We start from the raw sequence: 57,671 nt of genomic DNA on the forward strand, positions 1-57,671 counted from the left end.
GGCCTCAGACCGGGCCCAGCGCCCGCAGCAGCGCGTCCGTGACGGCGGGGCCGTGGGCGAGCGGCAGCAGCGGCGTGCCCGGGCCCGCCGCCCGCACCCCGGTCCGGGCGAGGACGAGCAGCGCCCGCAGGGTCCGCGCGCAGTTGGACACCCAGGCCGGGGCCGGGCCCCGCCGGTGGTCCGCGAGGGCGGCGGCCGACCGCTCGACCCAGTCGACGCACTCCTTCTCGGTCAGCTCCGGCCTGGTGAGGGTGCGCGCGACGCCGGTCGCCGTCCGCTCGTCCTCGCGCTGGCCGAACAGGTGGTCGGTGCGGGCCAGCAGCCGGGCCGCGGCGAGGTCGAGCACCGGCCCGGGGGCGACGGCGGGGTGCCGGCCGAACGTGCCGAGCAGGTCGGCGCCGTGCGCGGCCGCGTGCAGCCAGCCGAGTTCGGGGTGGTGGCCGCGCAGGTCGGTCTCGGCCGGGTACCAGCGGGCGAAGGCCCCGAACCAGGCCGGGTCGTGGTCCCCCCGGGAGACGATCATGTCGAGGACGAGGGCGGCGAAGCTCCGCGCCTCGATCGCCGGGTCGCCGAACCGCGCCGCCATCCGGTGCCCGAGGGCGGTCCGCAGCTCACCGGCCACCACGTCGCGCTCGATCCAGGTGCCGAGGACCGCGTACGGGTCACCGTCCCGGACCAGCGGGTCGGGGTCGGCCAGGGCCGCGGCGAGTTCGTCGACGAGGGCGTCCAGCGGGCGGCCGGCCGGGACGGCGAAGTCACGGGCACAGACCTCCGACCAGTCGGTGGCGGTGGGGACGGACATCGGAGGCAGGCCCTCTTCTCGGTCGGTGCGGGTCCCGGCGCGGGTCCGGGTGCGGGTCCCGGCGCGGGCCCGGGCGTGAATCCGGGCGCGGGTCCGCGCGGTCGGGTACGCGCCATCCGTATCACCGCGGCGGGCGCGCGGACCATCGAATTTCCCTCGGCCGCCGAGTGCGGCGGAGGCCGTTTTGAACGCGTTCACATATCTCGCTACGCTGGCCGCGAACCACACCGAGGGGGGAACTCGATGAAGATCGTCATACCCGGGGGAACCGGGCAGGTCGGACGCATCCTGGACCGGGCGCTGACCGCCGAGGGCCATGAGGTCCTCGTCCTGACCAGGCAGCCCCGGCGCGACCGGGAGATCTACTGGGACGGCCGCACCCTGGGCCGCTGGACCGAGGTGATCGACGGCGCCGACGCCGTCGTCAACCTCGCCGGGCGCAGCGTCAACTGCCGCTACACCGAGCAGAACCAGCGCGACATGAGGGACTCGCGGGTGCATTCCACCCGGACCGTCGGCCGGGCCGTCGCCGGCGCCCGGCGCCCGCCCCGGGTCTGGCTCCAGATGAGCACCGCCACCATCTACCCCCACACCTACGGCGCCCCGCACGACGAGGCCGGCCCGCTCGGTGGCGGCGAGCCGGGCGCCCCCCGGTCCTGGGACCGCAGCGTGCAGATCGCCCGCGCCTGGGAGCGCGAGCAGACCGACGCCGCGACGCCCGCGACCCGGCGGGTCGCGCTGCGCTGCGCCATGGTGATGAGCCCCGACCGCGGCGGCGCCTTCGAGCAGCTGGTCAGGCTGGCCCGGACCGGCTTCGGCGGGCCGATCGACGGCGGTACCCAGTACATGTCCTGGATCCACGACCGGGACCTCGTCCGCGCCGTCCGCTTCCTGATCGAGCGTGACGACCTCGAAGGCCCCGTCAACCTGGCGGCGCCCGCCCCGCTGTCGCAGCGGGCCTTCATGCGGGCCCTCCGGCGGGCCAAGGGCGTCCCGATCGGCCTGCCCGCCACCCGCTGGATGGCCGAGGTCGGCGCGTTCGCCCTGCGTTCGGACACCGAACTGCTCCTCAAGAGCCGCGCGGTGGTGCCCAGGCGGCTCCTCGACGCGGGGTTCGGCTTCGAACACCCGCACTGGTCGGCGGCGGCCGGGGACCTCGTCCGGCGGATGCGCCGCTGATCCCGCCGGGGCCGGCCCCCGTCGGCGGGCGGGGGGCACATCCGGCCCGCCGGCCCGCCGTCAGGCCTTCGGCCTCGCCCGGACGTGCATCCGCTCGCCCTGCCGCCCGAACAGGCTGAGCAGTTCCACCGGGCGCCCGTCCGCGCTGGTGAACCAGTGCGGGACCCGGGTGTCGAACTCGGCCGCCTCGCCGGGGCCGAGGACCACGTCGTGCTCCCCCAGCAGCAGCCGCAGCCGGCCGTCCAGCACGTACAGCCACTCGTAGCCCTCGTGCGTCCGCAGGTCCGGCTCGGTGCCACGGTCGACGATCACCAGCTTGTACGCCTGGAGCGGGCCCGGGCTGCGGGTCAGCGGGACGACCGTCCCGCCGTTCGGCAGCGCACGCGGCGTCAGCCGGACCCGGGGGTCGCCCACCTCCGGGGCGCCGACCAGTTCGTCCAACGGCACCCGGTAGGCGCCGGCGAGCGGCAGCAGCAGTTCCAGGCTCGGGCGCCGCTGGCCGGACTCCAGCCGGGACAGCGTGCTCTTGGAGATGCCGGTCGTCTCCGACAGGGCGGCGAGCGTGATGCCCCGTTTCTCCCGCAGCCGGCGGAGCCGGGGCGCCACCTCGTCGAGCACCGCCCGGTAGCCCTCTGGTTCGTCCATCCGCGCTTCCCACCTCCGTCGTCCCGGAACCGGCAACAAAGTTTGCCACCCCGACGCGCCCGGAGCACGCTCCCCCACGTGTGCCGCGCAGCGGCCACGGGACGGCCCCACCCCGGGCCGCGGAGAACGGAGTTCGGGTTGACCACCACAGACGCGGGACAGAGTCCGGCGGCGGCCGGACGGGCGACGCGGGCGGACTCCGTCCGGTGGGCGCTCGCCGGCCTCTCGCTCTCCATGCTGCTGTCCTCGCTCGGCACCAGCATCGCCAACGTCGGCCTCCCGACCCTGGCCCAGGCGTTCGGCGCCTCGTTCCAGGCCGTGCAGTGGGTCGTCCTCGCCTACCTGCTGGCCGTCACCACGCTGATCGTCACCGTCGGCCGGCTCGGCGACCTGGTCGGACGGCGGCGGCTGCTGCTGGGCGGCCTGCTGCTGTTCACCGCCGCCTCCGTCCTGTGCGGTCTGGCCCCCACCCTCGGGCTGCTGGTCGCGGCCCGGGCGGCGCAGGGCCTCGGCGCGGCCGTCATGATGGCGCTCACCATGGCGTTCGTCGGGGGGATCGTCCCGAAGGAGCGGACCGGCCGCGCCATGGGGCTGCTGGGCACGATGTCCGCGGTGGGCACCGCGCTCGGCCCCACGCTGGGCGGCGTGCTGCTCGCCGGTCCCGGCTGGCGGGCGGTGTTCCTGGTCAACGTGCCGCTGGGGGTGACGGCCCTGCTGCTCGCCCGTCGCCACCTGCCGGCCGACCCGGCCGACCGAACGGCGTCCGGCGCCGCCCGGGCCCGCTTCGACCACCTGGGCACACTGCTGCTCGCCCTGACGCTCGGGGCCTACGCACTCGCCATGACCCTCGGCCGCGGACACTTCGGCGTGCTCAACCTGGCCCTGCTGGCGGCGGCCGCCGTCGGCGTCGTGCTCTTCGGACTCGCCCAGACCAGGGCGGCGGCGCCGCTGGTCCGCCCGGGCGTCCTGCGCGACCGGCGGCTGAGCGCGAGCCTGGCGATGAGTGCCCTCGTCTCCACGGTGATGATGGCGACGCTGGTGGTCGGCCCCTTCTACCTCGCCCGGACGCTCCGGCTGGACGCGGCCCTGGTCGGGCTCGCCCTGTCGGCCGGCCCGCTGGTCGCCGCCCTGACCGGGATCCCGGCCGGGCGGATCACCGACCGGTTCGGCGCGCCGCGCACCACGGCGGCCGGCCTGGCGGCCGCGTCGGCCGGCGCGCTCGCCGTCGCCCTGCTGCCGGACTCGCTCGGCGTGGCGGGCTACCTCGTGCCGGTCGCCGTCGTCACCGCCGGCTACTCGCTCTTCCAGACCGCCAACAACACGGGTGTCATGGCGGACGTCCCCGCCGACCGCCGGGGCGTCGTCTCCGGCCTGCTCAACCTGTCCCGCAACCTCGGCCTGGTCACCGGCGCCTCCCTGATGGGCGCCGTGTTCACCCTCGCCTCGGCCACCTCCGACGTCGCGACCGCGGCCCCCGGCCCGGTCGCCACCGGCATGCGCGTGACCTTCGCGGTCGCGGCGGGCCTGCTGCTCGCCGCGCTCGGACTCGCGCTCGCGCCGGCGCTCGCCGCCACGCCGCGCGCCGGCCGCCGCGGACGCCGGATCCGGACGGAGTAGGACGGAGCAAGGCGGGGAACCCGACCGCAGCGGGGCGGGCCCGTGGCAAGCGGGTGGCAAGCACGCGGCAAGCCGCCGGTAACCGGCCGGTAAGCGAGTGACGGGTGGGCGGTGAGCGGGTGGTGGGCCGCCGGTAGGCCATCGGTGAGCGGGTGGCGGGCGGGTGGCGGGCGGAGCAGCGGCAAGCCCGTCGCGCCGCCCCGGTGACACCGGCGGCACCGTTAGTGCAACAGAGTGCACAGCGAGGGCAAGGTCACACCATCCACCCCTGCTACGCCTTGCCACGGAGCGCTAACCTGCGGGCATGACGGTCCCGCCCGAAGGGCTCCCCCTGGCCGCCGAGTTCCCGGCCGCACACCGAGAGCAGTGGCAGACCCTCGTCGAGGGTGTGCTGCGCAAGTCCGGTGCGCAGCACGCGGACGGCGCAGCGGCCGAGCAGGCGCTCACCACCGCACTCCAGGACGGGCTGCGCGCCCGTCCGCTGTACACCGCCGAGGACGGCCCCGCCGACCCCGGCCTCCCCGGCTTCCCGCCGTTCGTCCGCGGCAGCCGGCCCCAGGGCTGTTCGGTCACGGGCTGGGACATCCGTCAGCGGCACGCCCATCCGGACGCCCGGCGGACCAACGAGGCGGTGCTGGCCGACCTGGAGCACGGCGGAGGCTCGCTCTGGCTGGAGCTCGGCGGGAACGGCCTGCCGGTCGCCTCGCTGCCCGAGGCGCTGACCGGCGTCTACCTCGACCTGGCCGGTGTGGTGCTCGACGCGGGGCCCGAATTCCCGGACGCGGCCGAACAGTTGTTCCAGCTCTACCAGGTTCGCGAGGTCTCCCCCAGCGCCGCCGCGGGCAACCTCGGCGCCGACCCGCTCGGTCTGCAGGCCCGCACCGGGGAAGCCGGACGGACCGACGCACTGCTCGCCGCGGCGACCGCCCTCGCCGCCCGCTGCGCCGGGGACTACCCGGGCCTGCGCGCACTGACCGTCGACGCCCTGCCGTACCACGAGGCCGGCGCCTCGCCCGCGCAGGAGCTCGGCGCCTCGCTGGCCACCGGCGTCGCCTACCTGCGTGCGCTGACCGCCGCCGGGCTGTCCGTGGACGCCGCGCTGGGCCAGCTGGAGTTCCGCTACGCGGCCGACGCCGACCAGTTCCTGACGATCGCCAAGTTCCGGGCCGCGCGCCGGCTCTGGTCCCGGGTCGCCGAGGTGTCCGGCGCCGCCGCGGAGTCCTCCGCACAGCGCCAGCACGCCGTCACCTCCGCGGTGATGATGACCGCCCGCGACCCGTGGGTGAACATGCTCCGCACCACGATCGCCTGCCTGGCCGCCGGGGTCGGCGGGGCGGACGCGGTGAGCGTCCAGCCGTTCGACAGCGCGCTCGGCCTGCCGGACGCCTTCGCCCGCCGGATCGCCCGCAACACCCAGTCCATCCTCCTGGAGGAGTCGCACCTGGCCCGGGTCGTCGACCCGGCCGGCGGCTCCTGGTACGTGGAGCGGCTGACCGACGAGCTGGCGCACGCCGCCTGGGAGTGGTTCCAGGAGATCGAGCGCGCCGGCGGGCTGCGGTCCGCACTGGAGTCCGGGCTGGTCGGCGAGCGGATCGCGGCCACCTGGGCGGAGCGCTCGGTGCGACTGGCCAAGCGGCGCGAACCGGTCACCGGCGTCAGCGAGTTCCCGAACCTGGGCGAGCAGTCGCCGGTCCGCGAGCCGGCCCCGGCCGCACCGGGCGGCGGGCTGCCGAGGGTGCGCCGCGCGGAGGCGTACGAGGCCCTGCGGGACCGCTCGGACGCGCACCTCGCGGCCACCGGCGCCCGGCCCGGGCTCTTCCTCGCCTCGATCGGCTCCGCCGCCGCGCACACCGCGCGCACCACCTTCGCCGCCAACCTGTTCCAGGCCGGCGGCATCGCGACCACCTCGGTGGAGGGCACCGAACCCTCCGCGTTCGCCGAGGCGTTCGCCGCCTCGGGCGCGCGGGTCGCCTGCCTCTGCTCCAGCGACGCGCTGTACGGCGAGCGGGCCGAGGCCGTCGCCGCCGCGCTCAAGGCGGCCGGCGCGCAGCGGGTGCTGCTCGCGGGGCGGCCCGGCGAGCAGCGTGAGGCGTACCTGGCGGCCGGGGTGGACGAGTTCGTCTTCGCGGGCGGCGACGCCGTCGCGACCCTGACCGCCCTGCTGGACCGGATCACCGACGAGATCCCCGTGGAAAGCCTCGACGAAAGCGGAGTGGCGTGATGATCCCCGACTTCACCGGAATCGGGCTGGACGGGGACGCCGGCGCGGACGTCACCGACGGCCAGTGGCGCAACGCCTGGCGGCAGGCCACCGGCAAGGACGTCGACGAGCTGCTCTGGGACACCCCCGAGGGCATCGGCGTCAAGCCGCTGTACACCTCCGCCGACCTGGCCGGCCTGGACTTCCTGGACACCTACCCGGGTATCGCCCCGTACCTGCGCGGCCCGTACCCGACGATGTACGTCAACCAGCCGTGGACGGTCCGTCAGTACGCGGGCTTCTCCACCGCGGAGGAGTCCAACGCCTTCTACCGCCGGAACCTGGCCGCCGGTCAGAAGGGCCTCTCGGTCGCCTTCGACCTGCCGACCCACCGCGGCTACGACAGCGACCACCCGCGCGTCACCGGCGACGTCGGCATGGCGGGCGTGGCGATCGACTCCATCTACGACATGCGCCAGCTCTTCGACGGCATCCCGCTGGACCGCATGTCGGTGTCGATGACCATGAACGGCGCGGTGCTGCCCGTGCTGGCGCTGTACATCGTCGCGGCCGAGGAGCAGGGGGTGCCGCCCGAGAAGCTGGCGGGGACCATCCAGAACGACATCCTCAAGGAGTTCATGGTCCGCAACACCTACATCTACCCGCCGCAGCCGTCGATGCGGATCATCTCGGACATCTTCGCGTACACCTCGCAGAAGATGCCCCGGTACAACTCGATCTCCATCTCCGGCTACCACATCCAGGAGGCCGGGGCCACGGCCGACCTGGAGCTGGCCTACACCCTCGCCGACGGCGTGGAGTACCTGCGGGCCGGACTGGACGTCGGGCTGGACGTGGACGCGTTCGCGCCGCGCCTCTCGTTCTTCTGGGCCATCGGCATGAACTTCTTCATGGAGGTGGCCAAGCTCCGCGCGGCCCGCCTGCTCTGGGCCAAGCTGGTCAAGCAGTTCGACCCGAAGAACGCCAAGTCGCTCTCGCTGCGCACCCATTCGCAGACCTCCGGCTGGTCGCTGACCGCCCAGGACGTGTTCAACAACGTCGCCCGCACCTGTGTCGAGGCGATGGCCGCCACCCAGGGCCACACCCAGTCGCTGCACACCAACGCGCTGGACGAGGCGCTCGCGCTGCCGACCGACTTCTCGGCCCGGATCGCCCGCAACACCCAGCTGCTGCTCCAGCAGGAGTCCGGCACCTGCCGGGCCATCGACCCGTGGGGCGGCTCGGCGTACGTCGAGAAGCTCACCCACGACCTCGCCAACCGTGCCTGGCAGCACATCCAGGAGGTCGAGGCCGCCGGCGGCATGGCCAAGGCGATCGACGCGGGCATCCCCAAGCTCCGCGTCGAGGAGGCCGCCGCCCGCACCCAGGCCCGGATCGACTCCGGCCGCCAGCCGGTGATCGGCGTCAACAAGTACCGGGTGGAGAGCGACGAGCAGATCGAGGTGCTCAAGGTCGACAACTCCTCGGTGCGCACCCGGCAGATCGAGAAGCTCCGCCGCCTGCGCGACGAGCGCGACGAGGCCGCCACCCAGGCCGCCCTGCACGCGCTGACCCGCGCCGCCGAGGCCGGCCCGCAGCGCGGCGGATCGCTGGACGGCAACCTGCTCCACCTCGCGGTGAACGCGGCCCGCGCCATGGCCACCGTCGGGGAGATCTCGGACGCCCTGGAGAAGGTGTACGGCCGGCACTCGGGCCAGATCCGTACCATCTCGGGTGTGTACCGAGACGAAGCGGGCCAGTCGGCGCCCCTCCAGCGCACCCGGGACCTGGTCGAGCGGTTCGAGCGGGCCGAGGGCCGCCGACCGCGCATCCTGGTCGCCAAGATGGGCCAGGACGGCCACGACCGCGGCCAGAAGGTGATCGCCACCGCCTTCGCCGACCTCGGCTTCACGGTGGACGTCGGCCCGCTGTTCCAGACGCCCGCCGAGGTGGCCCGCCAGGCGGTCGAGGCGGACGTGCACATCGTCGGCGTCTCCTCGCTGGCGGCCGGGCACCTCACGCTGGTGCCGGCGCTGCGCGCCGAGCTGGCCGAGGCCGGCCGGGAGGACATCACCATCGTGGTCGGCGGGGTGATCCCCCCGCAGGACTTCGAGGCGCTGTACGCGGCGGGTGCCGCGGCGGTCTTCCCGCCCGGCACGGTGATCCCGGACGCCGCCTACGACCTCCTGGAGTCGCTCGCCGCCGACCTCGGCCACGAGCTCTGAGGCGCTGAGCGATGGCGCCCCGGACGATCGACCTCGACAGCTACGCGACGGGCGTGCGGGAGGGCTCGCGCGCCTACGTCGCGCGGGCCATCACCCTCGTCGAGTCCACCCGGCCCGACCACCGCGCGCTGGCGCAGCAGCTGCTGACGATGCTGCTGCCGCACGCGGGCGGGGCGGTCCGGGTGGGCATCACCGGGGTCCCCGGTGTCGGCAAGTCGACCTTCATCGATGCCTTCGGCACCATGCTCACCGGACTCGGCCACCGGGTCGCGGTGCTCGCCGTCGACCCGACCTCCAGCCGGACCGGCGGTTCCATCCTGGGTGACAAGACCCGGATGGAGCGCCTCGCCGTCGACCCGGCCGCGTTCGTCCGCCCGTCCCCCACCTCCGGCACGCTCGGCGGGGTGGCCCGGGCCACCCGGGAGTCGATGGTGGTGATGGAGGCCGCCGGCTACGACGTCGTGCTGATCGAGACGGTCGGCGTCGGACAGTCGGAGACCGCGGTCGCGGGCATGGTGGACAGCTTCCTGCTGCTCAGTCTGGCCCGCACCGGTGACCAGCTGCAGGGCATCAAGAAGGGCGTGCTCGAGCTCGCCGACGTGATCGCGGTCAACAAGGCGGACGGCCCGCACGAGACCGAGGCCCGTGCGGCGGCCCGCGAACTCGCCGGCGCGCTGAGGCTGTTGCAGGCCCCGGACGCGCCGTGGACGCCCCCGGTGCTGACCTGTTCCGGCCGCGACGGCAGCGGGCTGGACACCCTCTGGGAGCGGCTCCAGCAGCACCGCAAGGTGCTGGACGCGACCGGCGCGCTGGCCGCCAAGCGGCGCGACCAGCAGGTCGAGTGGACCTGGGCGATGGTGCACGACCAGCTCCTCGCCCGGCTGCACGCCCACCCGGAGGTCCGCCGGCTCGCCCCCGCCCTGGAACACCGGGTCCGCGAGGGCACCCTGCCGGCCGGGCTCGCGGCCCAGCGGATCCTGGACGCCTTCCGGACGCCCGACGAGGACTGACGAGGACTGACGGCCGGGGGCACCCCGCCGGGAGCCCGGGGCGGGGCGACGTCCCGCCCCGGCGTCCCACGGAGCGCCGTGACACGGAGAGGCCCCCGACCGGGCAGGTAGCCGGTCGGGGGCCTTCCGTCACCCGCCCTCGCGGGTCAGGTGCTCACGGGCGGTTCACCCGGAAGGTCAGGCGCTCGTGACCGCCGCGAAGCGGGTCGAGACGTCCTGCCAGTTGACGACGTCCCACAGACGGGTGACGTAGTCCGGGCGCACGTTGCGGTACTGCAGGTAGTACGCGTGCTCCCAGGCGTCGAAGGCCAGCAGCGGGGTGGTGCCCTGGCCGACGTTGCCGTGGTGGTCGTAGACCTGCTCGACGACCAGGCGCTGACCCAGCGGCTCCCAGGAGAGGATGCCCCAGCCGGAGCCCTGCACACCGACGGTCGCGGTGGTCAGCTGCTTCTTGAAGGCCTCGAACGAACCGAAGTGCTCGGTGATCGCGTCGGCGAGGGCGCCGTCGGGACGGTCGCCGCCCTCCGGGGAGAGGTTCTCCCAGAACAGCGAGTGCAGCACGTGGCCGGAGAGGTGGAAGGCGAAGGTCTTCTGGAGACCGACCAGACCGCCGAACTGCTCCTTGTCACGGGCCTCGGCCAGCTGCTCAAGGGTGTCGTTGGCGCCCTTGACGTACGCCGCGTGGTGCTTCGAGTGGTGCAGCTCCAGGATCTCGGCGGACATCGCGCGCTCAAGAGCGGAGTAGTCGTACGGCAGGTCGGGAAGCGAGTAGGTGCCCATCAGGACACGGCCCCTTTCGGCGAGTTCAACGGTGACGATCGTGCCGGAAACACACTATTGCGTATCGGTTGCAGAAACTAAGCAAGGGCTCCTGCGTATTCCTCACACCCCGGGGATCGTCACCCTTCCCTCCTATTGCACAATGGTTGCAGGTACGGACTTTCTGCAGCAAGGGCGGGTGGACGACGGTGACCGGATCGCCGGTGGTACTGGGCATCGAGTCGTCCTGCGACGAGACCGGGGCCGGGCTGGTGCAGGACGGGCGGCTGCTCGGCCAGGCGGTGGCCTCCAGCATGGACGAACACGCCCGCTACGGCGGGGTGGTGCCGGAGATCGCCGCCCGCGCGCACGTCCACGCGATGGCGCCGGTGGTCCGCGAGGCGCTGGACCGGGCCGGGCTCACCCTGGCCGACGTCGGCGCCGTGGCGGTGACGGCCGGTCCGGGCCTGTCCGGGGCGCTCCAGGTCGGGGTGGCGGCGGCCAAGGGCTACGCGTACTCGCTCGGCGTCCCGCTGTACGGCGTCCACCACCTGGCGGGGCACGTGGCCGCCGCCACGCTGGACGGCGAACCGCTGCCGAACCCGTGCGTGGTGCTCATCGTCTCCGGCGGCCACACCTCGCTCCTGCTGGTGCGCGACCTCGCCCGCGACCCGATCGTCCACCTCGGCGACACCCTGGACGACGCGGCCGGCGAGTGCTTCGACAAGGTCGCCCGGATCCTGCACCTGCCCTACCCCGGCGGGCCCGCCATCGACCGCGCCGCCCGCGACGGCGACCCGCGCGCCGTGCGCTTCCCGCGCCCGCTGACGGGCCGCAACGACGCCCCGTACGCGTTCTCCTTCTCCGGCCTCAAGACCGCCGCCGCCCGCTGGGTCGAGGCGCACCGCGCGGCCGGCACCGAGCCGCACGTCCCGGACGCGGCCGCCGCGCTCCAGGAGGCGATCGCCGACGTGCTGACCCGCAAGGCCGTCAGGGCCTGCACCGACCACGGGATCCGGACCCTGGTGGTGGTCGGCGGGGTGGCGGCCAACTCGCGGGTCCGGGAGCTGGCCGAGCGGCGCTGCGCCTCCGCCGGGATCACCCTGCGGGTGCCGCCGCTGCGGCTGTGCACCGACAACGGGGCGATGGTCGCGGCCATCGGCGACCTGCTGGTCCGGGCCGGCGCCGAGCCCGCGCCGGCCGACCTGTCGATCGACCCGTCGGCGCCGCTGGAGTTCGCGGCGCTCACGCCGCTCGCGGCCCCGCGGGCCGCCTGACCCCGCCCGCACACCCCTCGGCCCCTCGGTCGCCCCGGCGGCCGGGGGGCCGCCACGCCTGCGCTCTGACAGCCCTCTGACAACGTTTCGGTTGCGACGGTGGACAAACCCGGTCCGGGCTCTTCCCGACACGATGCGACATGTGCCATTTTACATGTCACACATCGAGTGGCCGCGTCCCCCAACCACGCGGCCCCGAACGGCCCCGGAGGCCCCCACAGATGCGTCCCTTCCGCATATCCAAGGCCGGCGCGCGCAGGCTCCCTGCGCTCGGCGCCGCCTTCTTCATCGCCCTCGGCCTGTTCGCACCGCAGAGCCAGGCCGCCCCGGCCGGTGCGGGCTCCCCCGCGGCCAAGGCCGCCACCGGGGTCACCGCCGCGTCCGCGCCGAAGGCGATCCCGGTGCCCAAGTCCCCCGACGCCGGCACCGGCGACCGCCCGCTCGCCTCCGAGAGCGCCGGCAAGGAGACCCCCGTCCGGGCCGTCACCCCGACCCCGGCCGCCGCCGCGAAGAGCGCCAAGCAGTTCTCGGCCGCCCCGGCCGCCGTCGACTGCAACCTCTCCGGCGTGCTGGGCGGCTCGGGCAGCGCGCTCGTCCAGTCGCTCAAGGCGCTCCCCGACGTCACCTGCACCTACCCGCTGTTCAACCTCACCGGGACGGACGCCGGGAAGGTCTTCCGCGAGGCCCAGATGGTCACCGTGGCCGACGCGCTGCGCACCGCCTCGGCCACCTACGCGGGCAACAACGGCGCGGGCATCGGCCAGCTGGTGATGTTCCTCCGCGCCGGCTACTACGTGCAGGGGAACAACGAGGCCGCCGTCGGCGCCTACGGCACCGCGCTGCAGACCGCGATCCGCGGCGCGCTGGACGCCTTCTTCGCCGCCCCGCGCAGCCAGGACGTCACCGAAGCCAACGGCGCCACCCTCAACGAGGCCGTCACCCTCATCGACAGCGCCGACGAGAACGGCCGGTACGCCGGCGTCGTCAAGCGCCTGCTCGCCGGTTACGGCAGCAACTGGCCGGCCTCGATGAAGCTCGCCGTGGACCACGTCGAGTGGGTCATCGAGGGCGGGTTCGACCTGAAGTACGGCGACACCGGCTTCATCGCGGCCCTCCAGGCCGACCCGACCGTCGCCACCACCTGGGCCGCCTTCGTCACCCGCAACGCCGCCCAGCTGGACGGCGGCGACGTCGCCACCCGGATCGGCATGCAGCTCGGCAACCTGCTCACCGTCGACGCGCTGAAGGCCCAGGGCCGCCCGCTGGTCAAGGACCTGATCAACCGCTACCCGCTGGTCGGCGCCACCGGTCCGCTCACGATGAACCTGGTCTGGTTCACGGAGGACGCGGACAAGGGCAACTGCTCGTACTACGGCACCTGTGACCTGCCGACCCGGCTCGTCCCGCTGGTCCTCGTCAACACCCAGACCTGCAACGCGAACCTGCGGGTCCGCGCCCAGCAGATGAGCGCCACCGAGCTGGCCGACACCTGCACCAGCCTGATCAACCAGGACGCCTTCTTCCACAAGGTCATCAAGGACAACGGGGCGGTCCCCGGCGACCTGAACACCAACCTGGAGGTCGTCGCCTTCGACGACTACTACAACTACAAGCTGTACGCCTGGATCATGTACAACATCGACACCGACAACGGTGGCATGTACGAGGAGGGCGACCCGAGCAAGGCCGGCAACCAGGCCCGCTTCATCGCCCACGAGGCCGACTGGCTGCGCCCGCAGTTCCAGATCTGGAACCTCAACCACGAGTACACCCACTACCTCGACGGCCGCTACAACATGGCCGGTGACTTCGAGGCCGGCATGACCACCCCGACCATCTGGTGGGTCGAGGGCGTCGCCGAGTACATCTCGTACCACTACCGCAACGAGCGCAACGCGGGCGCCATCGCCGAGGCCGGCAAGAAGACCTACAAGCTCAGCGAGCTCTTCGACACCGTCTACGACCAGACCCCCGACGCCGACGTCAACTCGACCCGGGTCTACAAGTGGGGATACCTGGCCGTCCGCTACATGCTGCAGTCGCACCCCGAGGACGTCAACGCGCTGCTCGCCAAGTACCGCGCCGGTGACTGGGCGGGCGCCCGCACCCTGCTCAAGTCCACCATCGGCACCAGGTACGACGCCGACTTCTCCACCTGGCTGACCGCCTGCGCGGCCGACAGCTGCGGCACCCTGCCGACCTCCCAGGCCCCGGTCTGCACCATCGCCGACCCGCGCCAGTTCGACAAGAACTGCCGCCGGGACAACCTCACCGCCACCGCCGGCAACTACAGCTACCACTTCCTGAACCTGCCGGCCGGCGTCAAGCAGCTGACCATCACCACCACCGGCGGCACCGGCAACGCCGACCTCTACTACGGCGGCAGCAACTGGGCCACCACCTCCTCGTACCAGGCGAAGTCCACCAACGCCGGCAACAACGAGACCCTGACGATCAACAACCCGCCCTCCGGCTGGGTCTACTTCAGCCTCGCCGCAGGACAGCAGAACTTCAGCGGCGCCAGCGCCACCGTCACCTACCAGTAGGCCGCGCCCGCCCGGCGACAGGCGTCGCCGAGCAGCACGTTCCACCGGACCCGGAGGGCCCCGCCGCACCGGCGGGGCCCTCCGGCCATGTGTTCTGACAACGTTTCGGTTGCGGCGAACGACAATCCGGTCCGAGGCCTTCCCGGCGCCATGCGACATGTGCCATTTTACATGTCACACATCGATTGGCCGCGTGCCCCAACGCGCGGTCACAACGGCCCCGGAGGCCCCCACAGATGCGTCCCTCCCGGATATCAACGGCCAACGTGCGCAGACTCCCTGCGCTCGGCGCGGCCTTCTTCATCGCGCTCGGCCTGTTCACACCGCAGAGCCAGGCCGCGCCCGTCGGCGCCACGGCCCCGGCCGGCGTGAACGCCACCGGAACCACCGCCTCGGCACCGCGGTCGATCCCGGTCCCCAAGTCGCCCGAGGCCAGGAACAACAGCCCCTTCAAGCTCTCCTCCCAGGACTACGGCAAGCAGTCCGCCGTCCCCGCCGTTCCGGTCACCGAACCCCTCAAGGCGGCCAAGCAGTTCTCGGCCGCCGCCGGGGAGCCGTGTCCCAACCTCTCCGAACTGATCAACGCCACGGGCAGCGCGTTGGTCCAGCAGCTCAAGGCACTGCCGAACGTCCCCTGCGCCTACCCGCTGTTCCAGCTCACCGGAGCCGACGCCGGCAAGGCCTTCGGCGAAGCCAAGATGGTGACCGTCGCCAACGCGCTGCGCGACGCCTCCGCGACCTACCCGGGCGACAACAGCACCTCCGTCGGGCAGTTGGTGATGTACCTGCGCGCCGGCTACTACCTCCACGAGGTCCTCCCGGACGCCGTCGGCACCTACGGTCCGACCCTGGAGACCGCGGCCCGCGGCGCGCTCGACGCCTTCTTCGCCGCCCCGCACAGCAAGGACATCACCGACGCCAACGGCGACACCCTCAACGAGGTCGTCACGGTGATCGGCCAGACCAGGACCTTCGGCCGGTACAACGGCGTCCTCAAGTGGATGCTGAACAGCTACGACGGCAACTGGCCCCGGCTGATGAACCTCTCGCTGAAGCACTTCGACTGGCTCATCGAGGAAGGCCTCGACCCCAAGCCCGAGAAGGACGGCCAGGGCCTCAAGGCCGCGCTCAAGGCCGACTCCTCGCTCCTCGACGCCTGGTCGGGCTTCATCACCCGCAACGAGGACCTGCTGAACCGTGACGACATGGTCAGCAACATGGGCCGCTACCTCGGCTACGCCCTCGTCGTCCCCGAGCTCAAGGACCGGCTCCGGCCGCTGCTCAAGGACCTGATCAACCGGTACCCGAACGTCGGCCCCACCGCGCCGATCACCATGAACCTGGCCTGGGCCACCCGCCAGTTCGACAAGGGCAACTGCGCGGCCTACGCCATCTGCGACCTGACGGACCGCCTGCTCCCGGTCATCCTCCCGATCCAGCGCACCTGCAACCCGGGCCTGAAGATCCGTGCCCAGGACATGTCCCCCGCGCAGCTGACCAGCACCTGCACCAGCCTGACCAACCAGGACGCGTACTTCCACAAGGTGATCGGCGACAAGGGCGCGATCCCCGGTGACGTGAACACCGACCTGGAGGTCGTCGCCTTCGACGACTACTACAACTACGCGCTGTACGCCTGGGCCTTCTACAACATCGACATCGACAACGGCGGCATGTACGAGGAGGGCAACCCGGCCCTGCCCGGCAACCAGGCCCGCTTCATCGCCCACGAGGCCGACTGGCTCCGCCCGACCTTCCACATCTGGAACCTCAACCACGAGTACACCCACTACCTCGACGGCCGCTACAACATGGCCGGCGACTTCGACGCCAGCCTGACCACCCCGACCATCTGGTGGGTCGAGGGCATCGCCGAGAACATCTCGTTCGGCTACCGCAACCTGCCCAACACCGACGCGATCGCCGAGGCCACCAAGAAGACCTACAAGCTCAGCCAGCTGTTCGACACCGTCTACGGCCAGGAGGCGGACCCCGACGTCAACTCGACCCGGGTCTACAAGTGGGGCTGGCTGGCCGTCCGCTACATGCTCCAGGAGCACCGCGCGGACATCGAGACCGTGCTCACCAAGTACCGCACCGGTGACTGGGAGGGTGCCCGCACCTTCCTGAAGCAGACCGTCGGCACCGGCTACGACGCCGGCTTCGACGCCTGGCTGACCGCCTGCGCGACCAACGGCTGCGGCACGCTGCCGGACGCCCCGGTCGCCCCGACCACCCCGGTCTGCACCATCGCCGACCCGCGCCAGTTCGACAAGAACTGCCGCCGGGACAACCTCACCGCCACCGCGGGCAACTACAGCTACCACTTCCTGAACCTGCCGGCCGGCGTCAAGCAGCTGACCATCACCACCACCGGCGGCACCGGCAACGCCGACCTCTACTACGGCGGCAGCAACTGGGCCACCACCACCTCGTACCAGGCGAAGTCCACCAACGCCGGCAACAACGAGACCCTGACGATCAACAACCCGCCGTCCGGCTGGGTCTACTTCAGCCTCGCCGCCGGGCAGCAGAACTTCAGCGGCGCCAGCGCCACCGTCACCTACCAGTAGGCCGCGCCCGCCCGGCGACAAGCGTCGCCGAGCAGCACGTTCCACCGGACCCGGAGGGCCCCGCCGCACCGGCGGGGCCCTCCGTCATGCCGCGGATCCCTCGCCGCCCCCGGCCGACCAGGCGATCACCGGCGGGCGGACCGCCCCGCAGAGCGGGTGGCCCTTCGCGTCGGTCAGCCCGAGCCGGCCCACCAGCAGCCCGCCGCGCACCGCCGCGCCGAGGGTGGCCGGCGGGACGGCGTCCAGGAACAGCTTGGCGCGGCGGAGCAGCGCGGGGCCGTCCGGACCCGGGGTGAGCCAGGTGAGGTAGACGAACCGGGCGCCCGGGCCGCCCTGCACGTACGGGCCCATCAGGTCCGGGCCTGCCGGGCCGGGCTTCACGGTGCACTCCACCGTCCAGACCGCCTCGTCCGCGTCCCCCGCCACCGGGTCGAGGAGCTCCCCGGGCCTCCCCTTGCGCTGCACACCCACCTGGACGGCGGTGTACCCGGGGAACCCGGGGACCGGGGCGCAGCTGCGGCCCGGGAGGTCGGTGGCCTCGATGCGAAGGCGGACGGTGCTCGTGGTCGTGCTCGTGGTCGGCATGCGCTCATCCTGCCCGCACGCACCGACGACACCGGCTCATCGACGGCGGCTCACCCGGAACGGCGGCTCACAGCTCCTCCTCCGGGGGGAGCCGGTGGACGCCCGGAAGGTGGGTGTCCAGCTCGCCGGGCTCGAACCGGCACATGCCGACGGCGTGCCAGAACTCCCCGGCCACGTCGCCCTCGCACTTGTACGCACCGGAGGGCAGCAGCGCCGCCCAGCCGTCCGGGGCCCCGAGCAGGGTGGCGAGCGCGGTGGGCCGGCCGTCGGCCCGGACGCGCCAGAGCCGCACGGTGCCGTCCTCGCCGCCGCTGGCCAGCAACGAGCCGTCCGGGCTGAAGGTGACCGCGAGGATCCGGCCGGTGTGGCCGCGCAGGCCGGCCACCTGCTCGCCGGTGCGCGGGTCCCAGACCCGGACCACCCGGTCGTCCCCCGCGGTGGCGAGCAGCGGCCGGGACGGGTGGGCCGCGGCGGTCCAGAGCCGCCCGACGTGGCCGGTCAGCCGGTGCCGGACGACGCCGTCGCCCCAGATCAGGGTGGTGCCGTCCCAGGAGGCGCTGGCCAGCCAGGAGCCGTCGGGTGCCGGTGAGACGGCGTACACCCGGTCGGTGTGGCCGTCGAGTTCGGCCTCGACCCGGCCGGTGTCGACGTCGGAGATCCGGACCCTGCTGTCGTCGCAGCCGGTGAACAGCCGCCGGCCGTCCGGGCTGAACGCGATGGAGCGGACCCGGCCCCGGTGCTCGCGCAGGGTGATGAGGTGGGCGCCGGTGCGGCGGTACCAGACGCGGACGGTGTCGTCGTCGTTGGCGGTGGCCACGAGGACCCCGTCGGGGCTGAACGCCTCGGCCCAGACGTGCTCGGTCTCGACGTCCATCTCGCGCAGGTACTCGCCGGTCCGGGCGTTCCAGAGGCAGAGGTCGCCGTCGTTGGTGGCGGTGGCCAGGATCGCCTCCTCCGGGCTGAACTCGGCGGAGACCAGCCGGCTGCTGCGGCCGGAGAGTTCGCGCACCCGGCGGCCCGTGGCCGGCTCCCAGAGCCGGACCACGCCGTCGTTGCCGCCGGCCGCCAGCAGGGTGCCGTCACCGCTGAAGCTGAGCGAGCCGATCCGGCGGCCGTGGCCGCGCAGCAGCTGGCGGCTGCGGCCGGAGGCCGGGTCCCAGAGCCGGACCAGTCCGTCGTTCCCGCCGGTGACCAGCAGGGCGTCGGTCTCCGCGCTGCCCCGGCCCGCACCCGGGCGGAACCGGCAGGCCCAGACCGAGCCCCGGTGCTCGGGCGGCTGACGGCGCAGCGGCACCACCTCGTGGCCGCCCCGGGCCGCCGGGTCCCCGCCCGACCGACCGGCGCCGTCCGCCCGGGGGATCCGGGTGACCCGCCAGATCCGCACCCCGCCGTCGCTGTCGCTCGCGGCGAGCCGGGTGCCGGCCTCGTCGAAGGTGACCTGGTAGATCTTGCCGGTCGAGTCCTCGGGCCGGCCGGCGGTCGTGCCGTCGAGCGGGTTCCAGAGCCGGACCTGGCCCTCGGTGTCGCCGCTGGCGAGCAGGTCGCCGTCGGGGTGGAAGGCGAGCGTGTAGATCCGCCCGGCGTGGCCCGGCAGGGTGTGCAGCAGGCGCCGTCCGGCCGCCTCCCAGATCCGCACGGTGCCGCCGGTGCCGTCGCCGCCGTCGGCGGTGGCGATCAGGGTGCCGTCCGGGCTGAACGCGGACCGGTAGACGGTGCCCCGGTGGCCGGGGAGCACGGCGAGCCGCCGGCCGGTGGCGGTGGACCAGAGCCGCGCCCCGCCGCCCTGGTCACCGGTGACCAGTTGGGCGCCGTCGGGGCTGAACACCGCCGTGTAGACGGGCGCGTCGTGACCGGGCAGACGGTGCAGCGGGCGGCCGGTGCCGGTGTCCCAGAGGGTGACCACGCCGTTCGGGTCGCCGGTGGCGACCAGTCGCCCGGACGGCCCGAGGGAGACCGGCCAGACCCCGCCGGCGTGGACGTCGAGGCGGTGCCGGCACTCCCCGGAGACCTGGTCCCAGAGCCGGACGGTGCCGTCGGCGCTGCCGGTGGCCAGCACGTCACCGGCGAACTTGACCGCGTAGACCCGGCCGATGTGGTCCTTGAGGGTCCGCAGGGCGACCCCGGTGACGGCGTCGCAGACCAGCACGCTGCCGTCCTCGCTGCCGACCGCGAGCAACCGGCCGTCGGGGCTGAAGGCGACGGGTTCGGGCAGCCGGGTGGAGCGCACGTCGAACCCGTACGGGACGCCGACCTCGGAGGGGCTGAACCCGGCCTCGACGGGCAGCCCCGGGGCGATGGCGGCGGCCCGCAGCTCGGGCGCGGCCAGCACCTCCGGGTCGGTGACGGCGGAGATCAGCGCGGCCCGCTGCCACCGGCTTCCGCGCAGCCGGGCGGCGCGCAGGTCGGTGCGGACCAGGCGGGCGCCGCGCAGGTCGGCGGAGCGCAGGTCGGCGCCGGACAGGTCGGCGCCGTCGAGCCGGGCGCCCGCCAGGGTCGCGCCGCGCAGGTCGGCGCCGGACAGGTCGGCCCCGAGCAGGCGGGCGTCGGTCAGGTCGGCGCCGGACAGGTCGACGCCGGACAGGTCGCGGTGCGAGAGGTCCTCGCCGGCCAGCGTGGCGCCGCGCAGGTCCGTGTGCGCGGGCACCCGCAGCCGGTCCAGCACCTTGACCGCGTTGAGCCGGGCCGCCTCGCCGCCCTCGTGGGCGCCGTCCAGGACGGACCGGGCCCAGCGCTGGCAGACCTGGTGGTCCGCGAGGTCGCAGAGGAACTCGACGGCGAGCCGGCTGAGCGGTCCGCGGGCGAGCAGCTCGGTCTCGCCGCGCTCCAGGGCGGCCGCGGCGGCCCGGGCCACCAGCCACTCCACCACCGAGCCGTGGATGAAGTGGAACATGCCCTCGTCGGAGCGGATCAGCAGGCTGCCGGAGCCGACCGCGTGCGCGAACTGCGAGGTGGGCATCGGGTTCTCCGCCAGACCGCTCAGCACCCCGGCGATGTCCACGATCTCGTCGAGCGCCATGGAGACCCGGCCGCTCTCCCAGAGCCGCACCGCGAGCAGCGTGACGGCCTGCCAGAGCTGGTCCAGGCGCAGGCCGGGGGCGGCGCCCGGGCCGCCGTGGCCGCGCTGCTCCTCGAACCTCAGCCAGGAGGTGAAGACCTCCTGGTAGAGGCCGGCGGCGCTGAGCGCCCGGCCGGCGCCCGCCACGGCGCGCAGCCGGTCGTGGTCGAGGTCGGCGACGAAGCTGAGCAGCCGGGGGTTGCGGCAGAGCGCGAGCAGGTCGGGGATCGCCTCCAGCAGCCGCATCCGGCGGGCCGCGGCGTCCGGGTCGCCGTACCGGTTGGCGAGGTAGCCGCGGATCTGGTGCGGGGTGAAGTCCTGGACGGCGACCAGCCGGCGCTGCGGGAGCAGGCCGACCCGCTCGCCGAGCGCGGTGAGCACCTGCTCGTGCGAGCTGAAGTGCTGGGTGCGGCTGGTGACGACGATCTTGGCGTTGTCGACGGCGGCGTCCAACAGCACCTGGAGGTGGTCGGCGGCGCGCTCGTAGCTGACCCGGTTGACCAGTTCGTCGAAGCCGTCGAAGAGCAGGACGACGCGGCCCTGCCGGAGCATGTAGCGGAACGCCCGCAGGTCGAGGGTGTCGATGCCGTGCTCGGTGAGGTGGGCGGCGACCAGGCCGTCCAGCGAGTGCGCCTTGTCGAGCGCGCTCAGGTCGATGAACAGCGGCGCCAGGTGCGGGAGTTCGGCGGGGATGCGGCGGGCCGTCTCGCGCAGCGCGAAGGTCTTGCCGCGGCCGAAGTCGCCGAGCAGCAGGACGAACCGGCCGTGGTCGGAGTCGAGCAGCCGGAGCAGCTCGTCGACCAGGCCCTCGCGCTCCTGGACGCCGGGGCGCTCGGCGTCCCGGAAGCGCTGCGGCAGGTAGAGGCCGGGCTGGTACTGGCTGTCGGTGCTGAGCCGCTCGCTCTGGGCGGAGACGTAGTCGCGCAGGTCCAGCAGGCCCTGGAACTCCACGAAGCTGCGCAGCCGCACCCCCCGGCGCCGGGCCCGCTCGCGCAGCACCCGGGGCGGCGGCGGGCCGTCGTGGACGAGTTCGGCATCCAGGCCGGCGCCGTCGGCGTGCACCTCGTCGGCGAAGCGGTCGACGTCCTCCAGGGTCGGGGTCTGCACGCTGACCGCCACCCGCTGCTGGCGGACCAGGCCGGACTCGGCCCAGGTGACGAAGAGCTGCGGCGGGGATCCGGCCACCTCGCGGATCTGGGCGCCCTGGTGGCGGGTGCGGCAGACCTCGGCGACCCGGGCCAGCAGGGCGTCCACCGGCGAGGTCAGCCTGCGGGTCTCGCGCTCCGCCCCGGCGGCGGGGCGGACCTCGTCCACCTGCGGCGGTTCGACGGTCGGGGCCGGGCCGGCCGGCTCGGGCACCGGGAACGCCCGCCCGGCCCGGCGCCAGGGGACGGCCGCCTGCTGGGGCTCGGCGTCCGGGGCGGACCAGCGGGTCAGCCCGTCGCGGGTGAGCCGGAGCAACTGGTGGCCGCCGGCGGCCGGGGCCCCGACCACGGTCACCTCGCCGGCCGAGGTGGTGAGCGGCCCGACGGCGCCGCGGGCGGCGGCCGGGCCGTGCAGCAGCAGGTGGAGCCGGGGCGCGGTCAGCCGGGTGAACCGGTCGACGTCGCGGAGCGGTTCGGCGTCCGGGCCGCCGCGGGCCGGGCGGGCGGCGGTCGGCCGGGAGCCGGCCGGGCGGCCCCCGGCGGCGTGCGCGGCGCCCTGGTGGGCGCCCCCCGGGCCGGTACCCGAGTGGGCGGCGGCGACCGGGTGGCGCAGGGCGCCGATCCGCAGCCAGCCGTCGTTCTCGTACGGGCGCAGCGCCTGGGCGAACCAGGCGGCCTGCTCGGGGCCCAGCCAGCCGTACCGGTCGTCCGGCCGGTGGGACCAGGCCATCGAGGAGTTCAGACCGGCGACGACGGTGCCCAGTTCGGGGACCGGGAAGAGGGTCCACGGCTGGGCGCTGTCGAAGACCACCTCCAGCCCCTGGTAGAACTCCTGGAACAGCCGGGCGTAGTGCCGCCACTTGGGCCAGAAGGGCGGGGTGGGGCGCAGCTCGTCGGCCTCGCAGGTGGCGAAGTAGGCGCGCGAGGCGGCCTGGCTGACGTCCTGCCCGCCGGGGACGATCGCCACCCGGTGCGGCTCCAGGCCGAGCAGGGCGCGCATCCCGGTGAGGAAGGAGAGCGCCTGCTCGCACTCGCGGGGGCTGCCGGAGGCGGTCAGGTCGCCGGTGACGACCACCAGTTCGGGTGTGGGGGCCCCGGAGTCGGCCAGTTCCACCAGGTCGCCCCAGACGGCGGCCTGGAGGTCGACCGGGTCGTTGCCCCGCCCGAACTCGGGGCCGGCCAGGTGCAGCACGGTCACCGCCTCGCGCCCGCCGGCCCGGCCCGCCGCCTGCGGGTACTCGGGCTGGACGGACGGCCTGCGCCGGCCCGCCCAGCCGGTGCCCCCGACCGGGCGGGGGGCGGGGATCTGCGTCTGGGCCGCCGGCGGGAGGGCGCCGGGCGCGCCGCCCGGGTAGCCGGGGCGCAGCTCGGGCCGGGACCGGCCGTCCATCGCCGCCGCGACCCGATTGAGCAGGAGCTGCCGGGCGCGGGCCGGCTCGTCGACGCCCACCAGGTCGATGTACGTGAGGGTGGCGAGCAGGCCGTCCACCGGGATGTCCTCGATCCGGACCGTGACCAGCCGGCGGTCCGGCGCGTCCGGATCCGCGCGCAGGGCGGCCTGCCACTCCATCCGGCCGTAGCGCGAGCGCTCGTAGTTGCGCGAGAGCAGGGCGATGACGGCCGCCGACTCGGTGACGCCGCGGTCCATGAAGTCGACGAAGTTGGTGCCGGGGACGAAGTCCCACGCCTGGAGGAACGCCCGGTAGCCGGCCTCCTCCAGCGTCCACGCGATCCAGGCCGCCCAGCGTTCGTCGGCCGGCGAGTAGCTGATGAAGAAGTCGATCGGCCCGGGGCCACCCGGGGTCGCGTCAAGAGCCCCCATGGAGAGAGCTTATGACCGATCCGGACGGGCTGAACCCTCCTTGCCCACAACGGTTTCGGGTGATATCCGGTCCGGACTGCGCGAACGCGCGACCGGTGTCCGACCGGACGTGCGAGTGGCGGTGTCGACCCGCGACGCCTCGTGTGCGACCCTGACGTCCGTGTTTGCGTACTGGCCCGCCGTCCGGCGACTTCATCCGCTCGACCTCCTTGCCGGCGGGCTGCTCGTCCTCGGCCTGCTCTTCCTCGCCACGGGGTTGCTCCCCCCGGACTCCGCCGGGGCGGCCGTGCAGCGGATCGCGCCGCTGCTGGCCTTTCTGGGCTCGGTCATCGTGCTGGCCGAACTGACGAGCGCCGCGGAGGTGTTCGACGTGGTCGCGGCCTGGGTGGCGCGGGTCGGCCGGGGCAGCTACCCGGTGCTGTTCCTGCTGTGCGTGGGCTTCGCCTCGCTCACCACGACCGTGCTCAACCTGGACACCACCGCCGTGCTGCTCACCCCGGTGATGCTGGCGCTCGCCACCCGGGTGGGCATCGCCCCGCTCCCGCTGGCGATGACCACGGTCTGGCTGGCCAACACCGCGAGCCTGCTGCTCCCGGTGTCCAACCTGACCAACCTGCTGGCCGCCGACCGCGTCGCGCTCTCCCCCGCCGGGCTGGCCCGGGCGATGTGGGCGCCGCAACTGGCCGCGCTGCTCGCCACCATGGCCTGCCTGTGGGGGTTCTACTGGCGGCGCGGGCGGCGGGGGGCGGACGCGTACCGGCCGCCCGCGGCCCACCGGCCGAAGGACCGGACGCTGTTCCGGATCTGCGCGCTGGCCTGCGCCGGGTTCCTGGTGGCCAGCCTGGCGGCCGTCGTCCCGCTCTGGGTCGCCTCGGGCGCGGCGGCGGCGGTGGTCGTCGCCGCCTACGCCGTCCGGCGCCCGGAGGGGCTGCGCGCCTCGTTGATACCGTGGCGGCTGCTGGTCATGGTGCCCGGGATGTTCCTGGTGGTGCAGACCGTGGACGCCCACGGGCTGCACCGGCTGCTCTCCGAGGCGATCGGCACCGACGGCGGGGTCCTCGGCCTGTTCCGGGCCTCGGCGGTCGGCGCGGGCCTGTCCAACGTGCTCAACAACCTGCCGGTCTACCTGGCCGGGGAGGGCGCGGTGCCGGCCGGCAACCACCAGCAGCTGCTGGCCCTGCTGATCGGCACCAACATCGGCCCGCTGATCACCCCCTGGGCCTCCCTGGCCACCCTGCTCTGGTACGAGCGGTGCCGTTCGGCGGGCCTGCGGGTGCCGCTGCGGAGCGTGGCCGGGGCCGGGGCCGTGCTCGCCGTCGGCGGCGTGGCGCTGGCCACCGCGGCCCTCGCGGTGACGGGCGGCTCCTGAGGGACCGGCCCGGGGGTCAGGGACAGGGCGTCGCGTACGGGGAAGGCCCGCGCCCTCCGGGCTTCGAAGAAATCGCCGATTGCCCCGAGGATGTCAGTCAGCGCTGCGGCAGTTTCCCGGGAACCCGCATGTGACGGTTTTCACCTCGGATAACATCGCATATCCGAGGTAATAACCGGATATGACGATCCGTCCGCCCGAACCGAGGGGCCCCTGTGACCGACACCCGCACCCCGCCCGCCGAACAGCTGCACTACGCGGTGGACCTCACCCCGGCAGACATCGAGGCCATCCACGGATTCCTGCACGAACGGATCACTCCGATGAAGGGGGACGACCTCTTCGGCAGCCCGGAGGAACGCGCCGCGCGGGCGCTGGCGAGTCTGGTGCGCACCGCGAGGGCCCGCGCCGAGGTGATGCTCGCGCGTCTGACCGAGAACCCCGACGACCGTCACCGGGGGGAGAACCTGCACACGCTCCGGCAGTGCTGGCAGTCCCTGGTGGAGGTCGCGGAGGAGTGGTCCGACGCGCCCGGCTTCGATCGCCGCCGGTGGCGCGACGTCGACGCCGACCCCGCCGCCGCAGCGCTGCGCCACCGGCTGGTGGCCAAGCAGCGCGCCGAGGCCGCCGACACCGCCACGCAGACCTGACCCAGCGGCACCGTGCCCCCCCCCTGGCCCTTGGCGACGGGCGTCAGCGAGGAGACTTCGATGAGCGAGGACCTGGTCGACGACGAGTTGCTGCCCGCCCTGCCGGCCGTCGGCGGCGACGTCGCCGGGGCCGGGGCCTTGGCCGGGGCCGGGCCGGACACGGCGAGTGCCGCGGTGCTCGCCGCGCTCGACACCCCCGCTCGCCGGCACCCGGACGACGTGCGCCCCGCGAAGACCAGGGCCGGCTACGCGCGGGACCGGGCGGTGTGGGGCGAGTACCTGGACTGGCCGGCCGCGCCGGAGCGCACCGGCCACCGCCTCCCGGACACCTCCGTCGAGACCGGCACCCTGGTCGGCTTCGTCGTCTGGCTCGACCGGGTCGCCGAGGCCGCCCCGGCCACGATCGAGCGGCGGATCACCGGGGTGACGGCGGAGGCCCGGCGCCGCGGCGTCCAGGTGTCGAAGGAGACCACCCTCGCCGCCCGGCGGGCACTCACGCCGATCCGCCTCGACCCGGACCGGCTCCGGGCCGGGCGCGGCCGGGGCCAGGCCGGGCGCGGCCGGGGCCGGGCGGTGGCGTCCACTCCCGCGCAGCTGCGGGCGATGACGACCGCCGACCCGCTGGTGCCCCGGCCGGCCGGCTCCCGGCGGCGGCGCCGCGACCACGAGGTACCGGAGCTGGCTCGGCTGCGCGACCGGGCGCTGACCCTGCTGTCCTTCGCCGTCGCCGGGCGGGCCTCGGAGGTGAGCGGCCTGGACGTCGGGGGGATCGTGCCGGATGCCGAGGGCCTGCACGTCGCCGTGCCCTCGGTGAAGGGCCGGCCCGGCCGGGACGTGGTCGTGGCCTACGGTCGGCACGAGGAGACGTGCCCGGTGCGGGCCTGGCTCGCCTGGCGGGCCGCGGCCGGTCTCGACGGCGGCCCGGCGTTCCGGCCGGTCGACCAGTGGGGCCGCCTCGGCACCGGGCGGCTGTCCCCGGACGGCTGCCGGATCGTCATCACCCGCACCGCCGAGCGCGCCGGCCTGGAGACACGGCTCACCGGGCACTCCCACGGGCCGGGCTGATCACCGCCGGGATCAGGGCCGGCAAGCAGCCCGACAAGGTGCGGGCCCAGTCCGGCCACGCCGCCGGCTCCCCGGTCTTCGAGGGCTACGTCCGCGACGCCCGGGCCCGGGAGGACGCCGCCACCGACGACATCGGCCTCTGAGCGCAGGCACGGTCACCGGCCGGCCGGCATGGTCCTGCCCCACTGGCGGCGCTCGGGCGCTGTGCAACCTGCCCTCCTGTCCTTGAACGGCTCCTGCCATGAAACCCCTGATCCCTGGCGTGCTGCGTGACGAACCGCAGTTCGCCCGCCTGTTCATCGGGCATTCCCTGTCGGTGCTGGGCGACCGTGTGTCGTTCGTGGCCGTGCCCTTTGCCGTGCTCTCGGTAGGCGGATCCGTCTCGGACGTTGGTCTGGTGGCAGCCGCAGGTCTGGTGCCCATGCCGGCGTCCGGGACAGTGCAGGGCGCCGCCGGGGGGACCTTCCTCGCGGAACTGCGCGCCGGTTGGGTTCAGCTGCGCAGCCGCACGTGGGTGTTGTCCGGCCTGGCCGGCATGGCGGTCTACCACGTTGTCGTGCTGCCGTCGGTCTACGTACTGGGGCCCGTGCTTGCCCAGCGCGAGTGGGGCGGTGCGGCAGGCTGGTCGGTGGTGGTCGCAGCCTTCGGTGCGGGGGCCGTCGTCGGCGACGTATGCGCCTACCGGCTCACGATCGAGCGGCCGACGGCCCTGGCCGCTGCGGCGCTGGCTGTGGCCTCCTGCCAGGCGATCGTCATCGGATCCGGTGCACCGCTCGTCCTGATCGCGGTCCTCGAAGCGGTCACCGGCGTTGCCGTTTCCCTCTTCTTCGTCCTGTGGGAGACGGCGCTACAGACACACGAGGACACAACGGGGGGCAGGGCGGGCCGGGTGTCACCGGGCGGCGGGTCCCCCGGGTCCGTCCGGGAGACCGGCGTGGGCGACCAGGTCGAGCAGGTACGGCACGATCTCAGGACGGCCCGCGACGTAGCTGCGGGCGGTGTCCGGCTGCCCGATCCGCGCGCTGAACCCGCCGCCGTCCAGCGCGCGGACCACCAGACCCGCCTCGGTCGCCAGCAGACTCCCGGCGGGCAGGTCGATCTCCTCGGCCCGGTAGCCGACGAAGCCGTCGATGAGCCCGCACGCCAACAGCGACCAGGTGAGCAGCGGCGCCCAGAGCTGGAGCACCCGGCGGGCGCCGCTCTCCAGCCCGTCCTTGAGCGCCCGGGCCACCGGGTCGCCGCCCGTCACCCCGTGCCCCTGCGTCCAGCCGAGCACCGGCCGGCCCGCGCCCGGCGGGCGCACCGGGGCGCCCAGCCTCCCGGCCGGCCCGTACGCCCCGCAGCCGTGCACCGCCCGCCAGGTCCGGCCGGCGACCGGGTCGTGGACCACGCCGACGACCGGCTCGTCGTCCACGCAGAGGGCGATGCCGACCACGTAGGCAGGCAGGCCGATCACCACGTTGTTGCTGCCGTCCAGCGGGTCGACCAGCCAGGTGCGGCGGGAGCCGGGCCGGCCGGCCGTGGCGCCGCCCTCCTCGGCCAGGATGCGGTCCGCCGGGAAGCGTTCGGTCAGCCTGCGGGTGACCAACTCCTCGGCCAGAAGATCGAGTTCGGTGACGACGTCACCGTCCTCCCCTTTGGTGTCCACCCGGAACGCGTCCAGGAAGCGGGCGCGCAGCAGGGCGCCCGCCTCCTCCGCGGCCCGCACCGCGACCCGGCACTCCTCCGCGTAGGCGGGCGGCGCGGCCCCCTCACCCGGTCCTGTCGTGTCCACTGATCCTCCTGGCTGCCTCGTCGGCGATCCGGGCCGTCCGGGCCGCGTCGCAGAGTCGCCGCACCACGCGGCGGGCGGTGCCGTCCACCGGCCCCAGCACCACGTCCACCGGCCCCGGCACCGTCCGGCCGAGGACGACGGTGGCGGCGGGCGCGGCGTCCGGCAGCACCGTGGCGTGGAACTCGCCGGCGCCGAGGGTGTACGTCTCGCCGCGCGCGCTGGTCTGCTCGGCCAGCGGCTCCCAGCGGACCAGCCGCGGGGTCGGGCGGATCTCGTCCGCCCCTCCGGCGCTGTACACCTCGAACGCCCGGTGGGTCGGCCGGCCGGGCTCGTCGTACACCCCGACCCGCAGGTTGCCGACCCGGCCGTAGAGCACGCTGCTCTTCAGCTCCCAGCTGTGGCAGTGGATCTCGCGCTCCGCCCCGGCCGGGACCGGGTCGAAGACGTGCACGCACACGCCGTACGCGCCGTCGCGCAGCACCGGCAGGCAGTAGAAGCCGAGCGGGTGCGCGACCGCGCGCAGCGACCGCGCGCCGGAGGCCACCTCGGCCAGCAGTCCGCCGACCAGGCCGTCCAGGCCGGGCTCGGCGGTGGTGCGTCCGGTGGCCCGTTCGAGTGTCGTGAAGAGGTTCATCGTCTCCCCCTGGTTCCCCCTGCGGGCGCGGTGCGCGCGGCTACCGGCGGTACGGGTTGTCCGCGTGCAGCGCCCGGTCGATGATGTCGCCGACGTCCCGGTCCGAGAAGGCCGTCGGCAGCGGGATGCGCAGGTGCTCGAACAGCCGCCGGGCCTCGTCCACCGTCGGGTCGTCGCCGAGCGGCTCGGTGTCCCGGAGGTCGAGCTTGACCGCCTGCTCCCGGTAGTGGTGCAGCTCGGTGACGTAGTAGTCGTACAGCGGACGGCCGCGTTCGACGTAGATGCTGACCCGCCGCGGGTCGTCCTGGGTGATGATCAGGCAGGAGGCGGAGACGTCGAACCGCAGCGACGGCGCCACCTCCGAGAGGTGGACGTCGATCTCCAGGGTGTCCAGGCGCTGCCGGTACCAGGCGGCGGCCAGCACCGTCGCGTAGGACTCCTTGCGGGTGCGCTCCACGCTCCAGCCGCCGTCGTGCGCGCCGTGCGCGCCGTCCGCCCGGCTGCCGAAGGTCCCCCGGAACCGCGCGTACGCGGCGCAGGCCGCCTCGTCGCCCGGGTGCACGATGTCGATCTTGACGGTGAGCGCGCGGCGGCGGCGCCGCGCCTCCTGGACGCACTCGGGCAGGGTGACGGCCCGCAGGTACGTGCCGGTGCCGCCCTTGAACACCCACCGGTCGGTGTCCTGACGAGCCCGCTCCAGCGCCCGCTCCAGGTCGACCCCGGCCAGCTCGCGCACCGAGGTCAGGTTCTCCAGCGCCTGCCGGGCGCCCTCCGTCGCCTCCCGGATGTCCACCACCCGGCGCCGGCGCTCGGCCAGCGAGCCGTACACCACGGCCGCCAGCACCAGCAGCGTGGCACCGGAGACGACGTTGTCGCCCAGACCGCCGCCGAACAGGTCGAGCAGGCCGACGACCAGCGCCCCCAGCAGGGCCACCACGCCGTCCGAGTTCCTGAGTACCCACGCGATCGCGCTCTCCAGCCGCCGGCCGGGACCCGCACCCCCGTGCACCACGCCGACACCTCCTTCGATCGTCAACATGGTAGGTGCGGCGTGAAGTTGACGGCCAGTGAGTTGCCGGTCGGGTTCGGGTCGCGAACCGGTCGCATCCTGGCAGGCCCTGGGCGCACGCGGCGGACGGGGGCCGTGCCGCCGGGGCGTGCGAGCGGGCGCGGGGCCCGCGGGGGCGGCGCCCCGTGGAGAGGGCGGGCGCCGTCCCCGGCCGATCGGCGGAACAGCTCCGCGTGTTCGGCGGCCCACGCGTGCAGCGGGCGCGCCGGGGCGCCGGTGACGTCCCGGACCGGGCCGGTCACCGGCTCGGGGTCACCGATCCGCGCCTCGACGAAGGCCGGCGCCCCGTCCACGACACCGGGCGGCCGGCCCCCGGCGAGCAGCCGCCCGCGGGTGTCCTCCCGGGGAACCTCCTCCCGCGCGGCGTTCGCCCGGCGGTTCACCGACCTGATCGGCCGGCCTCCCCTCGGCTACCTGGCCCGGTGGCGGACGACGGCGGCGGCCCGGCTCCTCCGCGCGACCGAGAGCCCGCCCGACGCCGCCGCCACCCAGGTCGGCCACGGCTCCGACTACGCCTGCGCGCACGCCTTCCGGCGCGGGTTCGGACTCCCCCGGGGCGCTACCGACGGCAGGAGCGGACCGCCCGTCCGGGGGCCTCCCTAGACTGAGGGCCCGCCCGCCCCCGACCTCCGGAGACTTCCGTGCGCCCTGCCAGAATCGCGGTCGTGACCGCCCGCGCCGCCGCGGCGTACGACGCCGACCTCCCGCTGATACTCGACGCCCTGCGGGCCGATGGCCTCGCCGCCGAGGCGGTCGACTGGGACGCCGAGGCCGGGAGGTGGGACCGGTTCGACCTGGCCGTGATCCGCTCCACCTGGGACTACGCGGAGCGCATCGACGAGTTCCTGACCTGGGCCGACACCACCGCGCACGCCACCCGGCTGTGGAACCCCGCGTCCGTGGTGCGCTGGAACAGCGACAAACGCTACCTGTCGGCGCTCGCCGGACGCGGCGTCCCGGTCGTGCCGACCCGGTTCCTCGAACCGGGCGGGTCCGCCCACGAGAAGGAGCTCCCGGCCGGCGACATCGTGGTCAAGCCCGCCGTCTCCGCCGGCTCCCGGGACACCGCCCGCTACGAGCCCGGCCAGACCGCCGACGCCCTGCGCCACGCCCGCCTGCTGCTCGACCAGGGCCGCACCGTGATGGTCCAGCCCTACCTGCGCCGGGTCGTGGAGGGGGAACGCGCCCTGGTGTTCCTCGGCGGCGACTTCAGCCACGCGATCCGCAAGGGCCCGGTCCTGACCGAGGCCGGGGTGATCGACAACCTGCGGGTGGCCCACCCCGGCGTCACCCCCTACGAGCCGACCGAGGCGGAACTCCGCACCGCCCGCTCGGCCCTCGCGGCCCTCCCCGCAGCCGGTCCCCTCCTGTTCGCCCGGGTCGACCTCGCGCTGGACGAATCCGGCGACCCGGTGGTCATGGAACTGGAACTGATCGAGCCGAACCTCTTCCTCGCCCACAGCCCGCAGGGGCTAGAACGCTTCACCGCGGCCGTGGCCGCCAAGGCCGCCGAAGCGGGCTGACGGCGGCCCGGGCGGGGCGATGCGGAACCACCGGTACGGCGCGGCCAGGGTGCGCGGGCGAAGCCGGTGTGCCCCACGAACCGGTCGCCCCGCCCGGGTCGGGGCGTCAAGTGGACGGGCCCGCCACCGGCTGCCAGCTCCCCTGGTCTTCCACCACGGGAACGACGAGGGCCCCGCCGGTCGGCGGGGCCCCTTGACGGGTGAGAGTGTCAGGAGCTGCGTTCGGCCTGGAGGGTCCAACGCTGATTGTCCTGGAAGCCTGGACAGTCCCAGATGCCAAGCCGGGTCCCCTGTGCGGTATCCCACCTGGGAAGCTCGAGACACTTGCCACCGGGATTGTCCGCGGTGACAGTGGCGGGCACGAACAAGCGGCCGTCGGGACGCAGGCTCCACTTCTGGCCGCTGTTGCCCTTGCAGCGGGCGAGGACGGTGAGCGTGCCGTTGTCGAGCGCGTTGTCCCTGGTGGAGAGGCACAGACTGCCGTTGCGGACGGTTCCGTCACTGGCGAAGTTGAAGCGCTGGTTGCCGGTCTCCCAGCAGTTGTAGGCAGCTAGTTCGGCACCCTCGCGAGCACCGCCCTCGGCATCCGCACACAGCCAGCGCGCATGGATGGAGTGGATCGAGACACTGGCATCGGCATACCCCGCGAACGCCCACGGAGCGAATCCGTCCACCTTCCCGGCCACCCCGGTGCTGCTGGTGCCAGGGAAGATCGCGAGCACGTTGAGGATGTCGACAGTCCACAGGTCGGCGAAACCGTCGTTGTTGAGGTCACCGGCCCCGACCAGCGGGTGGCTGCCGGAGGGCAGTTGGGTGCCCACGGAGAGGGGGATTCCTCCGCCGGGGTTGGTGAGCGCGGTGTAGTCGACAGTACGGTCGGACTTCCACCCGAGCGGATAGCTGTAGAAGTCGCCGGTGGACCGGTTGCGGGCCCACAGGGTTGCCTGGGCGACCTCCTTGCCGTCGTTGGGGTTGACCGTCTTGCCGTTGGCGGCACCGGGGTTGATCAGTTCGAAGTCGGACCAGTTACCGGACGACGAGGGAATGAGCGTCGCGGTGGCGACGTCATTGGCCAGGCCGTTGGGCTGGAAGAGGTAGAGCTTGCCGCCCTCAAGAGTCAGCAGGGAGGTCTGTGTGGTGATGACCTGGCGGTTGGGGTCCTTCTTGTCGGCACCCACGGCCTCGCCCTTGGGCGTGCCGAGCGCGATCACCTGGTCGGCACCCGCCCAGTTCGCGCTGCTGTAGTCGGGGCAGGGAGCAGTGGTGCCCCAAATGGTGCACGTAGAGGGCCGAGTGAGGACGCTCGGCGTGAGATCGTCGAAGCGGCCGGTGCCGTCGTTGGGGATCAGGTACACGTTATTGCGCAATTCCGCGGCGTTCGGCTTGGCGGGGTTGGTGAAGTGCGCGAAGATCTGGTCCACGGCCTGACCGAAGTTCAGTGTGCCGTGATGACTGAGCTGGAAGTCGGACCACGTGGTGCCGTATTCACGGCTTCCGGGCGCAGCCGAGGCCGGTGCCGCGAGAGAGGTCGCCGGATCGGCGCCGCCTGCGGTGATGCGCAGGTTCCCGCTCTTGTCGGTGGTGACGATGTCGGCCTTCTGGTCGTTGTCGACATCACCGAAGATCGGCTGGGTCCCGGGCCGCCAGGGAACGTAGAAATTGTAGACGGCAGGCTGGCTGTAGTTGCCGGCCACATCCATCGCCCAGGCGTAGAGGGTGTTGATGCCCCACTTGCGCGGCTGGTGGTAGTAGGGCTTCCCCACAGCGATGGTGTCGGCGTCCTTGCAGTGCCAACCGACAACCGGGGTCGGGTCGGTGCTGACTCGCAGGCAGGCTACGCCCGAGGCTTGGAGGCCATTGCCAGGGGCTGGATCCTCGGCATTGATCGAGAACGTACTCCACTCGTTCATGTAGACGATCGGGTTGGGATTCGGGTTGCCCGCCGGCGGGTAGTCGGTGGAGCTGATACTGACCCGCGGGTTGGTGCGGTCCACCCTGAAATAGCACCAGGCACTCGCATCCGACGTGAGAATCCCGTCGGCCGCCCCGGCGTACCAGCCGTACTGGTGACCGTCGCTCAGCGAGCCCGGCGTGACGGCTTCTGCCGGGTAGTTGTAGCTCCCGCCCCAACGACCATCTCGAAACGTGAAGTTGGGATCATTGTCGTCCCACATGTGGAATCCGGTCCACAGTGGAAGCCCGGTCGGCGACCAGCTGTTACTGGTGAGGTAGATGTTCTGATTGCTTCCGATCCATCCAGGGTTGTCCCAGGGGTTGGCGCCACCGGTGTTGCACTCCGCATCGCCTCCGTCGATGGAGAAGCTCTTCGCGAAGCCAGGGGTGGGAGACGTCCGCGGATGCCAGACTGTGGGCGTGATGTCGTAGGTGGTGGTGATACTGGGCCGACTGTCCAGATGGTGTCGGTAGAGCTTGTTGCCCTCGCCTCCGGTCGGCGCGATGCCGATCGTCCAGGTGGCCCACCTTCCGGCAGCCGCGCGCTTCATCATGTCGGTGACGTCGACGGCCAGTGGCCCACCGTTGCCGGTGATGAGCTGGCTGCCGATGAACTGGCAGCCTTCCATGACGAGACCAGAGTTCGAGTATTCGCAGGGCTGGTCTTTCCACTTGCTGTGTTCGTGGATCGCCCTGGGAGCCGAATAGATGCCCAGCTCGGTCGGCGTACTCGGACTGGCTGCACCGGTCACCTGGCCGTTGAGGGTGGAACTGAACAGCACCGGAGGCGAGTTCGCTCCACTGACGACCGTGTATATAGCGGGATTCACGGCAAACTGGAAGTAGGCGCGCTGACGACCTTCCTTCCCGCAGTCCTGATTCGGGTCCGGGCTGTGATAGCCACAGAATCCGGTCGCGAGGTTGGTCTTCTTGTTGTAGTACTCGTATTCGTCGTGGTTCTCCTGTACCTCGACCGAGCCCTGGATCCCGCTTGTCACGGCAGTGAGTGAGGGATCGAGATACCACGGCCCCGTACCGACTCCGAGCATGGATTGATCAGGCGTCAGCTCGATTGAGCTTCCGACAACCTTGGTGCCGATGACGGCGACGTTCGCACCGTCTCCCGGAGCCTCGGCGGTGGACCGCGCCCCCTCGACGACCGGCTCACCGAGGGCTGGCGCACCGGCAGCGGATCGTGCCTTGGCGTTGGCAGCCGGCGTTGTCACCGGGGACCGGGAGGAGTCCCATTGGAGGGCGACCGGCGAACGGAACCGCGCGGTTCCGTGTTCGTCCTTGACATCGATGCCGCCCTGCGCATCCGTGCTGACAGTCAACCCCTTGGCGTCGATCGGGAAGCGCAAGGACTTCAGTTCAGGATTCGCAGCGGCCTCGGCAGTGTGAACGACGAGGACGTCCCGCCAACCCCCGACTGCCAGTGCGGTGAGCTGGAGGTCCACACCGGGCAGTACGTCCGGGTAGGTCGCGGTCGCACCGTTCAGGCTGGGCTTCGGCAGGGGGAAGGGCGCGGTGACAGCCAGTTCCTTGCCGTCAGCGGTAGCCACCGTCGCCATCGGACCACTGCCGCCGCCGGAGAACGTCAGCGGAGTCGAGGCGACGGCAGGGCCGAGAGTCCCGTCAGGGTTGGTCCGCAGGGCGGTGTCGATGTCCACCCAAGCGCCCCCGCGCTTCACGCGGACCGCCTCTGCGTCGTCGGTGGTGACCAGCTTTCCGTCCGGACTCGCGACCGTCTTCGACGCCTCGCTCGTCATGGCGTCCACGACAACGGACCTACCCGTGGTCTTTGCCTTGGCGAGGGCATCGAACACGACCTGCTGCTCCGGCGTTCGCGGGGGCGCGGGAGTCGGGGCCTCGATCGGAGTTACACCACCTACCGGCCCGTGGGAAGGCGAAGCCGGAGGGCCGGCCGCGAGCGCCGACGGAGCCACCAGCAGACCGAGCCCGAGTGCCCCGCTCATCCCGAGCGCGGTCAGCCGCACCGCGCGGGTGCTAATAGACGGAGGTGGAGATGTGTATACAAATGTACGTGAGTTTTCGGACATGCCTCTTCTGAATTCCCTCCCCTGCCGAGCTCCTCTTCGGAGCGATGTTCGGGTCGGAACGATGCTGCCTCACAGCCCTGGCGGTCAACCCCGTCCAGGGCCTCGGACCGACATGTCCGGAAACCGGTCGATCCGACGGTCAAGAGTCCGTAAACATCGGCCGGACGCCGAAAGAACTCGCTGGCGACGTGTCAGACCCATCACTTATCGTCACCTCGACCATGGGAGCACCTCGCTCGCATGACGTGCTGTCAAGACCAATCGAGGGGTTGCACGGTGGGGGTTCTGCCTGCCCGCGAACGGGCTGGAAGATCGACCGGAGGCCGATGGCGGTCACCGGTGACAGCGGCATTTGCCGCATTGATGCTGATGGGGGTCGCGGTACCGCCAGCAGCGGCGTGGACCTACCCTGAGCCGAGGGGGAAGGTCTGGACTCCACCCGGCACTCCCCCGAGCGACGGGGCATTGTCGGTCGAGGGCCGCGATGTCCTTCCGCCCGGGCGGCCGACCGCCTCCAAGCCCGCCGAGTGGAAGCCGCAGACGACACCTGCGGTCGTGACCGGAACCGAGACCGTGAAGCTCGGATCCGATGGTGTCGAGGCGCTGGCCGCTCGGTCGGCCACGGGCGGAGCTTCGCCCTCCTCGGGCGGCGCCGTGGGCGCCAAGGCCGGGAAACTGGCCGTACGAGTAGCTCCTGGCAGCTCTGAGGCGGAAAGCGCGCGCACCGTCCAGGTCCAGGTGACCGGACAGGATCAGGGCCTGGCGGCCGGCGCCACCGGCCCACTGGTCGCACTCTCCGATGTGGATGCTCCGACATCCGACAGTGGTCGTAAGGCCACCGTCTCCCTGGACCTCAATGCTCTCCGAGGCGGCGGCTGGTCGGACCGCGCGGTACTGCTCGCGTTGCCGTCATGCGCACTGACGACCCCGGAGCGGTCCGAGTGCCGGTCCCAGACGCCGGTGCCGTCCCACCTCGACGGGCGCGGATCGCTGACCGCCGAGGTGAGTCTTCCGGCCGGTGGCTCGACGACCGGCGCAGCGAGGACGAGCCCCCAGGCTTCGGGAGTCGAAGCCGCTCCGTCCGGCGCGCAGGCACTGGTCCTGACGGCAGCAGCCGCGCCGTCGGGTGCAGGCGGAAGCTACACCGCGACCTCGCTCTCGCCGTCCTCCGCCTGGAGTGCCGGTTCGCACACCGGCAGCTTCTCCTACGCCTACCCCATCGCGGTCCCACCGGCTCTCGGCGGCTCGACACCGATCGTTAGCCTGGCCTACAACTCGGCCGCCGTCGACGGCAAGACGTCGGCGACCAACTCCCAGTCCTCGTGGATCGGCGACGGCTGGGTGTACGAGCCCGGCTTCATCGAGCGCTCCTACCGGAACTGCGCGAAATCCGGCATCGCCGGCTCGGGCGATCAGTGCTGGGGCGGCCAGAACGCCACCCTCGCGTTGGGCGGCCGGTCCGGCACCATCGTCCGCGACGACGCCACGGGAGCCTGGCACCTCCAAGACGACGACGGTTCCAAGATCGAACAGCTCAGCGGCGCACTCCGGTCCGCCGGTGACACCGACTACCGGGACATGGAGTACTGGCGGATCACCACCTCCGACGGCACCCAGTACTACTTCGGCCGCAACCACCTGCCCGGCGGGGACGGTGGGGACCCTGCGGCCAATTCCGTTCTGACGACCCCGGTCTACTCGCCGAAGAGCGGCGACCCGTGCTACCAGCCTGCGACCGGGAGCGCCTCGTGGTGTCAGATGGCGTGGCGCTGGCAGCTCGACTACGTGGTCGACACCCACGGCAACCTCACCACGTACAAGTACGGCACCGAGGGCAACAAGTACAACCGAGGCGGCGGCCAGAACAACCTCAACGGCACCCTCACCGACTACCAACGCGCGGCCTACCTCAAGGAGATCGGATACGGCCAGCGCCTCGACGAGCAGCGAACCGCGAGGGGTTCGCTGAACCCGGCTTCCAAGGTGGTGTTCAGTACTGCGGAGCGCTGCAGGCCGTCCGACCCGATCACCTGCGCCGAGGATCAGCGAACCACGGTGAACGCGGACGCCTGGCCGGACGTGCCGATCGACCAAATATGCACGGGCTCCGGGGCCTGCACGAACTACTCGCCGACCTTCTTCTCCACCAAGCGCCTGACCACCATCGCCACCCAGGTCGTCGTGGGCGACTCCTACCGCGAGGTCGACAGCTGGTCACTGAGCCAGTCCCTCGCCGATCCGGGTGACGGCACCAAGCGGACCTTGCAGCTGGACTCCGTCCAGCGGACCGGGTCCAACGGGCAGACACCGCTCAGTCTGCCCCCGGTGACCTTCACATACCGGATGATGGCCAACCGCGTCGACGGACTGGTCCCGCCGTCACCGATGTTCATGCGCCCCCGGCTGCAGGGCATCACCAACGAGACCGGCGGACGGATCAACATCATCTACTCCGACCCGGAGTGCTCCCGGGTCAACAACCACATGCCGGCCTCCGAAGACGCCAACACCATGGCCTGCATGCCCGTGAAGTGGTACCTGCCGGGGCAGTCCTCTCCCGACCCCGTCAACGACTGGTTCAACAAGCCGCTCGTCCGGACGGTCACCGAGCAAGACCTCGTGAGCACCCCGTCCGTCGGCCGGACCACCGAGTACACCTACGGCGGCGGCGCGGCCTGGCACCGCAACGACGCGGAGTTCATCGACCCCAAGACCCGTGCCTGGGACGGCTTCCGCGGCTACCAGACGGTGACCACGAACACCGGAAGCGGTTCGGCGAGCGAGGCGCCCCGGACTCAGCAGAGGATCACCTACCTCCGTGGGATGCACGGCGACTACCTGCTGAACGGCACCCAGCGGAACGTGCAGGTCGCCAGTCCTCTGGGCGGCACCGTCACGGACGAGGACTGGCTCACCGGACGCGCTGTCGCGACCGAGGTCTTCGACCGCGCAGGCGGTACCGTCCAGATGTTGTCCGGCAGCACCTCCAGCGGACAGCAGGTCACAGCGACCCACGTCCAAGGTGCGGGCGCACCAAAGATCTACGCCCGCTACCCTGACTCACAGGTCACCGGAATCACCAAGGCCAGACTGGCAAACGGTAGCTGGCGGACAGCCACGTCGACGACCACGACCGACCCGGCCCACGGCAACCGTGTCACACGTCTCAATGACAAGGGCGACGGTACCGCCGCGACTCCCGAGACCTGCACCATCACCAGCTACGCCACCAGTACCGACCCCCAACTCCTGACGCTCCCCTCCGAACGGGTAACCGTCCAGGGGCCGTGTGCCACGGCCACAGCGGCAAACACACTCATCGGCAGCCGCACCCTCTACGACGGCAAGCCGTTCGGCCAGGCCGGAGCGGTCGGCGACGCGACAAGCAGCCAGGTCCTCGACCACTTCGACCAGTCCGGCAAGGCCGTCTATGCCCAGGGCTCGAGCCTGACGTTCGACGCCTACGGGCGGGGCCGGACCAGCACGACCACCGACGGATCGACGTACGACTGGACCGGTGCCCAGCTGACCGGCCCGTCCGTGACGACCGCAGTCACATCCGTCGCCGTCACCCCGGTCTCCGGTGTCCTGCCGACCTCCGTGGTCACGACGAGCCCGATGGGCGCGGACTGGACCACCTCGGTCACCGTCGACCCCGGTCGTGGCCTGCCGCTGACCAGCCAGGACGCCAACAGCAGGGTGGCGACGACGAAGTACGACGCGCTCGGTCGGCTCACGGCCGTCTGGTCACCGGACCGGCCGACCACCGGCCACCCGAGCCAGAAGTTCGGCTACTCCGTCAAGGGTGACGCCGGCCCGAGCGCCGTCACGACCGAGACGCTGACCGACGACGGCGTCACCAACTCCGCAGTCGTCGACATCGTCGACGGCCTCGGCCGGTCCAGGCAGACCCAGAGCACGAGCGCCGCCAAGCCGACCGGTCGACTCATCACCGACACCGTGTACGACACGCACGGCTGGGTGATCAAGACCTCCAACCCCTACTACGAGAGGACCTCCTTCCCGACCGAATCGATCTTCGTTCCGGTCGCTGACGGACAGATACCCGGCCAGACCTGGAACTCCTACGACGGCAACGGGCGCGTGGTGCACTCGGAGTTTCGCTCGTACGGCAACCCCCAGTGGGCGTCCACCACCGCCTACCCCGGCGCGGACCGGACGGACGCGACCCCTCCCAACGGCGCGACGCCGATGTCCGTCGTAACCGACGCACGCGGCCGGACGGTAGCAACCTGGCAGTACCGCACCACCGCGGCCACCGGCAACCCGGCCGACGCCGACGTCACCAACTACGCCTACACGGCAGCCGGGCAGTCCGCAGGTCACAGCGACAGCAGCGGCAACTCGTGGAGCTACACCTACGACCTGCGTGGCCGGCAGGTCACGGCGTCCGACCCCGACACCGGGGTGACCCGGACCTTCTACGACGCGAACAGCCGGGTGGATCACACGGTCGACTCCAAGGCCGGCGTTCTGGCCTACACCTATGATCTGTTGGGCCGTCGGACCGGCAGCTACAACGGGAGCGTCGCCCCTGCCAATCAGCTGGCGAGCTGGAGTTACGACACCCTGGCCAAGGGGATGCCGACCTCCTCGACCCGCTACGTCGGCGGTGCCGGCGGCGCCGCCTACACCAAAGGCGTGACCGGCTACGACACCGCGTACCGGCCCCTCGGAACCTCTGTCTCGATTCCCTCGACCGAGGGAGCCCTGGCCGGAACCTACACGACCGCCAACACGTACAGCCCGGTCCTCGGCGCACTGAAGACCGTCAGCATCCCAGCAGCAGGTGGTCTGCCCGCCGAGACGGTGTCGTTCGGCTACACGATCACCGGCCTCCTGGTCTCGTCTGCCAGCCTCGACGAGGCTGTGATCGCCAAGGTCTCCTACGACCCCCTGTCCCGTCCACTGGAAACCGTCGTCGGCGCGTACGGAAGTCAGGTCGCTTCGCTCCAGCAGCACGACTGGGCCACCGGCCGGTTGATCAACAACTTCGTCTACCGTCAGACCGGCACGGTAGCGACCGACCAAACGAGCTACACCTACGCTCCGTCAGGCCGCATCACCTCGATCAGCACGATCCAGGACGCCGCGGCCACTGACACCCAATGCTTCACCTACGACTTCCAGGGCCGGCTCACCAACGCCTGGACCGACACCGACGGCACCTCCACCACAGCCGACTGGACCGACTCCTCCGGACAGGTTCACGGCACGGGTGGTTCTACAACCGTGCCTGGCATCGGCGGGTGCCGCAACGCCAGCGGGCCCGCCACCGTGAACCCCGGCGGGCGCACCATCGGGGGCCCGGCCCCGTACTGGAACACCTACGCCTACGACTCCACCGGCAACCGTACGAGCCTCGTACAGCACGACATCACCGGCAACAGCCTGAACGACACCACCACGACACAGACCTTCGGCGCCGCGCAGAACCGCAACACCCCAACCACTGCGCCCAACACCGGTGGCGGAACCGGCGGGCCGCACGCGCTGCTCACATCAGCCACCAGTGGCCCTGGCGGCACCAAGACTGTCAGCTACCAGTACGACGCCAAGGGCAGCACCACCGCCATCACCGACACCGCCGGCACGACCACGCTGACCTGGAACGGCGAGGACAAGCTGGACTCCCTGGCCCAGACGGCCGGCGGCACCACCAGTTACCTCTACGACGCCGACGGCAACCAGCTGATCCGCCGCAACCCGGGCCGGACGACGCTCAACCTGCCCACTGACGAGCTGACTCTCGACACCGCCACCGGCGCCACGAGCAACGTCCGCGCCGTCGCCTCCGCAGGCGGCCTGACCTACACCCGGGTCACCGCTCCCATCGGCGGCGGCACCGTCCTCGTCCAGGCCGGCGACCACCACGGCACCGGCGGCCTGCAGATCGGCAGCGGCGACGACCAGCCCGTCACCCGGCGCCCGACCGACCCCTTCGGCAACCCGCGCGGCACCCAGCCCGCAGCCTCCGACTGGGCCGGCACCAAGGGTTTCGTCGGCGGAAGCAAGGATGAAGCCACCGGCCTCACCAACCTGGGGGCCCGCCAGTACGATCCCTCGACCGGCCGCTTCATCAGCGCCGACCCGATCCTCGATTCCGCGAACCCCCAGCAGTGGAACGGCTACGCGTACGGCGAGAACGACCCGATCAACCGCAGCGACCCGAGCGGCCTCGCAACACCCGAGTGCGGCACCCTCTACGACTGCTCGGGCACCGGTGGAACCATCACCATGTCCAACACTCAGCAGACTAGCGACTATCGCGACTACAGGGCGCAGGAGCGGTACTACGAGACCCAGGTAAACACCAGCTACGTCGCGAACAGGAACTACGTCCACGACCAGGTCTACAAGAACTACGGCCAGAAGCCGCCGAAGGGCGGTGCGCGCGAGTTCCTCAAGAACCTCTTCAAAGCGTCCAGGACGGCAGTCGTCGAGCTGACTCCCGTCGGCGACGTGAAGAGTTGCGTCGACGACCCCGGAGCGATGTCCTGCGGCCTCGCTGCCACCTCGTTCGTCAAGACCAAGTGGATCAAACTCATCGGCGAGAAGGTCCTGAAGGACCTCCGGAAGGCTCCCGACGCCTCGACTCCCAACACCACGCCGCAGGCCCCGAGTAACCCCTGCAAGCACAGCTTCCCTCCGAGCACCCAGGTACTCATGGCGGACGGAAGCACCAAGGAGATCGGAGAGATCAAGCAGGGCGACAAGGTCAGCGCCACCGATCCGCAGACGGGGGAGACTTCGGCGAAGACGGTCACCGAGAAGATCGTCACCCCGGACGACACCGACTTCACCGAGCTGACCCTCACTCTCCCGACCGGGGAGACCACCACCCTGGTGTCTACCTCCCACCACCCCTACTGGGACGACACCGCCCAGCGGTGGACGGCGGCGTCAGACCTTCCGCCCGGCCACAATCTGACGACCCCCGACCACAGCTCCATACACATCCTCGCCGTACACACCTACAAGACCGCCCCCCAGCGCGCAGACAACCTGACTGTCGACAGCCTCCACACTTACTATGTGCTGGCGGGGGCCACGCCGATCCTCGTTCACAACTGTGATCTGCCGCAGGGTTTCAATGGAAAGGAAGACTACAACCAATTCATCGGAGCCATGAGTGAAGGCCTTGCCGACGCCTCTTATTCGGGCGTGGCAGTACAATTCCGTGGAAGTTCAGTAACCGGCGTGGGATACACATCGGGCCGCCCGTTCGGCAGTCACAGTGACTACGACATCGACCTAATCGGGTCGGAACTCTTCGAGGAGGCGCGCAGATCGGGTGTCACGGTGCACGAGTTCGCGGGTGGAACAAGGTCCGCCGAGCTATCCCTCGCACAGCTTGAAAGCCTTGGGATTCTTGGGATGAAGAAGAGGCTTGACCTCATTGCGGGCCGCCCAGTCAATTTCGTGATATTTCCGAATATGGAAAGCGCAATTGCTCGAGGCACCGACACCATTCCCGCCCTACCATGTCACTGCGGTTGAGTTCCTGGCATCGGAAAGAAGGAGGATCCATGACGGGACATGCACTGTTTGGGATCTGTGGAAATTTGCCAAGTGAAGCTGCGATTGCTATTGGTCGACAGCTCGGATGCGTCTTCGAACAGCGAGAAAGTCACTATACCGGCGACTACTGGACGGCGAAGATTGGATCGACAATGGTGAAGATTATCACCCAGCCGGATTCTTACGGCGATCCAGTTGAGAGCGAATTTCCATCCTACCGGACACTCGTCTACGCGGACGGCGATCAGTCGAATATTCAGATTGAAGGTGTCATAGTGGGCGGCTGCAGCGTGGAGCGACTCCGGACGACTTGACCCGTAAAGCCGGCAAGACTTGATGGAAAGGCGTCGCCGAAGGCGACAATACGGCCTCAGGGGCAGATGTGATGCCCCGCCGATTCTAGTGGCTACAGCCGACCGTCGGCTAAGCACTGGACGACCTCCAGGGGCCGCACAACGCACGGTCAGCCACCCAAGACCGCAAGCATTTTATGCAAGGCGCTCGGCCGATAATTCCCGGGCCGAGCGCCTTGCATGTGGCATTGGCAGCGGCCCGACCCTATGGGACTTCAAAACAAAGCCTAACCATTGCGGACCTCCACGCGTACTATGTGCGCACTGGCACGACCCCGCTGCCGATACATAATTGCCCCGCGCCGGCGGTAGTTTCTTCGACGGCCTTTTCAAATCTAAAGCACTCAGCTGGCCGACAAGCAACAATTACCGAGCGTGTTCCCATAGAGCTGAGAGACCTTAAGGGCATTGAGTTTCCGGACCTGGGTGACGCCGGGTAGATTGCAGCTACACGCTGCACCAATAGTCAGCGCCTTTTGGACCTCAATCAGTACTCAGATCGTCGCACTCGGCAGACCTACCCTCAAGCATCCCCCTCCGCCGCATCCCGGGTCAGGTCAGGTCGAAGACCAGGCGGGCGGAGACCTTGCCGCCGAGGACTTCGTCGAAGCAGGCGTTGACGTCCTCCAGCCGGCGGGTCTCGCGGATCACGCGGGTGCGGCCGAGGGCGTGGAGGCGGAACACCTCGGCGAGGTCCTCGCGGGTGCCGACGATGGAGCCGATCACCTTGGTGCCGTTCAGGACCGTGTCGAAGACGGGGAGTTCGAGCTTGCCCTCCGCCGGGAGCGCGACGAGCACGAGGGTGCCGCCGCGGCGCAGCGCCCCGTAGGCGGCCTGGAACGAGGCGTTGCTGACGGCGAGGGCGACGGCAGCGTGGGCGCCGCCCAGCTTCTGGACCTCGGCGGCGACGTCCTGGGTGCGGGCGTCGAGGACGTGGTCGGCGCCCAGCTCGCGGGCGAGGGCGAGCTTGTCGTCGGTGACGTCGACGGCGATCGTCTCGGCGCCGCTGATCCGCGCGTACTGGAGGGCGAGGTGGCCGAGGCCGCCGATGCCGGAGACGAGGACGCGCGTGCCCGGCCGGGCGCCGGACACCTTGAGGGCCTTGTAGGTGGTGACGCCGGCGCAGGAGAGCGGGGCGGCGTCCAGCGGGTCGATGCCGTCGGGGACGGGGACGACGTAGTCGCCGTGCGCGAGGGCGTACTCGGCGTAGGCGCCGTCGACGGAGTAGCCGGTGTTGTGCTGCTGGAGGCAGAGGGTCTCCCAGCCGGAGACGCACTGGTCGCAGCGCCCGCAGGCGTCCGCGAGCCACGCGATGGCGACCCGTTCGCCGACTCCGACGTGCCGGACCTCCGCGCCGGCCGCCTCGACGATGCCGACGCCCTCGTGGCCCGGCACGAACGGCGGGGTGGGCTTGACCGGCCAGTCGCCGTGCGCGGCGTGGATGTCGGTGTGGCAGAGCCCCGACGCCTCCAGTCTGACCCGGACCTGGTGCGGCCCGGGCTCGGGCACCGGGCGGTCCTCGATCACTAGCGGCTGGGTGAAGTCGTGGACGACGGCGGCCTTCATCTCTGTGCTCCTGCCCTCGCGGTTGCGTTCGGCCGACGGCCCGGAACCAGGTTCCGGCCCCTCGGCTCCATCCCACCCCCGGGTCCGCGCAGGCGGCAGGGCCGGAAGGGCGGACGCGCCGGGCCGATGGTCCCGCCGGTACCGGGCCCTGCGGGCCGTTTCGCCCCAGTCTCGCCCGGATCAGCTCCCCCGGCACTTCACGGAGGCCGCCCGGCGGCGCCCGGCCGCCCCGCTCCGCCGGACGGGTCCGCCGGTCCGGTCCGGTCCGGGGCGGGACCGGGCGGGTAGTCCGTTCGGCTCAGAACCGCTGGCCCGCCCCGGGAGGCGGCCCAAGGCTGGCGGTACCGGCTGCGACGCGACGGAGGCACGGACATGCCGCGGTCCCGCGCGCACCCCCGCCCCGTTGGGAGTCCGATGCCCTCGCTGCACCTCGACGACGCGTTGCTGCTGTTCCTCGCCCTCTTCGCGCTCTACAGCCCGATCGCCGCACTCTCCTCCTACCTGCCGATCGTCGAGGGCTACACGTCCGACGAGCAGCGGAAGCTGGCGTGGGGTCTGTTCACCAACGTCTCGGTGCTGATGCTCGCGGCGCTCTGGATCGGCGAGCCGCTGCTGGAGCTGCTGGGCATCAGTACGGCGGCGCTGTCCGCGACGGGCGGCATCGCACTGCTGCTGGCGGCGGTGCCGATGATGACCGGCCGGACCGCGCCGCCGCCGAAGGCGGTGGCCGAGGCCGCCGTCGAGCCCCCGGCCGGACCGGGCGGCACCGGACCGGGCGCCGAGCCCGGACCGCGTGCCGAGACCGGCTCCGGGCCGGGCCCCGGGAGGGCGGGTGCCGGGCCGCCGGCACCGTGGCGCTCGATCGTCTTCACCCCGCTGACCTTCCCCCTCACCTTCGGCGGGACGACCTTCGGCTTCTTCGTCGCCTACCGCGCCGAGGCACCCGGCTGGTGGGCGGCGGTGGGGCTGACCGTCGCGGGGTTCGGGTACGCGGCGGTCACCGGGCTGACGCTGTACGCGGCCGGGCACGTGACCCGGCGGGTGTCCGACTCGACCGGCGCCGTTCTGGAGAAGGTCGCGGGGATCCTGCTGGTCGCGATCGCCATGATGCTGCTCGCGAGCGGCGGCACCCGGCTGGTCCTCGACGTTCTGAACTGAGGCTCCGCGCCCGCCCCTCCGACCGCTCCTCGCCGCGCTCCCCTGCGTCGACCGTTCGGACGAGGCGGCGGACGGCGCCTCCGTCGCCCGCCGGTCAGCCGGTGCGGGGACCGCGGAACCGGGCTGACCAGTGCCGAACGGCGTCCGCCATCCGGCCGCGGGCCTCCTCGGAAGCCTCGGGACGCGGCGTCCGCCGCTCGCCGCAAGCGGACGTATATGAACAAATGATCCGGTAACCGTCTCGCCAGAGGCCGGTCCCCGACCCGCCTGACCGGACCAGGACCGGACCGGGCCCGACCCGCCGGACCGCGACCGGAACCGAACCGGCCCGCCGGCAGGGCGGCCGGACCGTACGAAACGGAGGTGGCATGCGGAAGGACGACGGCGGGCCCCCGGAGGGCGCCGACCTCGCCGCCCGGCCGGGATCGACCGCGAAGGTCACGCTCCCGACCCTGACCGCCATGGTCGTCGGCTCGATGGTCGGTGCGGGCGTCTTCTCGCTCCCCAGCCGCTTCGCGCAGGAGACCGGCGTCGCCGGAGCGCTGATCGCGTGGGCGATCGCGGGCACGGGCATGCTGATGCTCGCCCTCGTCTTCCAGACCCTCGCCGTCCGCAAGCCCGACCTCGACGCCGGCGTCTACGCCTACGCCAAGGCCGGATTCGGCGAGTACCTCGGCTTCTTCTCCGCGTTCGGCTACTGGGCCAGCGCGTGCGTGGGCAACGTGACGTACTGGGTGCTGATCATGTCGACGATCGGCGCGATCGCCCCCGCGCTCGGCGACGGTGACACCCTCCTGGCCGCGGTCTGCTCCTCGGCCGGGCTCTGGCTGTTCTTCCTCCTGATCAGACGGGGCGTGAAGGAGGCGGCGACGATCAACCGGGTCGTCACGGTCGCCAAGCTGGTCCCGATCCTGGTCTTCATCCTGCTGGCCCTGTTCTCCCTGGACACGGACGTCTTCGCCGAGAACTTCCGCGGCGCCGACTACGCGGGCTCCCTGTTCCAGCAGGTTCGGGGCACCATGCTCGCCACGGTCTTCGTCTTCCTGGGGGTGGAGGGCGCCAGCGTCTACTCCCGCCACGCCAAGCGGCGCGAGGACGTCGGACGGGCCACCGTGCTGGGCTTCCTGAGCGTCTTCTCGATCTTCGCCTCCGTCACCATCGTCTCCTACGGCCTGTTGCCCATGGCCGAGATCGCCGAGCTGCGCCAGCCGTCGATGGCCGGCGTCCTGGAGGCCGCGGTCGGCACCTGGGGCAAGGTCATGGTCAGCGTGGGCCTCATCGTCTCGGTGCTGGGCGCGTACCTGGCCTGGACCCTGATGGCCGCCGAGGTCCTGCTCGTCGCGGCGAAGGACAAGGACATGCCGCGGTTCCTGCGCCGCACCAACGCCTCCGACGTCCCCGTGCCCGCCCTGCTGATGACCACCGTGCTGTCGCAGGTCGTCCTCTTCGTGACCCTGCTCTCCGACGACGCGTTCAACTTCGCCCTCGACCTGACCAGCGCGCTCAGCCTCATCCCGTACCTGCTCGCCGCCGCGTACGCCGCCAAGATCGCCCACCGCTCGGCCCCGGGCACCCGCTCGCGCGGGCGGGAGCTCACGGTCGGCGTGCTGGCCACCGTGTACACCGCGTTCCTGCTCTACGCGGCCGGGCTCAAGTTCGTCCTGGTCTCCTTCATCGTCTACGCGCCGGCCACGGTCCTGTTCGTGATGGCCCGCCGGGAGCAGGGGCGACGCCTCTTCTCCCCGCGCGAACTCGTCATCCTCGCCGCCTCGATCGCGGGTGCCGTCGCCGGGATCACCGCCCTGGCCGCCGGGTGGATCACCATCTGAACCCTTCCGCGCCCGCGCGCGTCCGCCGTCTGCCCCTCGCCCGTCCCGTCACCGAAAGGCCCCCCGTGACCGTGAACGACACCGCCTCCAGCCCGGCCCACGGCTACGGCGTCCACTCCGAGGTCGGCCGCCTGCGCAAGGTCCTGGTCTGCCGGCCCGGCCTGGCCCACCGCCGCCTCACCCCGACCAACTCCGACGACCTGCTCTTCGACGACGTCATGTGGGTCGAGAACGCCCAGCGCGACCACGCCGACTTCGTCAACAAGCTGACCCAACGCGGCGTCGACGTCGTCGAACTGCACGACCTGCTCGCCCAGACCCTGATCGTGCCGGGCGCCCGGGACTGGCTGCTCGACCGGAAGATCACCCCCAACGAGGTCGGACTCGGGCTGGTCGACGGCACCCGCGGCTACCTGGAGACCCTGGCCCCGAAGGAACTGGCCGAGTTCCTGATCGGCGGACTGGCCACCGGCGACCTCCCGGACGACTACCGCTCCGGGTACATCGGTCTGGCCCGCGAGTCGACCGGCACCCGCGAGTACCTCATGCCGCCGCTCCCCAACACCCTCTACACCCGCGACACCACGTGCTGGCTCTACGGCGGGCTCACCCTCAACCCCCTCTACTGGCCCGCCCGGCACGACGAGACCCTGCTCATGAAGGCGGTCTACCGGTACCACCCGGAGTTCACCGGCTCCACCGTCTGGTGGGGCGACCCCGAACGGGAGTGGGGCCAGGCGACCTTCGAGGGCGGCGACATCATGCCGGTCGGGAACGGCGTGGTCCTGATGGGCATGTCCGAACGGACCTCCCGCCAGGCCATCACCCAGGTCGCCAGTGCGCTCTTCGCCCAGGGCGCGGCGGAGCGGGTCATCGTCGCCGGCATGCCGAGACTCCGCGCCGCCATGCACCTCGACACGGTCTTCACGTTCGCCGACCGCGACATCGTCACGCTCTACCCGACCATCATGAACGCCGTCCACGCCTTCACGCTGCGCCCCGGGGACAACGCCGTCGGCATCGACATCACCGACGAGGGCTCCCGGAGCTTCACCGACGTCGTCGGCGAGGCCCTCGGCGTCCGGCTGCGCGTCATCGAGACGGGCGGCGACGTGTACGCCTCCGAGCGCCAGCAGTGGGACAGCGGCAACAACGCCGTCGCCCTCGAACCCGGCGTGGTCTTCACCTACGACCGCAACACCCTCACCAACACGCTGCTGCGCAAGGCCGGTGTCGAGGTCATCACCATCGTCGGCGCCGAACTCGGCCGGGGCCGCGGCGGCGGCCACTGCATGACCTGCCCCGTCATCCGCGAACCGGTCGACTACTAGGTGTACCGACAAGGCTTCTGTGCCGGGTCACACGCCCGGTGCGACGCCCTCGCCACCGAGGGCATCGCACACGAACACACCCGCAGGCCGTGTCCCCGGCCTCACGGAACGGAGCACCTGTTCCTCTCGGCCGATGCGGCCCCCGTAGGCCGCCCGTGCACGTGAGCTCGCGCCGACTCACGCGCTTCGTGAAGACGTGCGATCACGGGTACAGCCTGACGGAGTACGTCGACGTGAGGTTCACCCAGAGGCCCCCCGCACAGTTGTTGACGGGGATGGACCAGGCAATGCCTCCCCCGGCGTTCCACCCGGTGTAGCCCGTGACCCCCGCGCCGCCTGTCTGGCAGTTCTTCACGGTGTACTCCCCAACGAGGTTGTACACGTTGTAGGTCCCGTATTCGTAGAACCTGTACACCAGTGGGTGATTGCCGCTGCCGTCCGCGATGTCGCCCTGGTAGATGCAGACGTACCCGCCGGTGCAGCTCTCCGTGGCTGACGCGGTGGGCGCGGTCGCCACCGACACACCGACCAGCAGGGGGACCGCGGCAGTCAGCGTGGCGATCTTCTTACGGATGTTCATCAGACGACCTCTCCGTTGGTGACGTGCTGTGGCACGCTATCCACCGGCACAACGCTCGGGAAGAGGAAAAAAGGCCAATTGGACAACGAACTCACTTGACTGGAGGGCCAGTTGAACCAACTCGGCCGACTGGTCTGCGTGGGGCGGGTGGATCCCACCAGGCCGCTGCCGAGGAGCCCGTACTGAACTGCCTTACCACGTGCTCGAATGGCTGCCGCAGTCGTTCGGGGTACCGGCCGCACTCGCCGATCGGCAGATACGGTCCGATGAACTCCCCTTCGGTGTCGATCAGGTGATTCGGTGCCCCGCGAGACGGCTTACCGGATCGCACCCCGACACGTGGCTAGGACCTGTCTCGTGGATCAAGGGAGAACGGCGACGGCCCGACCGCGGATGCCCGGGGTGCTGCACAGCTGCCCGTACGGGTGGAACCGGACGGCATCGGCAGAATCGATTCGTCACTGCTCCAACCGGGGCAACCAGGTTGGGCGCGGGTTGGGAGGGGATGGAGAGCGGGCACATTCGGGCCGAACAGTTCCCTGCTCAGAAGGACCACCTCCTCATGCGTCTTCACCGGACCCTCGGCACGCCCATCGGCGCGCTACTCGTGGCCGTGGCCGTGGCCGTGACCATGTCGTCCTCGGCCCACGCCACCACCGGCGACTTCTTCTACAAGACCAGCACGGGTGAAAAAGCCGGCATCAGCGACCAGACGAGCGGCGTGTGCATCAACCTGCCGGCCACCACCGAAGAAGCCCCGGGCAACTCGCCCCAGAACTACACCGTCTCCACCGCCACCGTGTTCCTCGAAACCGACTGCAACGGTGACACCTACACCGCCATGGACCCCGGCAAGGAGCTCGGGGAGGACACCAAGATCCGTTCTGTCGTCTTCTCCTGACCGGGCAACGGCACGTGCTCGTCGGTGCCCGTCTCCAGCAGGCGGGCACCGACGGCTACCGGTTCCCGGTGCCCATTGATCTCCGGCGCCGTTGTCACTGCGTGAAACGACACGAATGGCCGGCCGACCCGGCGTGGGAGAAGATCGAAGCTCTGCCCCCTCCCGGGCCATCCGCACCCACCTACGAAATCGCGGCATCAGGGCACTCATCCCCGAACCGTCCGACCAGGTCGCCAACCGCAAGCGCCGCGGGCGCGCGGGCGGCCGCTCGCCCGCGTTCGACCCCGAGGGCTACAAGAACCGCAACACCGTCGAACGGGGCATCGCCCGGCTGAAGCAATGGCGGGGAGTAGCGATGCGCACGGACAAACTCGCTGTCCACTTCGAAGCCGCCGTCACCGTCGCTTCTATCGCCATGTGGGCAAGAACATGATCCACGAGACAGGTCCTAAGGCTTGCGGATCGGCGGCCGGCGGATGGCGGGTGCGCCATGGGCCCAGGTGTGCCAGGAGTAGGTCCGGCCGTTCCCCTGCACGCGCTCCGGATCGTCGCCGGTGGGACGGAAGTCCAGGGCCCGGGCGACGGCGATGCTGGGGGCGTTGTCGCTCTCGATCTCCAGCAGCAGCCGGGGAAGTTGAAGGACCTGGTGGGCGTAGTCGGTCAGGAGCCGCATGGCTCGCAGGGCCAGACCCCGTCCGCGGTGGGCGCTGCCGACGGCGTAGCCCATGGTGCCCCGGGAGAGGTTGAGATGCACTGCCCCCAGGGGCTGGTGGCCGTCGGCCGTGATCGCGAGATGAAGGCGTTGCCCTTCGGCCCGGCTCCGGTCGATCGTTTCCAGGTACTCGCGCGCCGCGTCCAGGTCGAAGGGCGAGCGGAGCGTGGTGCGGGCGGCGACGTCGGGATCGTCGAACAGCTCGACCATGGCCGGCAGGTCCGCGTGCGCCCACTCCCGCAGGACGAGGTCGTTTCCGGTCAGCAGCACGGGCGAGGCGGGCAGCGGCATGAAGATCTCCAGGAGACTGAGCACCAAGTGCCGTCGGTCCGGCGCTCGGTGGGGTGCACGGGGTCGGTGAGGTCACACGGGCAGAGGGCCCCGGTAGCGGTCCGGGACCTCTGCGGACGAGCCTGCCCCGATGCGCGGCCCGCCGTCCACCGCCCAGTCCGCCAGAATGACCGCATGACGGAGAACGAAGCGGATCTACGGGCCCTGCTGCGCGAACTCGACGACCCGGACTGGCTGGAGTGGCCGCAGCACTACGACCGAGCCGCGCTGGCGGCCCGGCTGGGCGAGCTGGTGACCCGGCTCGACGGTGACTTCGCGACCCGGTGCGAGGCCGGGACCACCCAGGACTCCAGCGAGTTCGGCCGGGTCGTCGTGCCGGGCGGGGCGACGGTGTGCGGGACCCGGATCGTCGTCTGCCTCAGCAACTTCGGCTCCCTGGCCGTGATCTGCGCCGAGAACCCGGGGGCCTTCCTCGGGACGGAGGACGCCCGGGCCGAAGGAGAGCTGGACGACGCCGATCTCGCCACGACGACCCGGGCCCTGGTCGACCTCGGCTACGTGGTGGTTCCCGAGGAGTTGATGGAGAGCGACTACGACGGCCCCAGTCGGCTGCCCTGTCACGTTCAGCGGGGCAGCTGGTCACACCGGTTCTTCGGCACCTACTTCGGCCCGTCCCTCCACGCCCACCCGCGATGACGCCCACCCCCGACGACGCCCACCCGCGACGACGCCCGCAGCGGGATCCTCCACGGTTGGCCCCCACTGCTTGAAGGCGCTCTTCGTCCAAGGTGGTTGGGCGTCATATGCGCTCCCTCCATGGTGACATCACATCCGGCGAGTCGGTCGGGGCGCCCCGACGGGCGGCAGCCGCCCTTCCCCCGCGAGACCCTCTTCCGGGCGCCTACACTGCCCGCATGTCGAACCAGAACCCGGTGGCCGGCTCCCTGGAGCGCCGTTGGCCGTCGACGGTGGCCGATGACGAACTCCGCCTGCAGTGGGAGTTCCTGTCCTTCCTCCGCACCACGGTCGTCAACAAGGTCGCGGGCCTGGACGCAACCCTCGCCGCCGCCACCCCGCTCCCGACGTCGCCGTTCATGAGCCTGGGCGGCATCGTCAGGCACCTCACCGCGGTGGAGCGCTTCTGGCTGTCGATCGTCGGCGGCGGATCGGACCTGCCCTCGCTGTGGGTGAAGGAGGACGTCCACGCGGAATGGCGGCTGGACGGTCGCGACACCCCGTCCGGTCTGGTCGCCGCCTACCGGGAGGAGTGGCTCCGGTCCGAACGGGCGCTGGCCCACAGGACCGCGGACGACCGCGCGGCCCGGAGCGTCGACGGAAAGGACTACACCGTGCGGTGGCTGCTCGGTCACGTGATCCAGGAGACGGCCCGTCACGTCGGCCACATGGACGTGCTCCGGGAGTTGGCCGACGGCGCCCGCGGGGAGTGACCGGCCGGCCGGGCCGGCCCCGGCGCCCTCGGCAAGCATCCACCGTCCACCCTCCGGAATGAGAGCTTCCGGCTCCCCGGATGTGTCTGCATTCTTGATCATGACGTGAAACGGGGGTGTCGCAACGGGATTTCCACCTTCGTCACGAAGCATGGGCGTCGGACGGGGGAATTGACATGACTGCATCACGAAGTGCCGTGACACTTCGCAGCAACGGGTACAACTCCGGTTCCGCCGCTGAGTGATCCTGGATCCGTCTCCCTCTCGGACTGACCGCCGCGGCACGCCCGCGCACAGGCCGCGGACGGCCCGGCAGGCTCACGACCCGAACCCGGCCGGTCCGGCGGCGACCCTTCGGACGGCGAACCCCGCACGGTCCGCACCGGTCAGGGACTCCGGGAATTCATCTGCGGGACTCCGCCCACCTGTCGCCCGATCGGCCCGGCCCGACAATTCGGCCCCATCAGGTCAACAGCTCTACGGAATGCGAGCTTGACGCTCAGTCACCTGAGTATCGACAGTCCGCTTGATTCCAGCGCCCGGGGATTCCGTGGGGTTCGAATGGAGAGCACATCACCGATGCGCCGACCAAGCCCCCCCGCTTTGCACACCCATCGATCAACTGACAAGGGGATTTCCCATGACCATCCGCACGAAGGTCGCCGCCGGTGTGATGTCGATAGCCGCACTCGGCCTCGGCGTCGTCTCCGCATCTCCCGCAGCCGCGTCGAGTGGATACTGCGCCAGCTACGACGCCTGCCTGTACTACAGCCCCAACTTCCAGGGCGCTTCTTCGGCGACGGTTCCGGCACCAGCCAGGGCTACGAGACCTACCAGGACGACTCCGCCTACACCTTCGGGGGCGGTGGCGCCGGAAACGGCCAGTACGTCAGGAACAACGCGGCCTCGATCATCAACAACAACACCACCTACAGCCTGACGATCACTACAGCCCGGGCGGCTACGGCATCAGCCAGTACTTCAAGCGCGGCACCCGCGGAAACCTGACCCCGGAGCCGCGGAACACCAACGCTGCGCAGTACCAGGATGCGGAGGTCCGGACGAACCTGCAGCACCTGCAACTGGTCAGGAAGTCCATCGACACCGCGCTCAGGAATGCCGAGGCGGTCACCGGCGGCGGCGCGTCGAAGTCCCCGTGACACGGTGATCAGCCGGACGGGCGTGGGCGGATCGCGGAGCGCAGGAGGAGGGTGGTGGTCACACTGCTCACCCCGGTCAGGGCGATGGCGAGGCCGACCGGGAGGAACTCCGCGAAGACGCCGAAGACCAGGGGTCCGACCCCCTGGATGGTCATGGTGGTGGTGTTGAGCAGGGCGAAACTCTGTCCCTGGAGGTGGGACGGGACCGCCTCCAGGAAGCGCCGCTGAAGGCCGAGCAGGTAGGCGGACCCCACGCCGGTGATCACGTACGCGGCGGCGACCGCCGGATACGGCAGGTCCAGCACGAGCGTGACCGGGGGCGCGCCCATCACCAGCAGCAGGGGCAGGACGAGTCGTTCCCGGGTGGCGGGCGCGAACGCCCGCCCGACGACGACGTCGCCGATGAGCATGCCGACGGACGTGGCGGCCAGGAGGGTGCCGGTCTCCGTCGGGCCGAACTCGCGCTGCGCGGCGTACGGGATGAGCAGGCTCCCCGCCGCGGCCAGGTACGCGGCGGGCAGGCACTGGACCATGATCAGCTTGAGGACCCCGGGCGCGGCGACGAGCGCGGCGTTGCCCTGCAGGGTCCTCCGCACGATCGACCCGCCGGCCACCAACGATCCGCCCACCGCCGCCGACCCGGCCGCTGCCGACCCGCCCGCCGTGGACTCGCCCGTGCGGACCGCCTTCGGTCCCGACAGGTACAGGCGGCTGATCACCGACGCGATCAGGTGCGCCCCTGCGGTGACCAGCATCGTCCGCTCCACACCCAGCCACACGACCAGCGCCCCGCCGGCGGCCATGCCCACCATCTGCGCCGAGACCGCGACGAGGTAGGACAGCGAACGCCCCAGCACGTAGGTGTCGCCGGTGAGGATCTCCGCCAGGACGCGGCCCGCGGCCCCGGTGGTGACGGGTGTCAGGCAGGCCACGGCCGCGACGAGCGCCAGGGCCGCCGCGACCGGGAGGTGGCCGAACGCGAGCACCAGCCCGACCGCGCACTGGAGTGCGTAACCCGTGCTGATGAGGGTCCGCGGCGAGAACCGGTCCGCCATCGCGGCGAGGAACAGGCCGCCCACGGCCTGGGGGAGGAAGCCGATCGTCATCGTCATCGCCGTCAGCAACGGCGATGCGGTCCGGTCGAACACCAGCACCGCCAGTGCGACGGACCGCAGCGTGTCCGACAGGACGCCGAGCAGCCGACCGGCGAAGACGGCACGGAACCGGGTGACCGCGAAGACCTGGCCGTAGGTGGCCTTCGTCGTGAACTCATCGATCACGAGCAGGATGCTCCCGTCCGTGCGTGCGCATCCGGGCGAGCGGCTCCTCGTCGGTGTCCTGGCACGCCGGGAACGGAATCAGCGCCACGTCGCCCTCCCCTTGTCCGTCGAATGGGAAAAGGATCAGTCGGAAACGTGACGCCTGCAACTGAGATATTCCCGCGGGGCCGGTGTGACCACGGCGCCGAATCGCTCCGTCACGGCCTCTCCCGATCAAGCCGTCTGACGATGCGTCGGTTCGAGGCGGCGGGACGGCCTCAGGGTTCGCGGTGGACGATCCGGCGGACCAGGTCCGGCACCCACTCCACGTACTCGACCTCGGCACCGTCCACGTGCCGGGCGTAGAGGAAGCGACCGGTCGGGGAGGCGGTCTCCGGCGTGGTGACGACGGCCCCGGCGGCGGTCAGCGTGTCGCTGAGCTCGTCGAGGTCGGAGACCACGACCGTCGCCGAGGCGTGCGCGTACTTGGCCCGTTCGGCGGGCGGTCCGGCGATGACCAGGAAGTCGCCGATGGCGGCCAGTTCGATCTCGTGGAAGCGGAAGAGCAGGTCGGGTTCGGCGCCGGTCAGGGTGCGCAGGAGGGGGAGGGCCTGGTCGAGGCCGTCGGACCAGAGGCGGGCGTAGGTCTTGAGGATGGTCATCGGCGATCCCTGGTAGCTGTCGGTTACCGGATCACCGTATGCGGGTGAACTCCCCCGCAGAAGAGCGCACTTTGGGGTGCGTGGGGTGCCGTTCGGAGACCGCGTGACCGGGCCGGACCGGACCGACCGACCGGTCACGCGGTTCCTGACCTACGCCGCCGGCCCGGTGCCGCCGTCGGGCCGAGCCAGGCCCGGGGCACGGTCGGCGGAGCGGGGAGCGGCGCGGTCGGCGAACGGGGCCCCGCCACGGGCCCGCTCCGGGTTCGGGGAGCGGTCGCGGTCCTGCACCGTCTCCCGGTCGGCGTTCCAGGCGATCAGCATCCGCAGGGCGTCGTCCGACGGGCTGCCGCGCTCGGCCGTGTACGTGACCAGGGCCTGGTCCGGGTCGTCCGCCGAGCGCAGCGTCTCGTAGACCAGTTCCATCCGCCCGACCAGCGGGTGCCGGAACCCCTTCCTGCCGGACGTCTTGTCGCGGACCGGGTGCTCGGCCCACCACTGGCGGAACTCCGGACTGCGCATGGACAGTTCGCCGATCAGCTCGGCGAGCCTGGGGTCGTCCGGCCGGCGCCCGGCCTCCAGGTGCAGGAAGGCGGCGTTCTCCCGCGCGCAGCCGACCCAGTCCTCGTACAGCTCGCGCGAGGCCGGATCGAGGTAGGTGATGCGGGCGATGTTCCGCTCGGCCGGGTCGAGTGCGCCGTAGTCGCCGAACAGGGCCACGGCGGCGCGGTTCCAGGCCAGGATGTCCATGCGCCGGCCCATCACCACGGCCGGCACGTCGATCATGGCGTCGAGCAGCCGGGCGAGCGTCGGCCGGACCCGCTGCGGCGCCGCGGCGGCCCGGGCCGCCGACGCCCTGGCCGCCGACGCCCGACCGCTGCCGCCACCCGGCGCGGTGCGGGCGAGCCGGTGCAGGTGCCGGGCCTCCTCCGGGTCGAGCCGCAGCGCGCGGGCGACGGCGTCGAGCACGGCGTCCGAGGGGTTGCCCACCCGCCCCTGTTCGAGCCGGGTGTAGTAGTCGACGCTCACGCCGGCGAGCTGGGCGAGTTCCTCGCGGCGCAGCCCCGACACCCGGCGGCGACCGCCGTAGTCCGGCAGGTCGACGTCCTCGGGCCGGAGCCGGGAGCGTCGGGTCCGCAGGAACTCGTTGAGGCTGATCGCTGTGCTGCTCATAGGACGATTCTCTCTGCTCGGGGCTCCCTCAGCCTGGTCCTGCCGGAACCAGGCTGAGGGAGGGGTCGGGCCTCCCCGGCGCGCACGCGGCCCGGGCCGCCCCCGGCAGCGGCGTCACCAACTGCCGGCGACCGCCACCACGCCGCCGTCCACCACGAAGTCCTGCCCGGTG

General features: G+C 71.8%; 37 protein-coding genes and 1 pseudogene (1 of these 38 running past the window's edge). 22 read left to right on the top strand and 16 right to left on the bottom strand.

Going from position 1 to position 57,671, the window contains the following annotated elements; genetic code table 11:
• Positions 1–4 precede the first annotated feature (4 nt).
• Positions 5–802 carry a DUF2785 domain-containing protein gene (locus ACFWOG_RS05355; protein WP_380355046.1) on the bottom strand — a complete coding sequence of 266 codons (798 nt, stop codon included), beginning with the start codon at positions 800–802 and terminating at the stop codon, positions 5–7.
• Between the two features lie 243 nt (positions 803–1,045).
• Between ACFWOG_RS05355 and ACFWOG_RS05360 the strand changes: the two genes are divergently transcribed.
• Positions 1,046–1,981 (top strand): TIGR01777 family oxidoreductase, encoded by a 936-nt coding sequence (locus ACFWOG_RS05360; protein ID WP_380355049.1) that lies wholly within the window; start codon positions 1,046–1,048, stop codon positions 1,979–1,981.
• A gap of 60 nt (positions 1,982–2,041) precedes the next feature.
• Here the strand turns inward: ACFWOG_RS05360 and ACFWOG_RS05365 are convergent, their stop codons facing one another.
• Positions 2,042–2,626, bottom strand: a complete 585-nt coding sequence (locus tag ACFWOG_RS05365) for a helix-turn-helix domain-containing protein (protein ID WP_355402027.1) — start codon at positions 2,624–2,626, stop codon at positions 2,042–2,044.
• 138 nt (positions 2,627–2,764) lie between these two features.
• Here ACFWOG_RS05365 and ACFWOG_RS05370 point away from each other — a divergent pair, with 138 nt between their 5' ends.
• The 4 genes from ACFWOG_RS05370 (at position 2,765) to meaB (ending at position 9,678) form a co-directional block, all read left to right on the top strand.
• Positions 2,765–4,243 carry an MFS transporter gene (locus ACFWOG_RS05370; RefSeq protein ID WP_380355053.1) on the top strand — a complete coding sequence of 493 codons (1,479 nt, stop codon included), beginning with the start codon at positions 2,765–2,767 and terminating at the stop codon, positions 4,241–4,243.
• Between the two features lie 304 nt (positions 4,244–4,547).
• Complete coding sequence (locus tag ACFWOG_RS05375; protein WP_380355056.1) at positions 4,548–6,464, top strand: methylmalonyl-CoA mutase family protein; 1,917 nt, start codon at positions 4,548–4,550, stop codon at positions 6,462–6,464.
• Entirely contained in the window at positions 6,464–8,668 is a 2,205-nt protein-coding gene (scpA, locus tag ACFWOG_RS05380; RefSeq protein ID WP_329876728.1) for a methylmalonyl-CoA mutase, read from the top strand. Before ACFWOG_RS05375 ends, scpA begins: the two co-directional genes overlap by 1 nt.
• 11 nt (positions 8,669–8,679) lie before the next feature.
• Entirely contained in the window at positions 8,680–9,678 is a 999-nt protein-coding gene (gene meaB / locus ACFWOG_RS05385; RefSeq protein WP_329876730.1) for a methylmalonyl Co-A mutase-associated GTPase MeaB, read from the top strand.
• Positions 9,679–9,855: 177 nt separating this feature from the next.
• Here meaB and ACFWOG_RS05390 read toward each other — a convergent pair whose 3' ends face one another.
• Positions 9,856–10,458 (bottom strand): superoxide dismutase, encoded by a 603-nt coding sequence (locus ACFWOG_RS05390; RefSeq protein WP_329876732.1) that lies wholly within the window; start codon positions 10,456–10,458, stop codon positions 9,856–9,858.
• A gap of 203 nt (positions 10,459–10,661) precedes the next feature.
• On the opposite strand from ACFWOG_RS05390, the gene tsaD reads away from it, so the two are divergent.
• From tsaD to ACFWOG_RS05405, 3 genes are all read left to right on the top strand, one after another.
• Positions 10,662–11,714 carry a tRNA (adenosine(37)-N6)-threonylcarbamoyltransferase complex transferase subunit TsaD gene (gene tsaD, locus ACFWOG_RS05395; protein ID WP_355402116.1) on the top strand — a complete coding sequence of 351 codons (1,053 nt, stop codon included), beginning with the start codon at positions 10,662–10,664 and terminating at the stop codon, positions 11,712–11,714.
• Positions 11,715–11,935: 221 nt separating this feature from the next.
• A complete protein-coding gene (locus tag ACFWOG_RS05400) occupies positions 11,936–14,260 on the top strand; it encodes a collagenase (protein WP_380355061.1) in 2,325 nt (774 codons plus the stop codon).
• A gap of 266 nt (positions 14,261–14,526) precedes the next feature.
• Positions 14,527–16,833 (top strand): collagenase, encoded by a 2,307-nt coding sequence (locus ACFWOG_RS05405; protein ID WP_380355064.1) that lies wholly within the window; start codon positions 14,527–14,529, stop codon positions 16,831–16,833.
• A gap of 84 nt (positions 16,834–16,917) precedes the next feature.
• On the opposite strand, the gene ACFWOG_RS05410 is transcribed toward ACFWOG_RS05405, so the two are convergent.
• Positions 16,918–17,418, bottom strand: coding sequence for a DUF5990 family protein (locus ACFWOG_RS05410; protein ID WP_380355067.1), 501 nt, complete (start codon positions 17,416–17,418; stop codon positions 16,918–16,920).
• Between the two features lie 67 nt (positions 17,419–17,485).
• Positions 17,486–23,440: a TIR domain-containing protein gene (locus ACFWOG_RS05415; protein ID WP_380355070.1), complete on the bottom strand. Its 5,955-nt coding sequence runs from the start codon at positions 23,438–23,440 to the stop codon at positions 17,486–17,488.
• 160 nt (positions 23,441–23,600) lie between these two features.
• Between ACFWOG_RS05415 and ACFWOG_RS05420 the strand changes: the two genes are divergently transcribed.
• From ACFWOG_RS05420 to ACFWOG_RS05430, 3 genes are all read left to right on the top strand, one after another.
• Positions 23,601–24,809, top strand: a complete 1,209-nt coding sequence (locus ACFWOG_RS05420) for an SLC13 family permease (protein ID WP_380355073.1) — start codon at positions 23,601–23,603, stop codon at positions 24,807–24,809.
• A 215-nt stretch (positions 24,810–25,024) separates the two neighbouring features.
• Positions 25,025–25,459: a hypothetical protein gene (locus ACFWOG_RS05425; protein WP_329948561.1), complete on the top strand. Its 435-nt coding sequence runs from the start codon at positions 25,025–25,027 to the stop codon at positions 25,457–25,459.
• Positions 25,460–25,519: 60 nt separating this feature from the next.
• Positions 25,520–26,524, top strand: a complete 1,005-nt coding sequence (locus tag ACFWOG_RS05430) for a hypothetical protein (RefSeq protein WP_380355077.1) — start codon at positions 25,520–25,522, stop codon at positions 26,522–26,524.
• Positions 26,525–27,416: 892 nt separating this feature from the next.
• Here the strand turns inward: ACFWOG_RS05430 and ACFWOG_RS05435 are convergent.
• Genes ACFWOG_RS05435 through ACFWOG_RS05445 form a run of 3 tightly spaced genes read right to left on the bottom strand, consistent with a single transcriptional unit; the run spans position 27,417 to position 29,944 of the window.
• Positions 27,417–28,298: an inositol monophosphatase gene (locus ACFWOG_RS05435; protein WP_329948563.1), complete on the bottom strand. Its 882-nt coding sequence runs from the start codon at positions 28,296–28,298 to the stop codon at positions 27,417–27,419.
• Positions 28,276–28,932, bottom strand: a complete 657-nt coding sequence (locus tag ACFWOG_RS05440) for a hypothetical protein (RefSeq protein ID WP_329876750.1) — start codon at positions 28,930–28,932, stop codon at positions 28,276–28,278. Before ACFWOG_RS05440 ends, ACFWOG_RS05435 begins: the two co-directional genes overlap by 23 nt.
• A gap of 40 nt (positions 28,933–28,972) precedes the next feature.
• Positions 28,973–29,944 carry a hypothetical protein gene (locus ACFWOG_RS05445; protein ID WP_329876752.1) on the bottom strand — a complete coding sequence of 324 codons (972 nt, stop codon included), beginning with the start codon at positions 29,942–29,944 and terminating at the stop codon, positions 28,973–28,975.
• A gap of 390 nt (positions 29,945–30,334) precedes the next feature.
• On the opposite strand from ACFWOG_RS05445, the gene ACFWOG_RS05450 reads away from it, so the two are divergent.
• Both ACFWOG_RS05450 and ACFWOG_RS05455 read left to right on the top strand, forming a co-directional pair.
• On the top strand, positions 30,335–30,604 hold the full coding sequence (locus ACFWOG_RS05450) for a helix-turn-helix domain-containing protein (RefSeq protein ID WP_380355079.1): 270 nt from the start codon (positions 30,335–30,337) through the stop codon (positions 30,602–30,604).
• 62 nt (positions 30,605–30,666) lie between these two features.
• Positions 30,667–31,524 (top strand): RimK family alpha-L-glutamate ligase, encoded by an 858-nt coding sequence (locus ACFWOG_RS05455; protein WP_380355082.1) that lies wholly within the window; start codon positions 30,667–30,669, stop codon positions 31,522–31,524.
• Positions 31,525–31,733: 209 nt separating this feature from the next.
• On the opposite strand, the gene ACFWOG_RS05460 is transcribed toward ACFWOG_RS05455, so the two are convergent.
• On the bottom strand, positions 31,734–35,303 hold the full coding sequence (locus tag ACFWOG_RS05460; protein WP_380355085.1) for a ricin-type beta-trefoil lectin domain protein: 3,570 nt from the start codon (positions 35,301–35,303) through the stop codon (positions 31,734–31,736).
• Positions 35,304–35,777: 474 nt separating this feature from the next.
• Here ACFWOG_RS05460 and ACFWOG_RS05465 point away from each other — a divergent pair, with 474 nt between their 5' ends.
• Together ACFWOG_RS05465 and ACFWOG_RS05470 are read left to right on the top strand one after the other, a co-directional pair.
• Entirely contained in the window at positions 35,778–43,058 is a 7,281-nt protein-coding gene (locus ACFWOG_RS05465; protein WP_380355088.1) for an RHS repeat-associated core domain-containing protein, read from the top strand.
• 29 nt (positions 43,059–43,087) lie between these two features.
• Positions 43,088–43,393, top strand: a complete 306-nt coding sequence (locus tag ACFWOG_RS05470) for a hypothetical protein (protein WP_380355090.1) — start codon at positions 43,088–43,090, stop codon at positions 43,391–43,393.
• A 591-nt stretch (positions 43,394–43,984) separates the two neighbouring features.
• Here the strand turns inward: ACFWOG_RS05470 and adhP are convergent.
• Positions 43,985–44,998: an alcohol dehydrogenase AdhP gene (gene adhP, locus ACFWOG_RS05475; protein WP_380355093.1), complete on the bottom strand. Its 1,014-nt coding sequence runs from the start codon at positions 44,996–44,998 to the stop codon at positions 43,985–43,987.
• A 414-nt stretch (positions 44,999–45,412) separates the two neighbouring features.
• Here adhP and ACFWOG_RS05480 point away from each other — a divergent pair, with 414 nt between their 5' ends.
• The 3 genes from ACFWOG_RS05480 to ACFWOG_RS05490 all read left to right on the top strand — a co-directional run bounded on the left by ACFWOG_RS05480 (position 45,413) and on the right by ACFWOG_RS05490 (position 49,316).
• The gene (locus ACFWOG_RS05480) at positions 45,413–46,156 is read left to right on the top strand and encodes a MarC family protein (RefSeq protein ID WP_380355096.1); all 744 of its coding nucleotides are present in this window, start codon (positions 45,413–45,415) and stop codon (positions 46,154–46,156) included.
• Positions 46,157–46,524: 368 nt separating this feature from the next.
• Positions 46,525–47,985: a basic amino acid/polyamine antiporter gene (locus ACFWOG_RS05485; protein ID WP_380355098.1), complete on the top strand. Its 1,461-nt coding sequence runs from the start codon at positions 46,525–46,527 to the stop codon at positions 47,983–47,985.
• Between the two features lie 65 nt (positions 47,986–48,050).
• Entirely contained in the window at positions 48,051–49,316 is a 1,266-nt protein-coding gene (locus ACFWOG_RS05490) for an arginine deiminase (protein WP_380355101.1), read from the top strand.
• Between the two features lie 202 nt (positions 49,317–49,518).
• Here ACFWOG_RS05490 and ACFWOG_RS05495 read toward each other — a convergent pair whose 3' ends face one another.
• On the bottom strand, positions 49,519–49,896 hold the full coding sequence (locus ACFWOG_RS05495) for a hypothetical protein (RefSeq protein WP_329948571.1): 378 nt from the start codon (positions 49,894–49,896) through the stop codon (positions 49,519–49,521).
• Between the two features lie 562 nt (positions 49,897–50,458).
• Here ACFWOG_RS05495 and ACFWOG_RS05500 point away from each other — a divergent pair.
• Positions 50,459–50,797 (top strand): hypothetical protein, encoded by a 339-nt coding sequence (locus ACFWOG_RS05500; protein WP_380355104.1) that lies wholly within the window; start codon positions 50,459–50,461, stop codon positions 50,795–50,797.
• A gap of 124 nt (positions 50,798–50,921) precedes the next feature.
• Positions 50,922–51,230, top strand: a pseudogene (locus ACFWOG_RS05505) (transposase); the annotation flags it as partial.
• 15 nt (positions 51,231–51,245) lie between these two features.
• On the opposite strand, the gene ACFWOG_RS05510 reads toward ACFWOG_RS05505, so the two are convergent.
• The gene (locus ACFWOG_RS05510; protein ID WP_380355126.1) at positions 51,246–51,824 is read right to left on the bottom strand and encodes a GNAT family N-acetyltransferase; all 579 of its coding nucleotides are present in this window, start codon (positions 51,822–51,824) and stop codon (positions 51,246–51,248) included.
• Positions 51,825–51,974: 150 nt separating this feature from the next.
• Between ACFWOG_RS05510 and ACFWOG_RS05515 the strand changes: the two genes are divergently transcribed.
• The gene (locus ACFWOG_RS05515) at positions 51,975–52,496 is read left to right on the top strand and encodes a hypothetical protein (protein WP_380355107.1); all 522 of its coding nucleotides are present in this window, start codon (positions 51,975–51,977) and stop codon (positions 52,494–52,496) included.
• A gap of 218 nt (positions 52,497–52,714) precedes the next feature.
• Entirely contained in the window at positions 52,715–53,248 is a 534-nt protein-coding gene (locus tag ACFWOG_RS05520) for a DinB family protein (protein ID WP_380355109.1), read from the top strand.
• 1,168 nt (positions 53,249–54,416) lie between these two features.
• Here ACFWOG_RS05520 and ACFWOG_RS05525 read toward each other — a convergent pair.
• The 4 genes from ACFWOG_RS05525 to ACFWOG_RS05540 form a co-directional block, all read right to left on the bottom strand.
• Positions 54,417–55,688: an MFS transporter gene (locus ACFWOG_RS05525; protein ID WP_380355110.1), complete on the bottom strand. Its 1,272-nt coding sequence runs from the start codon at positions 55,686–55,688 to the stop codon at positions 54,417–54,419.
• Between the two features lie 257 nt (positions 55,689–55,945).
• A complete protein-coding gene (locus ACFWOG_RS05530) occupies positions 55,946–56,329 on the bottom strand; it encodes a VOC family protein (protein WP_355405694.1) in 384 nt (127 codons plus the stop codon).
• Positions 56,330–56,479: 150 nt separating this feature from the next.
• Entirely contained in the window at positions 56,480–57,499 is a 1,020-nt protein-coding gene (locus tag ACFWOG_RS05535) for a helix-turn-helix transcriptional regulator (RefSeq protein WP_380355113.1), read from the bottom strand.
• A gap of 114 nt (positions 57,500–57,613) precedes the next feature.
• Positions 57,614–57,671, bottom strand: the 3' portion of a protein-coding gene (locus ACFWOG_RS05540) for an SDR family NAD(P)-dependent oxidoreductase (RefSeq protein WP_380355115.1). 761 nt of this gene lie beyond the right edge of the window; the window shows 58 of its 819 coding nt (coding positions 762–819); its start codon lies beyond the right edge, outside the window — the gene reads right to left on this strand; it ends in the stop codon at positions 57,614–57,616.

The sequence above is a fragment of the Kitasatospora sp. NPDC058406 genome (genome assembly GCF_042722765.1).
Classification (GTDB): Bacteria; Actinomycetota; Actinomycetes; order Streptomycetales; family Streptomycetaceae; genus Kitasatospora.

Coding starts and splice junctions, on each gene's coding strand:
- ACFWOG_RS05465 (WP_380355088.1), top strand. CDS start 35,778: ATGACGTGCTGTCAAGACCAATCGAGGGGTTGCACGGTGGGGGTTCTG.
- adhP (WP_380355093.1), bottom strand. CDS start 44,998: ATGAAGGCCGCCGTCGTCCACGACTTCACCCAGCCGCTAGTGATCGAG.
- ACFWOG_RS05390 (WP_329876732.1), bottom strand. CDS start 10,458: ATGGGCACCTACTCGCTTCCCGACCTGCCGTACGACTACTCCGCTCTT.
- ACFWOG_RS05430 (WP_380355077.1), top strand. CDS start 25,520: ATGAGCGAGGACCTGGTCGACGACGAGTTGCTGCCCGCCCTGCCGGCC.
- scpA (WP_329876728.1), top strand. CDS start 6,464: ATGATCCCCGACTTCACCGGAATCGGGCTGGACGGGGACGCCGGCGCG.
- ACFWOG_RS05355 (WP_380355046.1), bottom strand. CDS start 802: ATGTCCGTCCCCACCGCCACCGACTGGTCGGAGGTCTGTGCCCGTGAC.
- ACFWOG_RS05480 (WP_380355096.1), top strand. CDS start 45,413: ATGCCCTCGCTGCACCTCGACGACGCGTTGCTGCTGTTCCTCGCCCTC.
- ACFWOG_RS05495 (WP_329948571.1), bottom strand. CDS start 49,896: ATGAACATCCGTAAGAAGATCGCCACGCTGACTGCCGCGGTCCCCCTG.
- ACFWOG_RS05535 (WP_380355113.1), bottom strand. CDS start 57,499: ATGAGCAGCACAGCGATCAGCCTCAACGAGTTCCTGCGGACCCGACGC.
- ACFWOG_RS05440 (WP_329876750.1), bottom strand. CDS start 28,932: ATGAACCTCTTCACGACACTCGAACGGGCCACCGGACGCACCACCGCC.
- ACFWOG_RS05410 (WP_380355067.1), bottom strand. CDS start 17,418: ATGCCGACCACGAGCACGACCACGAGCACCGTCCGCCTTCGCATCGAG.
- meaB (WP_329876730.1), top strand. CDS start 8,680: ATGGCGCCCCGGACGATCGACCTCGACAGCTACGCGACGGGCGTGCGG.
- ACFWOG_RS05485 (WP_380355098.1), top strand. CDS start 46,525: ATGCGGAAGGACGACGGCGGGCCCCCGGAGGGCGCCGACCTCGCCGCC.
- ACFWOG_RS05500 (WP_380355104.1), top strand. CDS start 50,459: ATGCGTCTTCACCGGACCCTCGGCACGCCCATCGGCGCGCTACTCGTG.
- ACFWOG_RS05520 (WP_380355109.1), top strand. CDS start 52,715: ATGTCGAACCAGAACCCGGTGGCCGGCTCCCTGGAGCGCCGTTGGCCG.
- ACFWOG_RS05400 (WP_380355061.1), top strand. CDS start 11,936: ATGCGTCCCTTCCGCATATCCAAGGCCGGCGCGCGCAGGCTCCCTGCG.
- ACFWOG_RS05530 (WP_355405694.1), bottom strand. CDS start 56,329: ATGACCATCCTCAAGACCTACGCCCGCCTCTGGTCCGACGGCCTCGAC.
- ACFWOG_RS05415 (WP_380355070.1), bottom strand. CDS start 23,440: ATGGGGGCTCTTGACGCGACCCCGGGTGGCCCCGGGCCGATCGACTTC.
- ACFWOG_RS05375 (WP_380355056.1), top strand. CDS start 4,548: ATGACGGTCCCGCCCGAAGGGCTCCCCCTGGCCGCCGAGTTCCCGGCC.
- ACFWOG_RS05360 (WP_380355049.1), top strand. CDS start 1,046: ATGAAGATCGTCATACCCGGGGGAACCGGGCAGGTCGGACGCATCCTG.
- ACFWOG_RS05515 (WP_380355107.1), top strand. CDS start 51,975: ATGACGGAGAACGAAGCGGATCTACGGGCCCTGCTGCGCGAACTCGAC.
- ACFWOG_RS05365 (WP_355402027.1), bottom strand. CDS start 2,626: ATGGACGAACCAGAGGGCTACCGGGCGGTGCTCGACGAGGTGGCGCCC.
- ACFWOG_RS05470 (WP_380355090.1), top strand. CDS start 43,088: ATGACGGGACATGCACTGTTTGGGATCTGTGGAAATTTGCCAAGTGAA.